Raw genomic sequence first — 55,912 nt, 5'->3', positions numbered from 1 at the left:
ACCAGCCAATTATCTGCTTAATAATTTAGTCTAACTTTATGGGTTCAGTACAGATGATTAATCATCCTTTTCCTTTTTTATTTTCAGTATCATGTTGTTTCAAACACTGACATTATTTTAGAGGTTCATTGGCGCTTAGCTTAGCATATAAAAAGGTTGCTGGGAAAAATTATTTATCATCCTACAATAATTAATTCAATTCATGAGTTTATCGTTAGTTGAGGCCGTGCCCGCGGCAAATAAGACACTGCGAAAGTCATTTTGAGCAGATGTCGCGCTTGTGCCTGTGGTGAAAGCGAACCCAATTTCAAACTATAACAATGCCCTTGTTTGCCTCATCCTCTTTTTTGCATCCTTAATCATCTAAAAGAAGATCATTGTCTCCTGTAGCATGTGCAAGTCTACTTGAAGCAGCAGCTGCAATTGCTCCAACGATATCATCTAAAAACGTATGACATTCTCCAGTTGATTTATCATTCAGTCTTTCAAGAATACCAGGTTTTTCTTTATCAATGTAGCCATAGTTTGTAAAGCCAATGGAGCCATAGACATTTACGATAGAAAAGGCGATTACCTCATCGATTCCGTATAAGCTTTCATCTGTATCAATGGTCTTTTGTAAAGGCTGTTCGAGCATTTTTTTCTCTGCAAGCTTATCAAGCTGAATGCCAGTTAAAATAGCATTCTGTACTTCTCGTTTTGTCAGTACACGATCAACATTGTACAAGCAATCTTCCATTTTTAAATCATCATGGTATTTGGATTGTAAAAAATAAACAAGCTCTGCAATATCATGAAGTGTAACACCACGTTCTGTTAACCATTCTCTTGCTTTAATCTCTAATTCACTTTGATTTGTATTCTTATCCATACTTTCACCTGCTTTTTATTATTAGTTGAGTCAAATTAGACGCCATGTATACATATAATCATAAGAGTAGTAATCAGGAGGGATCGTGATGAAATATGTGTTAGAAAATGATTACCATATTAACATTATAGAAAAGATTGAATTATATGGCTATGAAGGATGGCGTGATGAAGAATACTATTATTTTATCATTTCTTCCAATAACAGGGAAGCTATACATATGGAACAGGCCGCACTTGCTTACTTTCTCGTTGAAAACGGATTCTCGCAAACAACTTATCCAATTACGACAAATGAAGGAAAATGGTTTGTCATTCACGATGAAAAACCATACATGGTTGTTAGGTTAGAAAAAGTTCAGGATCGTCCAATCGATAGCATTGGCAAACGGCTTGCACAATTTCATCAACTAGGCTTTTCATATCAATATGAACCTAAGCTTATATCGAGCTATGGACTTTGGAAGGAGCTATGGATTCAAAAAGTAACAGTATTTGAGCAAAAGCTGGTAGAGGAGGCGAACACTACAAAGAATGCCTATCATCGCCTGGCAATGGATGTTCTACCCTATATTATTGGTGTGAGTGAAAATGCCATTCAATATTTGCAAGAAAGTGATTCCGAGATGAGGTTTCACGAAGGAGATCAAGGCACCATTTCTTTTAACCGCTTTCGAGCCAATTTGCAAGCACCGATGATTTGGATGAATGATCTTGTATATGATCATCCTACTCGTGATATAGCAGAATATCTGCGTTTTTCATTTTTTCAACATGAGCAAGCACCAGAAAATGCGGTTGCATTTTTGCGGGATTACCAAACAATACAACCGCTCTCGATGTTTTCCTGGCGGTTATTATATGCGAGATTAATTTTCCCTATTCACATCTATGACTTTCTTGAAGAGGGCTTTAGGAGAAAGAACTATGATGAGCGCTATCCACTTTTTGTTCACTTAGTTGATAAGCAGTCTAAATATGAAAAACGGCTTGCACAATTTTTTGAAGCACTTGGAATCGATGCTAAAGCAATGCGTATCCCTGTGTTAAACTGGTTATAAATGGACAGGGGGGTAAAGATGAATAAACCTACTATTTATATAACGAGAAAAATACCAGCTGCATTGCTAAAGCCTTATGAGCAGTCGTTTCATTTTCGAATGTGGTCAGAGGAAGAAGTACCGATCTCGACAGAGAGGTTACGACAGGAAATACAACAAGTCGATGGGGTGGTTTGCTTACTTACCGAGCAGATTACAGAGGAAGTGCTTACGCAAGCTAACCGCTTAAAAATAATCGCCAATATGGCAGTAGGATACGATAATATTGATGTGGAAAAAGCAAAAGAAAGGAATATTATCGTTACCAATACACCAGATGTGCTAACAGAAACAACAGCTGATCTGGCTTTCGGGCTCTTAATTTCGACTGCAAGGCAAATCGTAATGGCAACGAAAGCTATTCAGGAGAATCAATGGGGCAAATGGTCACCCTTCCAGTTTGCAGGAGTGGATGTTCATGGAAAAACACTTGGAATTGTTGGCATGGGAAGGATTGGGGCAGCCGTTGCAAGGCGAGCCGCAGGGTTTAATATGAATGTATTGTACTATAATCGTTCGCGTGCATATGAGTTAGAGGAAGAAGTGAATGCTTCTTATGTAACATTTGATGGATTGTTAGCGAAAGCAGATTATGTTTTATCCGCAGTACCACTAACAGAAGAAACGAAGGATTTGTTTGATAAAGCTGCTTTCGCAAAGATGAAAAACAGCGCCATCTTTATTAATATATCTCGTGGAGGGGTAGTGGATGAAGCTGCTTTATATGAAGCATTACAAAATGGTACGATTCAAGCAGCTGGGTTGGATGTATATCAGAATGAGCCGATACATGCTTCCCACCCTTTAGTAGCACTCGATAACACCGTTTGTCTTCCCCATATTGGTTCAGCAACAGTAGAAACACGTGAGGCGATGATCAAGCTTTGCTTAGATAATATTGCTGCTTACTTTACAACTGGCTATCCGATTAGTTCCGTATGAAAAATATACCCAGTAAATGAAGAAAAGCCTCCCAAAAGCTAGCTTTGGGGGGCTTCCATACGATTTATTTCGAGCATTGACATATGAAATTCACATGTGAATACACATTAAAATACTTGTTCGATTTCTGTTACACCTGGTACTTCTGCCATTAACGCACGTTCAATACCAGCCTTCAAGGTTATAGTTGAACTTGGGCAGTTACCACATGCACCCATAAGACGAAGAAGTACAATGCCATTTTCATCTACATCAACCAATTCTACATCGCCACCGTCTCTTAGTAGAAATGGACGTAATTTATTTAAAACATCCTGTACTTGTTCACGCATTATCCATCTTCTCCTTTCCTAATGTCATTATAAAATGGATTATGAAAAAAATCTATCGGAAATGATTAAACATCGTTTATTAATCAATTATATTTTATCTTTTAATCGGGATTTTGTAAAATGAAAGTAACTCGCTTAGCGATTTGACATTTAGTAGAAATGTAAAGGGTAGAGGGGGAAAAACGATGATAAGCGAAAAAGTACGCATATCTGTATATGGAGCAGATCAAATTTGTGCAAGCTGTGTTGGAGCACCCGGTTCAAAGGATACGTTTGAATGGTTACAAGCAGCAATTGGAAGGAAGTATATGACTGAAGGAATAACCTATGAATATATCGACATTGATGAAACTCCGGCAACAGACATTCAAAAGCAGTTTATTGATCAAATTGAAGCAGATGAACTGTTTTATCCGTTAGTTTTAATAAATGATGAAATTGTGGCAGAAGGAATTCCACGTCTAAAGGATATTTATCGTGTTCTTGATACGTATAGAATAAAACAACAGAATGTATAAATTTGAGGTGTTAGCATGGAAATCCCTTTTGTAAAAATGCATGGGCTTGGTAATAATTATATTTATCTTGACTTCTTTCAGTTCCAGTTGGAAGAAAAATGGCTTTCTAAGCTAGCCCAGGATGTATCGAATGTTCATACTGGAATTGGCTCAGATGGATTGATTTTAATCCATCCAAGTGATGCCGCAGATCTTGGTATGCGTATCTTTAATAAGGATGGCTCAGAAGGGCAAAGCTGTGGAAATGGACTTCGTTGTACAGCTAAATATGCGTATGAGACAGGAATCGTAGCTGCTTCTTCTTTTACCATTGAGACGAAAGCAGGAATTGTGCATGCAACGGTTCAGGTGGAGGATGGGCGTGTTACATTGATAACAATAGATATGGGGAAGCCTGTTCTGAATCGAGCGAGCATACCAATGCTTGGCAAGGATATTCCGACAGTAATCGCTGAACCCTTTCAAATAGCAGGTCGTGAGCTTTTTGTAACGCCATTATTTATGGGGAATCCGAATGCGGTATTTTTTGTTGAGCGTATTGAAGAGGCGCCACTTCATGAGCTGGGCCCATTGATTGAAAAAGATTCCCGCTTTCCTGAAGGCGTAAATGTGGAATTTATCGAAATTGTTTCTGAAACAGAAATGAATTTTCGTGTGTGGGAAAGAGGTTCTGGAGCAACGCAGGCATGTGGAACGGGGGCATGTGCTGCAGTAGTTGCCGCTATATTGAACAAACGTGCGAATCGAAACACTACAATCCATGTTCATCTTGAGGGTGGCGATTTGAATATAAAATGGGACGAGCATGGCCATGTTTGGATGACAGGCGGAGCAGAGATTGTCGCAACAGGGAAATATCACTTTTCTGTAAAATAATATAAAACACTTCGGTTGAAGGCATCGGGTATGCTTTGTATACTTAGAGTAGGACATAAATGAATAAAAGGAGGCTTGAAGATGGTTATAACAATTACAGATAATGCAAGCCGTCAAATAAAGGAAATGATGAAAGAAGAAGAGGAGAACGTTCGTCTTCGCTTTGGAATCAAGGGCGGAGGCTGTAGTGGATTATCCTATTCACTTGGATTTGAATATGAAGTAAATGAAGCACTTGACATGGTTGATGAAATCAACGATATTCCTGTGGTGATTTTTAAACAGGATATTCCAATAATAGAAGGAACAACAATTGATTATAAGCAAAACATGATGGGTGGCGGCTTTAGCATTGATAATCCAAATGCCATTGTTTCTTGTGGGTGTGGATCATCATTCCGTGCAGCAGATCGCGAAGGAACACCAGAGAATTGCTAAAATAGAAAGATGCGTAAACATATCATTTGTTTACGCATCTTTTTTTAAAACATCTATCCTATTAAAACATGCTTGTTGAATGCTTTGGTTGTACACGTGCTTTTGGATCAATATATTGCTTTGCATTATTTATAGCGGTTGGTCCTTCACCAAATCCAGTAGCAATCAGCTTCACTTTGCCTGGATACGTACAAATGTCTCCAGCAGCATAGATGCCTGGAATATTTGTTTCCATTTTTGAATTAACGACAATACTGTTCTTCTCGATTTCTAAGCCCCAATCTTTTATCGGGCCAAGCGTAGAAACGAAGCCATAGTTACAAATGACCGCATCTACATCCATCTCTATTTTTTTATCTCCCTTTACTTCCTCTAATATTAGCTTGTCTATTTTATCAGAAGCAACGATATCGGTTGCAACATATGGGGTTAACATTTCAACTGAGCTGTTTTGCAACTGTTCTACGGTAGACTCATGGGCGCGGAAGCTATCTCGTCGATGAATGAGCGTTACCTTTTCTGCAATGGGTTCTAGCATTAATGCCCAGTCTACAGCGGAATCTCCTCCACCTAGTAATGCAACTCGCTTTCCAGCAAAATGCTTCATGTCCTTTACATAATAATGTAGGTTAACATCTTCAAATTGATCACAGGAAGGGATATTTAACCTTCGTGGTTGAAATGCACCGTTTCCGGCTGTAATGATAATTGTTTTTGTATAATGAATTTCACCTGTATGCGAGGTGAGCTTAAATGACTGATCCTCTAGTCTTTCTATCTTTTCAATCGATTGCCCAAGTATGATCGTTGGATCAAACATACTTACTTGTTTTTCCAAATTATCGACGAGCTCTTGCGCACGAATTTTTGGAAAGCCTGCAATATCATAAATATATTTTTCTGGATAAAGCGCCGTAAGCTGCCCTCCAGTGTGTGGTAAGCTTTCAATAATCTTTACACTTGCTTGGCGCATCCCACCATAAAAGGCAGTAAATAATCCTGCTGGTCCAGCACCAATAATTGTTACGTCATATAGCTTTTCGGACAATGTATTTTCCTCCATTTCCTAATACACATTACATGCCATTTACATCGTAACATAAATACGAAAAGAGTGTGAAATTGAAAGAATGATACATTTAAATGCGAGGTAAAAATTTAAAAATTTAAAAAAATAGTTTAGTAGTTGAAAAAGTGATGCAAAAGGTCTAATATAAAGAAGGATTATATGACAATTTTATTACAGTTATCATTTTGTTTTATCTTTTTGGAGTAAAAACTCAAAAGATCGGGTTTTGTTACACTCTTACGTGAAAAATATCACAAGGTAAAAAATGTCATATTGATAAAATACTACAGAGATGGAAGGGATCAGGAAATGAATAATCCACATATTGTAATACTGGGTGCAGGTTATGGGGGAATCATGACTACAGTTAACTTACAAAAGTCACTCGGTGTGAATGAAGCAAGAGTTACGCTTGTTAACAAACATGATTATCATTACCAGGCAACCTGGCTCCATGAGACAGCAGCTGGAACCATTCACCATGATCAAACTCGCATTCCGATCAAAGATGTTGTCAATATGAGCAAAATTAATTTTGTTCAGGATACCGTCGTAGCGATAAAACCAGATGAGAAAAAAGTACAACTCGAAAATGGGGAACTTGAATATGATATTCTTGTTATTGGTTTAGGCTTTGAAGCAGCTACCTTTGGTATTCCAGGTCTTGAAGAAAATGCATTTATGATTGGAAGCATCAATAGTGCAAGAATGCTTCGTGAGCATTTGGATTACAACTTTGCAATGTATCATAACGAAACGGAAAAGAATCCAGCGAGATTGAATATTGTTGTTGGTGGTGGAGGCTTCACTGGTATTGAGTTTATTGGTGAATTGGCTAACCGCGTTCCACAGCTTTGTGAAGAATATGATATTGACAGAGATCAGGTGCGTATTATAAACATTGAAGCAGCGCCATCTGTGCTTCCGGGGTTCGATCCAGATCTTGTTGAATATGCGATGAATTCTTTGGAATCACGTGGTATTGAATTTGTTACAGGTGCAATGTTAAAAGAATGTAAGCCAGATGGAATTGTGTATGAAAAAGACGGAAAGCAAGTCGAGATTCCAACCTTAACAACCGTTTGGGCAGCAGGAGTACGTGCTAATTCCATTGTGGAAGCTTCTGGTTTTACTACAAATCGTGGAAAAATAGAAGTACGCGGAGATATGCGTGCACCAGAATATGATGATGTATTCGTAATTGGTGATTGTGCATTGATTATGAATCCAGAAACAGGTCGTCCATATCCACCAACTGCACAAATTGCAATTCAAGAATCAAAAGTGGTGGCACACAATGTGAAAGCTATGGCACAAGGAAATACAGAGCTAGAAGATTTCACACCAAATATTTTAGGGACAGTAGCATCACTTGGCCACAATGATGCAATTGGTGTTGTGATGAATAATCGCAAAATATTCGGTTGGAAAGCTACGGTTATGAAAAAAATTATCGATAATCGCTATCTATTGAAGCTAGGTGGACTTCGATTATTGTTTAAAAAAGGTAAATTTAAAATCTTTTATTAAGATATATTAAAAAAAGCGAGGACAGTTAGATGTCTTTGCTTTTTTATTTATTTGTAATACAATGGACTGTGGTTGAATTAGAAACGAAGGGGAATGGAGACGTGGCACAGTTAATACAAATATTTGTTTCGACTATACTATTCTTTGTTATTTTTTTTGGAATCGCTTTTATTTTGAATATGCTGCTTCGAAGAACGTGGCTTATGACATTTTTATATCCAATTATTGTACTTATCATTGTGGATGATATGTCGACAACAGCCTATTTTAAAGCGCCTGGAGAAGCTTTTTCGACTGCTTTTTCAGCGTTAATGCGTATTACGCCAGTTGACATTATAATTTTATCAGCAGGATTAATTGGTACAATAGTTTCAGGCATTGTTATTAAAATACTTCGGAAAAACGGCTATCAAATGTTTTAATTGCAGTTTACATAAAAAAGATACATGCTTCTCAATCTAATTTTAAAAAGAAATGCATAAAATGATGCATTTTTGGCAATGATGACATCCAGAGAGGTGTTATTATTGAAAATGATAAAATTATTAAGAAGAGGAAGCATGTTTCTTTTGTTTGTGGCAGCTTGTTTGACTACCTTAATAAGTATTTCAAACATATCGTTTGCCGACATGCATGAATTGTTAGAAGAAAGTACCAGTGGTTCAAAGCTAGCTTCGTATGAATTACACACAGATAGAAATATAGCTTTACAAGAGAAGTCTTTAAACATTGCAAAAGAGCGCAAACGATATATTTCAAGTGAGCAAATTGAAGGACCAAAAACATTAGAAGAAGCAGTTAATACACAACAATATCCCAGCGCCAAAGTAGTTGCAACGGGATATACTGCTGGAGTAGAATCCACTGGAAAGACTCCAGATCATCCTCAATATGGGGTGACCTATTCTGGAGTTAAAGTGAAAAGAGATTTATATTCTACAATAGCAGCTGATTTATCGGTTTATCCGATTGGAACAGTTATGTTTATCCCAGACTATGGATATGGTGTTGTTGCCGATAAAGGTGGCGCTATTAAAGGAAATAAAATTGACTTGTTTTTTAACACTGTCGAGGATGTATATGCACAGTGGGGAAAAAAAGAAGTAGAAGTATTTATTATCGAGATGGGAAATGGAAAGCTCACGGAAGAACAATTGATACAATGGAACGAAAATGAAGCCTTGCAGGTGTTCCGGGAGAAATTAAACAAAAGCTAAACGGACAGTTCTACTGTCCGTTTAGTTTTTTAATATAGTGGAAAAAGGAAAAGGGCAATACAAATTCCGGCTAATCCTCCAAAAAATACTTCAATTGGTTGGTGTCCGAGTAGTTCTTTTAATTCTCGGCGTTTTTCGTATTCTTCTTTTTTATTCCAATCCTTTGCACCTTCGACAAAGTATTGAAAGTCTTTTACAAGTTGGTTTAATAAAATTGCATGTTCTCCAGCCTGTCTCCGTACTCCAGATGCGTCAAACATAGTGATAACACTAAAGACGAAGGCTATCGCAAACATACTTGAATTAATTCCTTCTGTCAGTCCAATTCCTGTTGTTAAAGCTGCAACGGCGGCTGAATGACTACTTGGCATCCCGCCAGTACTAAATGCAAGGCTGGGTTTAAATTCCCTAGTTACAATAAAACGAATTGGGATTTTAATGACTTGCGCAATCAGAATTGATGCCAGTGCTACCGTAAGCGGAAAATTCGTAAATATACTCATTTATAAAGGAGCATCCTTTCACAGATTAATTTCTACGCTTCCATATTTCTGTTATTGTACCATAGTATGTTTTAATCTGCATCGTTGATTGGTTACTCCTCTATTATTCCAAGATTTACATGTGTTACCCATTCATTGTTGTCCATGAGAATTTTATCCGTTTTGCTAAATTGACCATGAATATGGCAGCAAGGCATGCGAGCGCACCATCTTTAATCATAAATGGGATCATGCTAGTCCAAGTGGTGAGATAGGATATTTCTAAACCTAGCCACGTGTTCATAGCCAAATACATATAAGAAACACCAATAATGTAATTGACGATTAGTCCGATTAATGCGGCAACTGTGTATACTGGAACAGAAGGCTTTTTAGTATATTCAGCAATCCATCCAACAAAAAATGCTACAAAAATAAATGAAATTATAAATCCACCAGTAGGAGAAATTAATGCCATTGGCCCAGCAGACATGCTAGCAAAGACAGGGACACCTGCTATTCCTACGAGAACATAAGCAATAATGGAAAATCCACCAAGCCTTTTACCTAGCATTAAACCTGCAAGAATGGCAAAAAATGTTTGCAGCGATAATGGAACTGATGCGCCCCCGATAGGAATGGAAAGCATTGGAAACCAAACTGTTATATTGGCACCGATGGCCATTAAGCAGACGAAGACTGCTCCATAGGTCAAATCAATTGGTCGTATATGTTTCATTAAAAATTCTCTCCTCTCTTTTAAAATAATAAATGGGGAGAATATATAATGTCAACTATTTTTTAAATCGGTTAACAATTAAAATGTAGGTATTCTCTTTTAAATTAAAAAAGCACGCGCATAATATTACGCACGTGCTCATTCCTCTTATTTAATTGCTGCTTCTAATGCGATTTCCATCATTTCATTAAAGGTCGTTTGTCTTTCTTCAGCAGTGGTTTCTTCACCAGTTAAGATATGATCGGAAACAGTTAGCACGGATAGTGCTTGGCGACCATACTTAGCTGCGAGTGTATAAAGTGCAGTCGTTTCCATTTCCACAGCAAGCACTTTATATTTCGCTAATAGTTCATTTACTTCATTTGCATTATCACGATAGAATGTATCACTTGTAAATACATTCCCAACCTGTACTTGAAGTCCCTTCGCAATACCAGCTTCATAAGCATTTTTCAAAAGAGTAAAGTCTGCTAATGGTGCATAATCAATCCCTTGAAAAATAAGCTTGTTCATTTGTGAATCTGTTGTAGATCCTTGTGCCAAAATGACGTCACGTACTTTAACATCTTTCTGAATGGCACCACATGTCCCTACACGGATTAGTTTTTTCACGTCATAGCTTTGGATAAGCTCATTGACGTATATGGAGATGGATGGAACACCCATGCCTGTCCCTTGAACAGAGACACGTTCTCCTTTATATGTACCAGTGAATCCAAGCATTCCACGTACTTCATTATATTGTTGGACATCCTCTAAAAAAGTTTCAGCAATAAATTTTGCGCGTAGAGGATCACCAGGTAATAAAATTTTATCAGCGATTTCACCAGATTTTGCTCCTATATGAACACTCATATCTAATTCCTCCTAAAAAGAGATTCAATTCAAATAAAACGTTATCATATCCGTCTTTTAAAAACAAATATAAGCTCATACGAGCGGAGAATTATCGGGAACTTGTCACATTTAAAAATGGAATCCTAATCGTTTTCTTTTCCTAAAATCTCATTTCATTAAAAAAAGAATGAAAATTTACTGTTAGATAGTAATAATATTTTATTAAAATAACGATTTAGTATATAATATAAATTGGTTCAATGAATTAAAAATGCAATTTTTTGTTGCACCATTTACAACAAAGTACATAGTAAAAAATAACATATTGAAGGGATGATAACAATGAAGGAACAATCATTCAAAATCACTGCAGAAACAGGTGTCCATGCTCGCCCAGCAACATTGCTAGTAAACAAAGCAGGACAATATGAATCAGAAGTAGAAATTGCATACAATGGTAAAAAGGTAAATCTAAAGTCTATTATGGGTGTTATGTCACTTGGAATTCCAACAGGTGCAGAAATTTCCGTAATTGCAGACGGTAGTGATGAGGAAGAAGCAATTAAAGGAATTGAGGAAGTTATTAAAGAGCATCTTGGAGAATAAATAGATAAGGCTGGAGCAATTGTCTCTGGCCTTTTCTTTTTCAATAAAACTAGAAAGATTTTTTAAATGAGGTGAGAAGATGAAGATTTCTGTATCACAGCTTCCTGGAATAGGACAAAAAATATCAATGAAAACGTCAGAAGACAATATGCTTGTTATTATTGTCCATCATACCGGAAAAAGAGAGCTATACTTTTTCGATGATGCGGACAGTGATGAAGCAGATTTTGCAATGGATTTAACTCCTGATGAAACGAGAGAATTAGCTGCACAGCTGCTAGGAGCAACCTACCAGCCAGCAGATATTGAAAAAATTAGGATGTTCAAAAAGCAGATTATTGTTGATTACATTGAATTAAAAGCAAAGTCATTCTTAGTCGACAAAACGATCGAAGAATCCGATATTCGAAACAAGACTGGAGCGACGATTATTGGAATTGTGCAAGGAGAAGATGTTATTGCTATTCCAGAGCCGGATACCGTTTTAAAGCCTGGCAACATTCTAATGTCTGTTGGTAAGGATGAGCAGATCGCAGCACTCACGAAAATCTGCAATGGTGAGGATTGATGCAGCATGTTTTCTGAATTTCCGATTTTACTTGATACAGGCCTTATCTTACTAGGCATTTTTGTATTAGGATATTTTTCGTTGAAGACAAAATTCCCGAATGTTATTTTATATATTCTTTTCGGAATCGTTCTATCTCGATTTTTAATGGACAATTCGATTTTGCACTTGTCTAGTGAAGTAGCTATTGTTTTATTATTCTTTTTACTTGGATTGGAATTCAATGTAAAGCGCTTAGGTGGAATTGCAAGAAAAATATGGACGTCTGGTTTACTCGATATTTTTCTTAGTATGGTCGTGTCAATCCTTATTGCCGTTGGATTCGGATTAGATTGGCTGACCGCATTTTTAATTGGTGGCATTACGTATGCGACGAGCTCTTCTATTACTGCCAAGCTACTTAATGATAAAGGACGAATGGCAAATACAGAAACAGAGTTTATTTTAGGTGTCCTTATCTTTGAGGATTTAATAGCGCCGATCATTGTTGCGGTTCTTATTGCAACTCATAGTGGGGAAGCTTTTACAAGTATGGACCTTATCATATTAATGGGGAAAATATTAGGGCTAGCATTTACAGCGGTTCTGTTAGGAAAAACTGTCTTCAAGAAATTTGAAGATTTTCTTATAAAAATTGATGATGAAGATATTAAAATCGGACTATTAGTAGGAATTTCTACGGTGTTCGGTGGGGTGGCATTGTACCTTGGCTTATCTGAAGTGCTTGGAGCGTTTCTCGCTGGTGTTATGCTTGCAGAAATCGGAAAGGTAGAGCGAATACAAACAGCAGTTACGCCAATTCAGGATTTACTGCTACCTACATTTTTTATTTACTTCGGCTCAACAGTCAATATACAAGAAGGAATTCCAATGATAACACTTCTTGTTGTGTTAATTAGTTGGTCGATTGTTGCGAAGGTGCTGGTCGGTGTAATTGGTGGTCGGTGGTATGGGCTGTCAAATCGAGTCGCATTACGAGCAGGGCTTTCGATTGTGGCACGTGGAGAATTTTCCGTTGTCATTGCAAGTATTGCCGCAGCATCTATAAAAGTATTTGCGGGTGTTTATGTAGTAATCGCTGCGTTTATCGGTATGCTTTTATTCAATTATGCTCCAAAGCTGACGAACTTAGTATATGGCAAACCCGTAAAGAAAAAAAGAAACCTTACACCACCAACAGCTTAATGTTTAAATGAAAGGACAGTTCCCGTATTTGGAGAACTGCCCATTTTGTTTAGTTGAAATAAGCTTGGTATTCCTTTTCCTCTAAGCTCGTTAATTTTTGTAATGCGAGCTGATTAAATGCCATGTCTTTAGCTTTTAATTTATCTTTTGCAACAGATACTGCCTGTTTCAAGGAATCTCCATAATTAGGCACTTCTCCTTCGAACCGATGGACAGCAGGCTTTTTAACATTCATTTTTTCTTTAAAGGCAAGTGCTTTCCGCTCATGAAAGAATACACCCTTTGTTTCGTTTGGATGATGAATATCACCTTGAAGCGGATGCTTGTGCACAGCGAGTACTTCAATGAGAAAGCGATCTCCACGATCTTCGACTATCTTTCCTATGTATGTTCCAGATCTATAGTGGGCGCGCACAAGATCTCCAGGTAGAAATGTTTTCATATCATTCAGCCTCCTTTATTCTATTTTGCCAAATATTAGCTAGAATAGCGACAATTAAGATTCAAGTCGTTTTCATTTACCCGTTCCTTTGATATACTTGGGACAAGAAAGGACGTGTATTATTATGATGGAATTTCTTTATTTTCCAGATGATAAATCTGAATACATCCCAGCAGTTATCACGCTCATTATTTTTATGATTGGAGCAGCTGTCATGATGTATATTTTATACAAAAAATCAAAGAAGGAAGAAAAGCTTATCAACCAACAATATAAGCAAATCATTGAAAAAGACGATTCACCTTCACTAAATAAAAAGTAAGACTTTCCGTAAAAGGAGAGTCTTACTTTTTATTTTATACATATTCGAAGATTTTTTATTGAAAGATGGTTTAGTTTCTCCTTAAATACAAATACTAGCATGTGAATAAATAAGAGAAGGAGAAAGCGAAATGCGTTTTTTACTCGTTGTAGTTGTCTTATTACTCGCTGCCTGTCAGGATGATTCTCCAAATACAAAATCGATTAATATGTATAACGGTTCTGGTGATATGGTTGGAACGGCAACATTAACAGAGCAGCCTGATGGAGTGAAAATAAAACTGAAGTTAGAGGGACTTACCCCTGGATTTCACGGAATTCATGTTCATGAATACCCGAAATGTGAAGGTCCAGATTTTAAAACAGCTGGAAACCACTTGAATCCTGAGGGAAAGGAGCATGGTTTGATGCATCCGAAGGGACCTCACCTAGGTGATTTACCAAATATTGAGGTGGAGAGTGATGGAACGGTTGATGCAGAATTAATGCTGCAAGGAGCGACGCTTCACGATGGGAAAAAATCGATTCTAAAGGAAGATGGCACATCCTTAATTGTCGACGCTGGACAGGATGATGGAGTAAGTCAGCCAAGCGGAAATTCAGGGGAGCGACTCATTTGTGGAGAAATCCGAGTCGATAAAAAAGGGAGTAATACAGAAACACCTACAGATCCTACTGAATTAAACGAGAAGCAGAAACAGGAATAATATGTTTTATAAAAAAGAACCACATAGACGATTTTAACGGAATCTTTTCCTTGAAGGTGAAAGTTTCACTTCATGTCATGTGGTCTTTTTCTATAACATATGTTAGAAGTTTTAAATGAAGAATAATAGGATGCCGATAAAAATGTTACCATTACCGATGGTATGAATGATAAAAGAAGACACAATTAAAGAAAGCATTGTCTCTAATCATGTCTCAAAAAAGATGCAAACTTAGCTCTTGCGTTTCTTTACTGCTTCAATTATTCGATTTACTCCTTCTTCAATGGTAGCCCTTGGGCAGGCGATATTCATGCGCATAAATTGTGCGGCTTCTTCTCCATATGCCACACCTGCATTCAATCCTATCTTTGCCTCATTGATCATAAATGCTTTTAGTTCTTCACTAGTAAGTCCGAGGCGACTACAATCAATCCAAAGCAGATATGTGCCTTCAGCAGATATAACCTTTAATTCCTCGGTTTCTTCTTCTAGCCTTTTGGTTACATAATTTTTATGACTCTCGATCACACGAAGTAATTCATTTAGCCATTCCTCACCATGACGATAGGCAGCTTCGATCGCTGTGTTTCCCATCGTATTTAACCCAGAAATGCCTTGCTTTTGAAAGTATGCTTCTAGTTTAGTTTGTTTTTCTTTGTTTTCCGTTACGATGTAAGATGCTTGTAGTCCAGCTAGGTTAAACGTTTTTGATGGTGCCATACATGTGATCGTTGCAGCGGAAATCTCCTTTGACAGTGAAGCAATAGGGATATGCTGAAAGTTAGAAAAAACAAGATCGGAATGTATTTCATCAGAAATAATCGTTACCTTATGTTTTAAACAAAGCGCTGCCATTTTTTCTAGCTCTTCCTTTGTCCAAACTCTTCCAACAGGATTATGAGGAGAGCAGAGAATAAACGCACGCACATGTTGCAGCTTTTCTTCCATTGCAGCAAAGTCGATGGTATACGTATTATCTTTTTGAATTAAAGGACATTTCACTATTTCTCTACCATGGCTTTCAATCACTTTATAAAAAGGCGTATAAACAGGGGTTTGGATTAAAACGCGGTCACCAGGGTCTGTAAACGCTTGGATCGCCATATGTAAGCTTGTAACTACACCCGGACTAAAGGATAGCCAATCTGATTCGATCTTCCAGTTATGTCGTTTCTGTAACCATTGTACGATTGCAGATTTAATATCATCATCAATGATGGTGTAACCATAAATCCCGTGTTTGGCTCGATTAATGAGCGCTTCATTAACGGCTTCTGGAGCTTTAAAATCCATATCCGCAACCCACATTGGCAATACATCCTTAGCCTGAAAAACTTCATTTAGCGCATCCCACTTAACGGAACGTGTATTTCGACGATTATGAACTTCTAAAAATGAATACATCCTATATACCTCCAAAAAATTTTAACTATTGGTATTATTATAACGTATATTCATTTCTTTTAAATAGAAAGCAACAAAAAAAGCAAAGCGCTTTACGCCTTGCTAACAGGGGGAATACGAGAAAGTCTTACATAGCACATTATTCCCTTCTTTCTATTATTTAAACATTGAAAATAAATTAATTGCTGATGGAACATTTTAATGGAAAGGTTTCGTTACATATACAGGAAATGTACAGGAAGGTTGGAAGGGGGATAAAAGTGGATGAAATCGAATTAATAGCTCGAATAAAAGCTAATGATGAACAAGCGTTTACTAAACTTGTCCATATATACAAGCCAATAATTGAACGATTCGCGTTTCAATTTGGAATTAAAGACGATCAAATTTCTGACATTGTTCAAGAAACATTTTTACGTATTTATAGAAAGATCGACTTATTCCATGAAGGTAAGCTTTCTACATGGATTTATCAAATCACCTTAAATATTACGAGAGATTATTACCGAAAACAAAAACGGCAACGCCGAATTTTGGACAAGGTACAAAGGAAGCATAAAGAGGAACGAACAAACGGGTATTATTTTGAAAAGCATGAACACATGCTCATTCACGAGAGTCTTTCACAATTAGAACTAAACTATCGAATACCTATTATTTTATTTTACTTTCATGATAAGACATATGAAGATATCGCTATTATATTAAATATTCATCTTACAACAGTAAAATCTCGTATTCATCGTGGAAAGAAAAAATTGAAAAACGCTTTTGAGCATTTGAATAGAGATGAGGTGTTGGTCAATGGATAAGAACTTTGATACGCTACTTCGTGAAATGAAAGATAGTTATAAAAATATACCTAGCACAATAGAAACAGAACAAGTTATTGAAACTGTATTTCAACCAAGGAGAAGAAAGAGGAATTGGATCCGTTCGAGCATGCTGGCATTCGGAACCATTTGCTTATTTGTGCTTATCACATGGGCGGTTACCAATCAGCAAATGCATTCAGGTGATACCGAAAAACTACAATTAGAGCAATTTTTTATTGAGAAAAAAAGAGAGTTTCGGGACTCAATTGGCATTGAAAATGTGGATCAGCTTCCGAATGTAGTAGAAGCAAAAAAATGGCTGGAACGATACGATGACACGATATCGTTCGATTCGGAAATCATTAGAGAAAAAGTGAATCAGCTTCTTCAAACTCCACTTATGCAAGTAAATAGACTGAATGAAAAGGATAGCAGTGAAGGATTAATCGATTTGGTGACAGTTATGGAAAATTTGAAAGTTCCGTTACAGACATATTTGTCACAGCTTATTCGCAAGCATGACATAGACGCGAATGAATTGCATAAGATTTTTAAATTACAATATGTGCCTCAAAAGTATGATGGTCCAGCAGACATAAAGGATTTTCTGATTATACTTCGTCACCAAGGCTACCGATTGAACAAAGTAGGATCAGATATATTATCACTTCAAGTCGATTTCGTGTGGATAAAGGATAATGTGAAAATAACGGATAAAAACGAAAAAATAATAGCCTATTATGAATTACTAGGAACAATTATTGATCGTAATCAACCTGGTGTCAATAATGCCTATAATATTCCTTGGAATGAGTTTGATACGATATTATTGGAAATAGAAACGTATTTGGACAAATATGACCAAGAAGATGTTCCTTCAGTTGTCTGGACGTATCTAAATGATTATTTAGTAGGAGGTAGAGAAGTCGGAGAGGAATTGGATCAACAGGTAAGAAACGAGCTTGAAGGTTTTATCCGTATCCACAGCGATTCAATGTTTGCCGGATTTGCAAAAAATGCGCTTCACTATTATGAAACGAATGGGTGGATAAGCAAGGGAGAAATGGTCAGCTTAGCTGAATTAGATGCAATTTCCTACGTAAATCATATGCTTCCGAACGGTACGTTTGATTATGTGCAGGAGAAGATTTCCAAGGAGCAAGAAGAAAAGCTTCAAACATTTTATGAACAATATAAATTAAAGCGAGACAGCGCATTACTTCGTGGTTTAGAGCCGGAAGATGTGCTACACTTATTCCTGTTTGCCCATAAAGCAGAAGATGAAAAGAGCGTATTATCTCTTTATGCAAAAGACAATACGAAACAGGTAGCAAATGAAATCCAAAACCAACAAGTCTATAGTCGCATGGTACACAGTAGTCCATTTTATTTTGTTAATAAAGAAGAAAATCGAACTGTTTTTACTTTTAAAGTGGAGATGAATACACTAGGGCAGATTATCATGGATAAGGATAATCAAGGGATCTGGAAAATTAAGGCAAGTACTATTCTTTCTCAATAATAATAGTGTATCTTATAAACAAACGACACCCTAGCTCAAAAACTAGGGTGTCGTTTATAGTTTCGCTTCCAACAGATATAATATTTTTACAATCTTTATTTGAGTCTTTGTTCTAGCGCTTCTCTTTCTTCTTCAAATCCAGGCTTTCCTAACAGCGCAAACATATTTCGTTTATATGCCTCTACACCAGGCTGGTCAAATGGATTAACCCCAAGTAAATAGCCGCTAATGGCACACGCTTTTTCAAAAAAGTAGACGAGATAGCCGAATGTATACGCATTAAGTTCGGGAATTTCGATGACTAAGTTTGGAACATTGCCATCTGTATGAGCGAGTAAGGTTCCTTGGAATGCTTTTTCATTAATATCATGAATGTTTTTTCCAGCTAAATAATTTAATCCGTCTGCATCGGCTGCTTCTGCTTCTAATAATAGCTCGGTATTAGAGCGTTGCACGTGAAGTACGGTTTCGAATAAATCTCTTCTGCCCTCCTGAATATATTGACCAAGCGAATGAAGATCTGTTGAGAAATTAGCAGATGTGGGAAAAATTCCTTTTTGGTCTTTTCCTTCACTTTCTCCAAATAGCTGCTTCCACCACTCTGCAAAGTATTGTAGCTTTGGTTCATAATTAACAAGCATTTCAATGGTCTTTCCCTTTTTATAAAACATGTTACGAATGGCAGCATATTGATAGGCTGGATTTGTTTTGATTGAAGGATCAGATAGTTCTTCCATTGCTTGCTTTGCACCGGCCATTATATCATCGATGGAAATGCCGCTAGTAGCGATTGGAAGTAATCCAACTGCTGTTAACACAGAGAAGCGACCGCCTACATCATCTGGAATGACGAAGGTCTCATAGCCTGCTTGATCAGCTGCCGTTTTTAATGCGCCTTTCGCTTTATCTGTTGTTGCATAGATGCGTTCTTTTGCTTTCTCAACGCCATATTTGTCTTCTAAGTACTTTTTAAAAATACGAAAAGCGATAGCTGGCTCTGTTGTTGTGCCACTTTTCGAAATAACATTAATAGAGACGTCCTTGTTCTCTAGTAAATCAAATAAATCATTCATATAATCTGTGCTCATGTGGTGCCCAACAAAAATAATTTGTGGTGCTTTCCTTTTTTCTGAAGGAAGGGCATTGTGAAACGAATGATTAAGCATCTCTAAAGCTGCTCGCGCTCCTAGATAAGAACCCCCAATTCCAATGACAAGTAATATATCTGAGTCTTTTTGAATTTTTTCAGCACACTTCTGTATTCGAATAAATTCTGCTCGGTCATATGATTCAGGAAGCTGAAGCCAACCTAAGAAATCATTACCAGCACCGGTTTTCTGGTGCAGTGATTGATGTGCAGCTTGGATAAAAGGTTGTAAATAGTCCAGTTCCTGATCATTTAAAAAAGGAGCTGCATTGCTGTAGGAAAATTGAATATGTGTCATTATGATCCTCCTTGGAAAAATACTCTCTGTAATTAAATAATTCACATTAACTTTATCGAAGGAGTGTTTGAAAAGCAAGTAGGAGCTAAAGGCATCATCTGTTGCCATAAAAAAAGAGCTTTCTCTGAATCTGCTATTTTTAGCAAGAAAGGAGAAAGCTTTTTTCTTAGTTTTTATATGTTTTTTCGCGGCTTTCGGATTGATCAATCCATTCCTGTAATTTATCCTTTAATGTGTTAAAACCTTCTGTATTATCACTAGTTTGTTGTATTACTGGATTTTTACGTTCGGATTTTGCACGTGTTTTTGGTGCCTCAACAGTAGCTCGAATGGAAAGGGAAATTTTGTTGCTTGCTTCATCTATACTTAAAACTTTTACATTAACAGTATCTCCAATTGATAAGTGTTCATTGATATCCTTAACAAAACCATGTGTTACTTCAGATATATGAACTAAGCCTTGCACCTCATCATCTAGTGCTACAAATGCACCATATGGTTGGATTCCTGCTACTTTTCCTTCAATGATTTGACCGACCTCAAACTTGTTTGTCATGCTGAACAACTCCTATATTCATTTCAATTATTTATGCACATTTAATTATTTTAACATAGTTTTTTCTGGGCGGCAAAAAAGAATTTGAGAAAGATGCTTTTATTTATTTCTTTTCCACGGTTCTAATAGGATGAGGTTGTCCGTTTGCTTTAACAGTAAATCGGCAGGGGGATTTAATTTCATTTCTTTCTCTCTCCTAATCCCAACTACTATTTTATTATCCTTCATTAAAAGTTGTTGAGCATCCAACACCGATTTGTGTACAAGCTGTTTGGGAAGACGAACAATACAAATGTTTTGCGTCAATAAAAGTTGTAGTAGTGTATCAAAAGGTTTTCCAGCGTGGTCGCGAAATAAGGCATGAAATAACAGTGTCCCTAGAAAATCATTAGGGCGAATTATTGTAGTTGTTCCTGCACGTACAGCATTAGAAAATTGTTTCTTTGTTAATATCTCCGCGATTATTGGAATGTGGGCGTTATTTCCCCGAATGGCTACGGTTGTTAAAATGGTATAATTGTCTGCCTGACGTTCACCGGCTGCTACATTAGCAGTAATGATTACTTTACTTGCTTCAGCTACATTCGCTTTCATTAATGTATGGTCTTCAGCGGCATCGCCATGAATAAAATGAACTGGATAAGCTTGGTAGGCGAGATGGTTTAATGTACGGTCGATTAGAACGATGCGGAAATGCGGATCGACATGGAGTGCCATATCGATCATTTGTTTGGTACGCTCGTTCCACCCTATAAAAATAAGGTGATTTTTCCCCTTAAAGGCAAGCTTTCCTTTGGAGCGGTTTTGTTCATATTTTACTGTGGAACTTGCAAATTGAGATATATAATAGGTTAACAGGCCGGCGCCAGTTAGCATTAATAAAATACCAATCATGCGACCAGCTGTGCTTAAAGGAACGTAATCACCATAGCCGACTGTTGCTGCTGTGACAAAGGCCCACCAAATTCCATCAAAAAAGCTTGGAAATTCATTTGGTTCAACGAGATGAATGGTAATTCCAAATAAGAGCATTACTATTATCGTTGTTAATAAGAGGCGAATAAGAATTGGTAATTGGTAATAAGCTTGTTTAATCCTTTCAGCGTGCATTTTTCCACCTAATTTCTTTTACACATCAATAAATAGTATGAGCAATTCGTTTGTTATTTTATGCATAAAAAAACTGTCCAACTTTTAAACTGGACAGTCAGCTTAGATTTATAAACAATTATCGAGTCGATCAATGATACTCTGATGAACTGCATCCCAAAAATCTGTGTTTTCCTGATAGGATTTGTTCATGAACATATACATTTCCTTCGCTTTTTGTTCATAATCAGCTGTATCCTTTGGTGGGAGAGAGGAAAGTGATTCATCAACAAAATTTTGTATGCTTTCTGCACGTGGTCCCCATCTAGCAACTTCTCTTCCGGCTTCATCAATGAAAATAAAGATAGGGATAGAACGAGCTGTTCCGTTCGTTAAATAGTTATCCATCAGTTCTAGGTTTTCATCACGAAAAAGAAAGCGCACATCCATCGCTGTTTGTTCTGCAATTCGGAGTAAGATGGGGATATTTAACATTGCATCACCACACCAATCTTCTGTTAAAACGATGACGCGTAGTTTTCGCTTTTTTAGTTGGTCGTAATTTCTATCGTGTGCTTGAAAGTGATCGTAAATATATAATAGGCTTTCTTTATTTTTTTCCATTGCTTCGATATAGTCATCTGGAAAAAGCCCCTTTTCAAACCATGCTTCTAATTCCACTTTACCCACTCCTTGTATTTAAATTTACGAATTAGTTTAATTATATATTCTTTTTTCATAAATGAAAGTAAATCAATTATGTTAGGGAATAGAGTAGAGTAGATTTGCGCTTTCTATTTTTTTCTTTTTTTTGCTATGATAAGACTATTGAAGAAAATAGAAAAGCGTTTTACATACTTAAAGGAGGGCTTAAATAAATGAAGCAATTGAACAAAGATTTTTTATTGGAATTGTTAAAGACACCATCTCCATCAAGCTGTGAGATGGAAATTCAGAAAAAATGGATGCATTATGTAGATGCGTTTGCCGATGAAATTATTACTGATAATGCAGGAAATGCGATAGGGGTATTAAATCCGCAAGCTTCTTTTAAGGTCCTTTTGGCTGGTCATTGCGATGAAATCGGACTTGTCGTAAATCGAATTGATGAAAACGGATTTTTGCATTTTGATAAAATCGGTGGTATCAATCCGAAGGCAGCGGTTGGAATGAAGGTTACCGTATTAGGATATAATGCGCACGTAACCGGAGTTATTGGCGTGAATGCACAGCATCATGGTGGCTTAAAGAATGATTTTGACTTAGAAGATTTATTTATCGATTGCGGTTATTCTTCCAAAGAAGAAGCGGAAGAATATGTGCAAATTGGTGATCTAGCAGTTTATAAAACGGACCCTGAAATATTACAAGATCGTTATGTCGCAGGACGAGGACTGGATAATCGAACAGGGGCTTTTATTGTGGCAGAAGTATTACGTCGATTAAAAGAGAAGGGCTGCCGTGTTGGAGTTTATGCTGCTAGTACGGTGAATGAGGAAACGAATATGGGCGGTGCGTATTTTGCGGCAGCTGGAATTGAACCAACCATGGCAATTGCCTGTGATGTTACTTTTGCAACAGACTACCCAGGTGTCAATAAAAACAAGCATGGAGATGTGAAGTTAGAAAAAGGACCAGTGTTAGCGAAGGGTGCGCCGATTAATGTTAAAATTAATCGTTTACTTGAAAAAGCGGCACAAAAATTACAATTAAATGTGCAATACGAGCTTACACCTCGAATGACTGGGACAGATGCTGATAAAATGCGATTAACCGGAAGGGGCGTTCCTGTCTCACTTGTTTCATTACCGTTACGATATATGCATTCTCCAGTCGAAACAGCTAGCTTTAAGGATATAGAAGAAGAAATAGAATTACTTGTTACAATGATTGCTGACCTTACTGGGAAAGAAAGCTTAAACCCGTTAGAAGACTAACTTTAATTTGAGAGAAAAAGCGTTAAAACCTATTTGGTTTAGCGCTTTTTCTTTATTTTAATGGAATCTTCTTTTTGATTTTGTTTTTTTTGTAAAAATATCTCTCTAGTAAATGAAACCATGGTAGGAGAAAAGTACCGTGTTGTTACAAGCGGTTTTCATGAAAACTAGATTATCATACCTAATTATCCTTGTAGAACCATCCCATGATGAATTGTTCAGATGGCTAAATACGTGTTATTTCATGGTTGAGTGGGAAAATGGATTCATTTTTCTTTCTTTTACAAGAAAGTTTCCTGCTAGTTTCATAACCATAGTTATACTAGAATCTTTTCATAGAAGGGTTGAAACCATATTCATGTGAATGCAAAAACAGGGATTACTAGACTATATTCCTAAGTAAACAAACGATTAAAATGGTACTTTTAAATCAATTAAGAATATTCTGATTTTTATTGACATGTTTCGACACCTTTTTTAAATTTTATCGATTATAGTTGCATTAACAGCAAGAGCCAACAAAATGCCGCATCTACACCTAGACCTTGCATAAACAAGATGAGGGAAAGGAGGATAGGGGGCATTTTTTCATGGTTTTAAAAAATGAGGGGAGGAATTTGCGTGCGATTAAAGAAGAAACGTCAGAGAAGAGCCTTTAGTATTGCAGCATCGGTTTTAATGACATTTTCATTATTAACACCGACAGTCAGTGCACAATCCGTCGATAAAGGTGCTGCAACAAATGGAAAAATCCATCAGTCTTTGTTTTCTAAAAATAAGGCGGAAGAAAAAGTAAGTAAACGGTTGATGGATGTTTTTAAAGAAAAAAATGAAGCTACTTTTCTAGTAAAATTTAAGGAAAAGGCGGATGTTGAAAAGGTTGCAAAGGCAGCGCGAAATAGTTCTGCTAAAGCAAATTTATCCGCAGAAAAAACAAAGCATATCCAACGCTCAGCTGTTGTATCTGAGTTAAAAGCTACTTCGCTTGAATCACAGCAAAATGTAAAAGCTTTTTTAGAAGAAGCGAAGAAGAAAGGAACAGTGAAGGATTATCATTCCTATCATATTGTAAATGGAATGGCGGTTACAGCATCTAAAGAAATAGCTGAGAAAATCGCTTCCTTTGCAGAGGTAGAAAAAATATTACCGAACGAAAAGCGTCAGTTACATGAAACAATTGTAAAAGACGAAAAAGCACCAGCATCCGAGCTTGCTAATGTAGAGTGGAATGTTGAAAGAGTTGGTGCTCCACAGGCTTGGGAAATGGGTATTGATGGAAGTGGAACCGTTGTAGCAAGTCTCGATACTGGTGTTCAATGGGACCATCCAGCTTTAAAAGAAAAGTATCGTGGCTATGATGCTGCAACAGGAAATGTAGAGCATCCATTTAGCTTTTACAATGCGACAAATCCAAGCTCTGAAGTGCCACTTGATGACCACGGGCATGGTACACATGTTACTGGAACAATGGTAGGAAGTGAACCGGATGGTTCAAACCAAATTGGCGTTGCTCCAGGTGCGAAATGGATAGCAGTAAAAGTGTTTGATAGCGCTGGAAGCACCTCTGATGCGATTTTACTAGATGGAGCAGAGTGGATTCTAGCACCAGGTGGACGTGTAGATTTAGCTCCAGATGTTGTGAACAATTCATGGGGTGGAGGTCCAGGTCTTGATGAATGGTATCGTGATGCAGTACGTGCATGGCGTGCAGCTGAGATTTTCCCAGAGTTTTCAGCAGGGAACACGACAATATTTAATCCAGGTGGTCCTGGCTCGGTTGCCGTACCAGCGAATTATCCGGAATCATTTGCAACGGGTGCTACCGATATTAATGATATGATTGCTGGATTTTCTTTACGTGGTCCATCTCCATACGATGAGGTCAAGCCAGACATTTCAGCACCAGGTGTGAATATCCGTTCTTCTGTTCCTGGCGGTGGCTATGAAGGTGGCTGGAATGGCACATCGATGTCCGGTCCAGCAGTAACAGCTGCAGCAGCTTTATTAAGACAAGTGAATGCATCAATTTCGGTTGATGAGATGGAACAAATTTTGATGAATACTGCTACACCAAGGACAGATGAGGAATATACAGAGTCACCAAACAATGGGTATGGCTACGGGATTTTAGATGCTTATAATGCTGTATCCTCCATCATGGACGGACTTGGAACAATTGAAGGAACAGTTACAAAAGAAGGAGTAGATAACGAAGCTCCAACATATTCACACACTGCTCCTGCAGAATCATTTTCTGGCATGGATCTTCCTTTAACAGTTCAAGTTTCTGACAATATTAGTGTTGCTTCAGTTGAGCTATCGTATCAAGCACAGGACGGAAGCTGGAAGACGATTGCAGCAACAAGAAAGAGTGGCGATTATAAGTCTGGTGATTATAGTGCAACGATTCCTGGAAATGAAATTGCTGAAGGTTCATTATCCTATAAATGGGTCATTAATGATTTCGGTAATAACGAAGTGACAAGTGAAACGTATGTCGTTTCTGTTCTAGCAGGGATTTCTACAGGCTATTTTACGGACTTTGAAGCAGAACCGATTGGTTGGTCATCATTTGGTGAAAACAATAGCTGGGAATGGGGGATTCCAACCTCTGGACCTGGTAATGCAGCATCAGGAGAAAAAGTATTTGCTACAAATCTTGCTGGTAACTATGACAGCAATATGAATGCAACGCTTGTTATGCCACCAATTGATTTGCCGGCTGGCAATGCATATCTACAATTCAAGCATTGGCACAATCTAGAAATGTATTCGTCTGGAAGTGCATACGATTTTGGACACGTATTTATTTCTACGGATCAAGTAGAATGGACGCAATTACTGCGTGTTCAAGGAGAAACTACGAGCTGGCTAAATGAAGAAGTAGATTTATCCGCTTATGCTGGTCAACGGGTATATATTGGCTTTAACGCTACTTCAGATACTAGTGTAACAAGAGATGGCTGGTATATTGATGATGTTGGTCTTTCAGATACTTCTATCAATCAAAAGGCTACATTACCAGGTAATAAAATGCTCGGATTTTCGAATGCAAGTAATGTAAAGACGATTGATAAAGCAGTAGATAAGCCAGCTGTTAATGCTGATAAGATTCAGCCAAAGCAAGAAAAAGAAGCTCCTGCTTTAGTAAAGGATCCAATTAGTCCATCATTGCTTCCAATTGGGGCAACGGTGAATGTGCTTGAAAGCGGTCGCTCTGTCAAAACAAATCCAGCAGATGGATCCTATTCACTGATTCATTCAGCCGGTAGCTATACGGTACAGGCAGAAGCATATGGTTTCTTTTCCGATCAGCAGACTGTGAATGTTGAACGTGACGGTACGGCTACAGCTAACTTCACGTTAGAAGAAAAGCCGCAGGCAACAGCTAGCGGAAAAATTACAGACGCAGCTACAGGTGAACCAATTGAAGGTGCAACCATATTATTAAAAGAGGATGCAAACGTAGCCCCTGTAGAAACAGACGCTGATGGTAACTATTCGATTACTGCATATGAGGGTACGTATACGCTAAAAGTGTTGGCTCGAGGATATCATGGCCAAGAGGTAGAAGTTGTTTTAGATCAAAATGTTGATTTGGATCTTTCCTTAGAGCCTTTCTATACCGTTCCAGGTGGAGAAATAGGGTATGATGATGGAACAGCGGAAAATGCTCGTGCCTATTATGATGCAGGGAATGCATGGGGAGTGAAAATGTCGCTTCCTGAAGGAAAAGATACTGCTGTCGTAACAGACGGTGTATTTCGTTTCTGGGATACAGAATGGCCAGTTCCAGGTGGAACAGAGTTTGCAGTTGAGGTCTGGGATGCTACTGGAGCAGATGGAACACCTGGAAACAAATTAGCTGGTCCAATCGATGCGGAAGCATTGCGAAATGGTGAATGGACAGTAGTTGATCTGACTGAACATAATATCATCGTAGATGGAGATTTCTATATGGTATATGTTCAGACGAAAGCAAATCCGAATGTTCCTGGATTAGCAACAGATGAGAATGGACCGAATGCTGGCAGAAGCTATCAAAGAGTTGGTGGTGCATGGTCTGCTTCCCCTGCTGATGAAGGAAATTATATGGTTCGAGCGCGTGTTAGCTATGAAGTCGAAACACCAGTTATCACGTCTCCAGCAGCAGACTTGGTAACAAATGAACCGGCACTTACTGTCGAAGGTACGGCATCACATGGCACAACAATTCAATTGTTGAACAATGGTGCTGAAGCAGGAACAGTGGAAGTGAGCAATGATGGAACATTCAGTATTCCTACTGAACTTTCGGAAGGGAATAATGAATTAAAAGCTGTTTCATTATTAGATGGAACTCCTACTGGTGAATCACAGCCAGTGTCTGTAACGTTGGATACGCAGAAGCCTGACCTAACCATTGATAATCCAAAAGATGGAGAAAAATCAAATCGTGAAACGGTAACGGTTGAAGGAACTGTTTCTGATGCAAATCTCGATTGGGTAAAAGTAAATGGACAAAAGGCGACCGTAACTGATGGAAAGTATTCGAAGCGTATCTTGCTTGATAACGGTCAAAATGAAATTAAAGTAGTGGCACAGGATCTTGCTGGTAATAAGAAGGTAAAAAAGGTGACAATGGATGTTAAATTCAATGCACCAGTCATCGAAAACCTAACACCAGTGGAGGACGTTCATCTAAATACGGGGGAGAGTGTAAAGATCGAATTTGACAGTGAGCCTGGACTAAGAGCGACATATGTAATCCATATGCCACTTACAAACCTAGGGGCAAAGCTTTCAAATGCGACAGAGCTTCCGATGATGGAAACGTCTCCTGGGCATTACGTCGGCTACTATACGGTTACTGCAGATGCATATGCAGACGGAGCACGAATTGAAGTAAAGGTACGGGATAGCTATAAAAATGAAACCCGTAAGGTTGCAGACGGAAAACTATTTATTAATCTAGACTAAATCGTATATTAGTGACGATGGTGCAGCATTCCAATGGGATGCTGCACCATTTTAAGTATGAAAAAGTGAGAAATAATTTTTAAGCAAAAAGGTTTTCAAGGAATAGATATATATGTATAATGAAGGTGACAATAAAATATCGATTCCATCTTCGGGGCAGGGTGCAATTCCCGACCGACGGTAAGAAGCACTTGATGTTTCAAGTCCGTGACCCGCAGGAGTATGCTCCACGCGGTTGATCTGGTGTAAGTCCAGAACCGACAGTTACAGTCTGGATGGGAGAAGATGTCGAGCTGAAAAATGGTGTGTTTTTTGCGCCATGTTTTTCCTGTGGAATGATTACCCTAAAGCCCCGATTAGGCTTTAGGGTTTTTTGTATGCATCAAATGACAAGCAGGAAGATAGGCTCATCCTTCATCACCAGATGTGAATCGATAAAGAGATGAAGGAGGAGAACGATGATGCAAACTACGATGCAATCATCTAAATTGGTAAGACTTATTATTTTGGCATTGCTGGGAGCGATATCGCTTCTATTGTTTTTTCTCAATTTCCCATTGCCGTTTTTGCCACCTTATTTAAAGATTGATTTTAGTGAGGTACCGGCATTATTGGCAGCACTTATTTTTTCGCCGTTAGCAGGGATAGCGGTTGAAGCAATAAAAAACGTGTTATATTTGACAATTGGTGGTGGAGAGCCTGTAGGAGTGGCCGCGAACTTCTTAGCGGGGATCATGTTTATTCTGCCTGTGTCACTTGTATATCATAAATACAAAGGTGTTAAAAGCATTGTATCTGGGTTGATTACAGGAACCATTGTTATGGCAGTCGGAATGAGTGTGTTGAACTATTTGGTTGTCCTTCCTGTATATGCGTGGTTTATGGGGATGGAAGAAATGAAGATTGAAAGTGTAAAACGACTTGCTGTTTTATATGGAATTCTACCATTTAATTTAATTAAAGGAATTATTGTTGGTATGCTATTTGTTCCACTGTTTATTAAAATGCGCAGATGGATTGAGGAAAAGCAAGCCATCTTTAGTAAAATATAATAAAAAAACCTCGGTGCATTCTGTCAATGTAGACGGACGATAAATGCCGAGGTTTTTATTTTAAGATAATTATTGGCGTTTTTTGGGAACTATGCCAATCGTACAACGGGAAATACAAATAAGCTGATTATATTCATCTGTAATTTTAACATCCCACACCATCGTTGTTTTCCCTACATGTAAAGGAATTGCTTTGGCGGTTACAATCCCGTCCCTTTTACTTTTGATATGGTTCGCATTGATTTCAATCCCAAAAACATTCGTTGTCTGTAGGTCCACATGCAATATCGCACCTAAGCTAGCAGCGGTTTCTGCCAGAGCGGCACTTGCGCCTCCATGCAAATAGCCTAGTGGTTGATGGGTTCTGTGGTCGACTGGCATCGACATGACCACAAGATTTTTATCCATGGAAACAACTTCAATTCCTAATGCTTCAAGCATTGTATTATGAATGTCCATTCCCTATCCCCCTTTATTCATAGAAACAAGACTTAGTTAGCTAATAAAGTGACTAATTAAGATCGATATACCTAAAAGTAAGCCATATAATGTATTCGTTTTTCCAGTAGCAACCATGGCTGGCATCATTTCTAATGGTGCTGTTTTTCCACGAAATCCCTTTAACACGTCACTTGCTTTTTTTATCGTTAGTAATGTAATAAGTGACCAAATTGGAAGAATATCCGTCACAATATACATAATTGTAAGTCCGTATGCGATGAGAAAAAGAACCCCTAGAAAACGAACAGCATTTTTTCTGCCGAGTAAAATAGCAAGTGTTTTACGACCGTTTTCTTTATCGTTATCTAAATCTCGAATATTGTTTGCAAGAAGTAGAGATCCAATAAAAATTGCAGTTGGAATCGATATCCAAATAATATCTTGTGTTATTGTTCCTGTTTGAATAAAATAGCTAATTCCAATGATGACTGTACCCATTAAAAAACCAGAAAATAGTTCGCCAAATGGTGTGTATGCAATTGGGAGTGGTCCTCCGGTGTATAAATAGCCTATGAGCATTCCGGCTAACCCAATAACGGCAATCCACCAGCTTGATTGCATGCAAATATAAACACCTAATAAAATCGCTATTGCAAAAAAACCAAGCCCTAAGTTACGAACAGTTTTTGGTGCAATTCCATCGCGGACAATTGTTCCACCGATTCCTACTGATTGTTCATTGTCAAGGCCACGAACATAATCATAATACTCATTAAACATATTTGTAGCCGATTGGATGAGCATAGATGCTACAAGCATTGCTAAAAAAGCACCTAAATGGATAGGCCCATCTAATAAGGCTACCATAGTTCCTACGAAAACAGGAATAAAGGATGCTGTTAATGTATGAGGTCTTAACAATCGCCACCATACTTGAAATCCTTCCTTTTCATTTAATGCTTTTTTTATATCTGTATCATTACTCGAATTCATTGATGTATCCCCCTGATTTTATCCTTATAACATTCTAAATATCATACTAAGTTTATGGAAATTCGGACAACGTGTCAATTACACATCATTTCGGGAATGCTAAAATAATTCCCTTTTGAACGAGAAATATATGAAAAACGTCCCATTCCTTGAGAAACAAAGCAAAAGGGAATAAAATAGATATGGTACTTTTTAAAAGTTGCAGGAGCATACAAACTAGCTCGTTTAAGAAATTGCATTGACATGCGTTTTCGATGCAATATGATCCTCACTTCTAGCCCATGTGGCGACGACAAGGAGGATAAGTTGGCGGATGAAATAGCCCCGCTGATTGAAGTTTCATTTTATGGAGGAAAATGTAGATGATCGAAATAAAAGCAAATCATATGGAAGCTTTGCTTCAGGAGGCAATCCAATCGTTGGAGTCGGATGAAGACGCACGTTTGGTTAGCATCACAAAAAAAATAGAACGGACAAATCCAACCCAGTTTTTTGAAGCTGCAACGTTAATGGAAAAAGATCGTGCTTTCTGGGCGAGTACTGCAGAAGATTTTTATCTTGTTGGAATAGGGAATGCAGCAGAAATTGTCGCGGAATCCGCGCGTTTTAAACAAACAGAGCAAATGTGGCAGCAGCTATTGAATGAAGCGATAATTCACAATCCATATATGAACGTACCTGGAACAGGTGCAGTTGCATTAGGCGGAATGGCTTTTGATCCAGACAAACCCAAAACAGATTTATGGAACAGCTTTCAGGCGAGTCAATTCCGGATTCCAGCAATTCTGTTAACGAAGGATAAGCAGGCTGATTATTTAACTTTTAATATATGTGTGCATAAAAACGATCATCCGGTACAGCTTGCCAAAGAACTCGAACGACAAGAGAGGAAATTATTTACAAATAACGAAGCTAACAAGGAAGCACCGCTTATCGCTTCTAAAGAAGAGATAGAGCCAGAACAATGGAAAAACTTAGTCCTTGATGCGACAAAGGAAATTAAAGCAGGAAAGGCCAAAAAAATCGTTTTAGCACGGGAACTAAAATTGACCTTTACTGCCGACGTTTCCATTCATATTATTTTAGAACGACTGCTTCGCACGCAAAATAATAGTTACGTTTTTGCTTTTGAGCATGGCGAAGATTGTTTTGTAGGGGCTACTCCTGAAAGGCTTGTAAGGTTGGAAAAAGAAAAACTTCTTTCCACCTGTTTAGCAGGAACTGCACCTCGAGGTTCAACAAGTACGGAGGATGAGAAAATTGCATATGAACTTTTACATGATTCTAAAAATAGGGAAGAGCATGATTTCGTCGTGCAAATGATCCGAGGTGCAATGGAGGCTTACTGCACGGATATTGATATTCCTACTGCGCCTGTTGTCTACCCGTTAAAAAATTTACAGCACTTATACACACCTGTTACAGCGCGGTTGAAAGAACAATTTAGTATTTTTAATGTGTTAGAACATTTACATCCAACACCAGCACTTGGCGGTTCTCCGAATAAAGAATCAATGGAATTTATTCGCGAGAACGAGTTGTTAGATCGTGGTTGGTATGGTGCGCCAGTGGGGTGGTTAGATAGTAACCAGCATGGTGAATTTGCTGTTGCGATTCGTTCTGGATTAATCCGTAGAGATAAAGCTTCTTTATTTGCAGGATGTGGTGTCGTAAAAGATTCTGACCCACAAGCAGAGTATGAGGAAACAAACGTGAAATTCCTGCCAATGCTGTCTGTGCTAGGGGGCCAATTATGAACCATACAGAAACACTTACACGATATACAGCAAGCTTTGTAGATGAGCTATCGAAAAGTGGTGTACAGCATGCGGTTATTTCACCGGGATCCAGATCAACGCCATTAGCAATGACGTTAGCAGAACATCCAAAAATAACAGAGTGGGTTATCATTGATGAGCGTTCTGCTGCCTTTTTTGCCTTAGGCCTAGCAAAACAAACGAAACTTCCTGTTGTAATTGTTTGTACATCAGGCACTGCAGCAGCCAATTACTTCCCGGCAATCGTAGAAGCATTTTATAGTAGGGTTCCTTTAGTTGTGCTTACTGCAGATCGTCCACACGAGCTTCGTGACGTTGGTGCTCCACAAGCCATCGAGCAAATTAAGCTTTATGGTGATTATGTGAAGTGGTTCCATGAAATGGCTTTACCTGAGGGAACACCAGAAATGTTGCGATACGCTAGAAGTAAGGCTTCACGCGCGGTTTATGTTGCCAGCGATGAAAATAGTGGGCCAGTACATTTGAATTTTCCATTTCGAGAGCCACTTGTACCAGATTTTACGTTGGATAACTTATGGGGAGCAGAAAGAGAAGCATGTTTTTCTTCTCACTCGACTGGACCTAAAATGCTTACAAATGTTCAGATTGGAGAATTAAAGGAACAGCTTCAGTACAAGAAGCGTGGCGTCATTGTTTGTGGACCATATGATGATCCGGCACTGGCGGATGTATTGGCAGAGCTTTCGTTAACATGGAATATCCCTGTGCTTGTTGATCCTTTATCGCAAATGCGGACAGGAAGCCACGACAAGAACAATTTTATTGAAGGTTATGATGCTTTTCTACGTAATGAGAAAATCAGAGCAATGGTCCAAGCAGATTTTATTATCCGGATTGGGGCAATGCCCATTTCAAAAGCATTTTTATTTTATATGAAGGAACATGTACAGGCTCCTCAGTATATTATTGAACGGCATTCTGGCTATCGTGAGCCTGTAGGAAATCCAGCACATTATATATATGCAGATCCAATTGCAGTTTGCAAGGCGATGCTTCAAATGTCAATCGAAATGGAAGCGGATTGGCTGCCAACGTGGAAAAAAATGAACGCCATCGCCAATAAGCATATATCTGTTTCTACAGAGGAAAAACTCACAGAAGGCGATGCAGTTCGCGTTACGATTGATGCACTCGATGAAAATGATACGCTTTATGTTGGAAACAGTATGGCAATCCGCGATGTGGATACATTCTTACGAGCAACCGATAAAAAGTTAACTGTTTTAGCAAACCGAGGCGCGAACGGGATTGATGGCATGGTGTCCAGTGCAGTAGGAGCTGCTGCAACTGGCACGCAGGTAACGTTATTGTTAGGTGATTTGTCATTTTATCATGATCTAAACGGGCTACTTGCTGCAAAGCAATATGACTTGAACTTAACAATCGTCTTGATTAATAATAATGGTGGAGGGATATTTTCCTTTTTGCCACAAGCAAAGGATAAAAAGCACTTTGATTTATTATTTGGAACACCTTTAGGAATTGATTTTACCCATGCTGTTCATTTGTATGGTGGAACACATCAGACGGTCGAAAAAGAAGATGAATTGTCTTCTGCGCTTTACCGAGCACAAAAGACAGAAGGATTTTCTGTTGTCGAGGTGAAAACCGAACGAGCACAAAATATGAAGTGGCATCGTCAAATGTGGTCAAAAATTGAGGAAGAAATTCTTGCCGTTTTAGGGTGATAAGATGCAATTTGCCGTGAACGATACAATTTATTGGTATGATGTAAAAGGGAAAGGGGTTCCCATTGTTTTACTGCATGGTTTTACGGGAAGTAATGGAACATGGGAATCTTTTAAAGCGACGTATGCAGCCCAATATATGGTGATAACGATTGATCTCCCAGGCCATGGGAAAACAATTTCGAATACACCTAAAACAATGGAGGCATGCTGTCATGATCTCAATGAACTATTTTGTCATCTAAAGCTTTCCAAGATTCACCTTGTAGGCTATTCAATGGGAGGCCGAGCTGCATTATCCTTTGCAATGCTATATTCGGAGATGATCCAAACGCTTACTTTAGAAAGTGCTTCACCTGGTCTGCATACAGAAGAAGAAAGAAGCAAGCGAAAAGCACATGATGATCATCTTGCAGCACGAATACTCGAGGAAGGCTTAGAGAAATTTCTTCGATATTGGGAGCAGATCCCTTTATTTCATAGTCAAAGAAGACTGCCAGAACCGATTCAAGAGAAGCTGCATCAGGAACGTTTTGCTCAAGAAGAACGTGGTTTAGCAAACTCCTTGCGCTTTATGGGGACTGGCTGTCAGCCAAGCTGGTGGGAGGAATTAAAAGGCTTTACAAACGATGTCCTCCTGCTTGTAGGTGAACTTGATGAAAAGTTCATTGGTATTAATCAGGAAATGCATAAGTTGTTTCCAAATAGTAAGTTAACCATTGTTCCTGATGCTGGTCATGCGATTCATCTTGAACAACCTGATATTTTTGGTAAACTAGTAACAGACTTTATTTTGAAAAGTACATTACATAGGAATAATGAGGAGGAAAATGATGACTGTACAATGGGAGAAAGCTAGAGAATATGAAGAAATTATTTATGAAAAATATAATGGCGTTGCAAAAGTAACAATTAACCGTCCAGAAAAGCGCAATGCATTTACACCGTTAACCGTAAATGAAATGATTGATGCGTTTGCTGATGCGCGTGATGATTCATCTATTGGTGTTATTATATTAGCAGGTGCAGGAGATAAGGCATTTTGTTCTGGTGGCGACCAATCTGTTCGCGGTCATGGTGGCTATGTCGGTTCAGATCATATCCCACGATTAAACGTGCTTGATTTACAACGTCTCATTCGTACTATTCCAAAGCCAGTAATTGCAATGGTTTCAGGCTATGCTATTGGTGGTGGTCATGTGCTACATGTTGTATGTGATTTAACGATTGCTGCAGATAATGCGATTTTCGGGCAAACAGGACCTAAGGTAGGTAGCTTTGATGCAGGGTATGGTGCAGGCTTATTGGCTGAAATGGTCGGTCAAAAAAGAGCACGTGAAATTTGGTTTTTATGCCGTCAATATAATGCAGAAGAAGCATATGAAATGGGGATGGTTAATAAAGTAGTCCCATTGGACAAGCTTGAGGAAGAAACATTGCAATGGTGTTCTGAAATTCTAGAAAAATCACCAACAGCTTTACGATTCTTAAAGGCTTCCTTTAATGCTGCTACAGATGGTTTAGCAGGCTTACAGCAAATGGGTGGCGATGCAACCTTGCTTTATTATACAACCGATGAAGCGAAGGAAGGCCGTGATTCATTTAAGGAAAAAAGAAAGCCTGACTTTGGTCAATTCCCACGGTTCCCGTGATCCATTTTCTGTGTGGAACGGACTAAGTCTATGTAAAATGACATAGTTAATAAGTGGGCTAAGGATTGCTTTAGCTTGTATGAAATAGTCTGCGTTGATTTTTCGTAATCCAAGAATAGATATATCAAAGGCTGATCTCCTTTATGAAATACCCTCGATCGATAAATTGTCGACTTCGGGAGGTGTGCCATGAAATGGTAAGATCAGCCTTTGTCTTATTTTAACCATAAGATTTCTAATTCCGGAGATTGTGAAGGAAGGGAGTGATCTCGGTGGGTGAAAAAATGCCGCATTGGCTAACAAAACAAGCAGATCTTTCGCCAGACGAAGTTGCGATTGAGACGAAGGATGGGGATTCCTTAACTTTTTCTGAGTTAAAGATCAACAGTCAACGTTTTGCGCAACAGCTAGCTTCAATTGGTGTAGACAAAGGTACGCATGTTGGAATATTATCCTCTAATCACCAAACGATGATGATCGCGTTACATGCAATAAGTTATTTAGGAGCAGTTGCTGTACTGTTGAATACACGATTAACTAGGAGCGAATTACAGTATCAAGTAGACGACGGAGATGTGGCCATTGTGATTGCAGCCGATTCCTATTATGAGAAAGCATTGGAGCTTCAAGTGAAACGTGTGATTTCATATAGTGACATCGGACGTTTGTCGAAAAAGGTTGTTCATCTTCAAGAAGAGCTAGATTTAGATGATGTTTATACAATCATGTATACGTCGGGTACAACTGGTTTTCCGAAGGGAGTCATACATACATATGGAAACCATTGGTGGAGTGCAATTGGCTCCGCATTAAACCTAGGAGTCGATAAACACGACAAGTGGCTTACCGTTCTTCCAATGTTTCATGTTGGCGGACTATCTATTTTAATTCGCAGTGTGATTTACGGTATTCCGGTATATTTACTAGATAAATTTGATGTGCAAGAAGTACTAGAAGCGATTATACATAAAAAGGTTAGCATTGTTTCTGTAGTTACAGTTATGCTGCAGCAAATAGTAGCTAATATTGGAGAATATCGTTTCCCCGATACTTTTCGCTGTATGCTCCTTGGTGGCGGACCTGCGCCAACGGCATTATTGGAAAAAGCAAAAGCGCATCATATTCCAGTTTTTCAATCTTATGGTATGACTGAAACCTCTTCCCAAATTGTGACACTTGCCCCAAAAGACGCATTAGCGAAAATTGGCTCAGCAGGAAAATCGCTATTTCCGGCACAGCTTAAGGTAGTAACAGAGAAACCTGGACAAATTGGCGATATCTTTGTAAAAGGGCCAATGGTGACGAGCGGTTATTATAAAAAACCTACTGCAACAGAGAAGGCGATCAAAAACGGCTGGTTAGCAACAGGAGATTTAGGATACTTAGATAAAGATGGTTATCTTTACATTGCTGATCGACGGAAGGATTTAATTATTTCAGGTGGTGAAAACATTTATCCATCTGAGATTGAAAATATACTTTCTGAGCTAGCTGATATTCAGGAGGTTGGCGTTATTGGACAAGAGAACGAGCAATGGGGAGAAGTTCCTGTTGCATTTATTGTGCGGGAGAAAAAAGAAGTTACAAAGGAAAATATATATGCATTTGCTAATACACGACTTGCCCGCTATAAAGTCCCGAAAGAAATATTTTTCGTAGACGAATTACCTCGCAATGCATCGAATAAGTTGTTACGTTGGAAACTAAAGGAATTGCTAGAAGATCCAACAATTCATAATCACACAAAATAACCAGTGGTTTATTGAACCACTGGTTTTTTCGTATGAAAAATACTTTTTTAGATAATCCTTTTTAAATAGGATACATGCATCCTTGAAATTAAGCCACCTTAATAATAGGAGGTGCTGTATGGAGAAAAAGAAGTACTTTGTAAATGTTGGGAGCTATGAAATTTCACAAACGAAGTATCATAATAATCATGTGTTTGTTATATATGCGACAGATGAAGAAATTAAAGCGCTTCGAGGAAAAATGGATTCGATGGGAGAAGCGAACATGGGCACTTATTTTCGTGCCCATGTACCGATTATGGCTTACCATAACGACAAAGCGAACGATGTTTTTGATGAGGAGATAACGGAGGTTTACCGGATGCTTTATGCACTTGGAGATAAAACAACGAAAGAGCATGTAGAAAGTATGGGAATATTAGGGGATAAGCATATGTAAATCATTGATGGAATAAGATAGTGAATATCTTGTTCCTTTTTTCTTCTTATACAGGAGTCGATTACATTTTTTGAGTTTAAGGCGATTGCTATTAAGGGAATAGTAGAATTAACGAAGGGTAAAAGGGGTGAAAGGTGAAAATGAACAATAAAAAAGGGAAAATGCTTTTCATTGGATTAGGTGGTATGTTATTATTTTTACTTGTTATACAGCAACACGATGCAAATGCGACAGTTCACTCAGAAGCCGATAATACATTGGCTCTTGAACAAGAACAGCAATCAAAATCGAATGGACAAGCCGTTAAAAAATTAAGTGAAGAAGAGCTGTTTCAATTATCGGACCAGTTTATGAATACGCTTGTGCAGGAAAGCGATGACTATTACCGGGTGCTTGATGCACAAACGAAAGAAGACGTTATCCACAAATTCGCAGGCATTGCAACAGCGGAGGTAGCTTCTATCTATGTCGATTATTATTATCGAGAAGAGAATGGAGAACTTTATATCGTGCCGACAGAATTACCTCCATGGTTTCAAAAAGCTAATAACTATCGTATGGTACAATTAAATAATCATTCCGTTAAAGTCATACAAGAAAATCAGTCCGATTTAGACGGAAATTATCATATTGAAATGGAATTTACGTATGATGAAAAAACTTGGAAAATAAGTAATGTTACGTACAAGTGACGCTAGAATAGACGGATAAATAAACGAAATAGAGGAAGTTGAAACATGCATATTTTTAAGGACTATTATCAGAATGAAGTAAAGCTCTCTTTTGACGATGAGCCTTTTTCAAAGGATCCAAGACACGTATGGAGTATTTGCCAATATCGCAATCAATGGTTGCTAACGAAGCATCAAGAACGGGGGCTTGAGTTTCCTGGTGGAAAGGTAGAGAAGGATGAAACTGCTATTGAAGCTGCGATACGTGAAATAAAAGAAGAGACGGGCGGTGTTGTTAAGGAAATTGCTTATATTGGGCAGTATTTTGTTGCTGGTAAAGCTGGAGATGTTATCAAAAATGTATATTTTGCCCAAATAAGCAATTTAGTAGCACAACCGACGTATTTTGAAACGGCGGGACCAGTATTGCTTGATTCGCTTCCAAATAACATAAAATCTAATAAAGCATATAGCTTTATTATGAAGGATGATGTGCTTTCCAATTGCCTGGATTACATAATGAATAGAGAAGGATGAAGTAGAAAAGGGCTGGGTCAAAAAATTTATTATCCAAAATATCCGAACGAAATACATTAATTTAAAATCAATTAAATGAATTTATTGGTAGTTGAAAAGGGGGAGATTCCTTGAAAAAGAAATGTGCTTTTTTTGCGTGCGATATGTCATTGCCGAGGCATTCCTTGTCCAGTGGGAGCAGCAACAGGGGAACGCAGACAAACCGCTACGTCCTGTACGTTGAAGAACCCACACGGAAAAGCAGGCTTTCTTTTCCGTGTTAGTTGAGGCCGTGCCGCGGCAAAGAAAACACTGCGAAAGTCATTTTGAGCAGATGTCGCGCTTGTGGCTGTGGTGAAAGCGAACCTATTTTCAAACTAAAATTGTTTTGTTCAGATTTTGATACAAATGTCCTTTTTTTGTCTCATTCTCTTTATTGTCCGTCAATGGTATGTTTCATAAGCCAGCCTTCTAGTTTTTCTACGACTTTATACATGATGGCAGCAAAAATCGCAATAAGAATTAAACTAGCCATCACTAAGGTGAAATCAAAAACCTGGAAGCCGTATACGATTAGATAGCCAAGTCCTTTTTGAGAAACGAGAAATTCCCCAACAATCACTCCTACCCAAGAAAGGCCAACATTTACCTTTAACGTAGATATCATCACTGGCATTGTTGCAGGAAAAATAGCCTCCTTAAAGCATTGCCAACGAGTTGCCCCAAAGCTTTTTAATACCTTTTCATAGTTCGGATCCACTTCTTTAAAAGCAGAATATACAACAAGCGTTGTTATAATTACAGAAATTATTGCTCCCATGGCAATTATGGAAATATAACCTGGTCCAAGTGCAACGATTAAAATCGGGCCGAGCGCGACCTTTGGCATTGCATTTAAGATGACAATGTAGGGGTCCATTATTTTTGAGAAGCGAGTAGATGCCCAGAGCACACTTGCAAAGATAATACCAAGTACAGTTCCGATTATAAAGCCAAGAATAGTTTCCAGTAAAGTTGCTTGCATGTGCGTCAATATCGTACCTTCCGAAAACCGGCTAATAAGTAATGTCGTGATACTGGATGGCGAACTGAATAGTAATGGATCAATCCAATAAAATCGACTTGCAACCTCCCATATGCCGAAGAAGCTGATTAAGAGGATTAATTGCCAGATAAGAACGAATCGCTTTTCACGCTTTAGTTTTTCGAGATATGCTTTATATAATTGTTGGTCCAATTTCGTCTGCATTTTTATTCAACCTCCTTTAGCCATGTATCCACTTTGTATTAGGGATAATATAAAACTAACTTTTAGACATCGCTCCTTCATGTTTATTTAATTCCTGCCATACTTTGTCAAAAATAAGCTGATATTTAGGATGTCGTCTAACCATAAATGGCATTTCATTTCGAAGCTCAACAGGAACATCAAACACTTTTGCAATAACTCCAGGATTCGCATCCATGACAAGAATTCGATCACTCATTGCGATTGCTTCTCCAATATCGTGGGTAACGAGTAGTGCTGTTTTATGGTAGGTTTGTAAAAGCTGGAAAACTAAATCCTCTAGCTTGAGTTTTGTTTGGTAGTCGAGGGCAGAGAATGGCTCATCTAAAAGAAGTATTTTAGGATTTGTAATTAACGTTCGAACTAAGGCAACTCGTTGGCGCATACCACCTGACAAGGAAGCGGGGTAAGCATCAGCAATATTAGACAATCCCACTTCATGTAATAAGGAAGTCGCTTTTTCTTTTGTCTCCTTCGTTGCAGTTGCTTGAATATTTGGTCCAATAAGTACATTTTCTATGATGGTTTTCCATGGGAATAAATAATCCTGCTGCAGCATGTATCCGATTTGTGTTTTCGACCTATCCATTGGCTTGTTATGGAGTAGTACTTCTCCTTCTGTTTGCTTCATGATTCCTGCAATTATAGATAAAATGGTTGATTTGCCGCACCCGCTTGGTCCAAGTATAGAAATGAATTCGCCCTCTGCAATGGAGAAAGATATGTTGCTAAGTGCTTTTGTAAATCCCGTCTTCGTAAAATAATGGTGAGAAACATTACTTAAGGTAAGAAAAGACACTATATTGTCCTCCTTATTGTTCGTTAATAATTTTTTTGGCAATATCGGTATCCACCAATTTATCGTATGGTGTATTGGTAGGTAGTTCGTCAGCTTCCTGCATAATATCCTCTAGGTTTTTCCATTCTTCTTTTCCAAGAATTGGATCTGTTGCAAAGGATTGTTGATTTTTGTAGCGATCAATGGATGTGACAAGAATATCCTGCGCTGTATCTTCAAAATAAGGTTGAATGACCTGGGCAATTTCTTCAGCGGAGTGTTCATTGACCCATTGTTGCGCTTTATATACGGCTCTAGTGAATTTTTCAATCGTTTCTGGATCTTTTTTTAAGAAACTTTGTTTTGTCATATAAACCGTATAGGGAACCTTTCCGGATTCTTCTCCAAACGATGCAATTACATGTCCTTTGCCTTCTTTTTCAAATACACTTGCAGTTGGTTCAAATAATTGTACATACTCTGCGTCGCCTGATACAAAAGCGCCTGGGATATTTGCAAACTCGATATTTTGTAACAATTCTAAGTCAACTTGTGGATCAATTTGATGCTTTTTTAGCACGTATTCACCAACCATTTGTGGCATCCCACCCTTTCGTTGACCGAGAAAGATACTATCCTTTACGTTTTCCCATTGGAAATTTGGCTTTGGCGATTTAGCTACAAGAAATGTTCCATCTGTTTGTGTTAGCTGGGCAAAGTTTACTGCGTAGTCTTTTGGATTTTGTGCGTAGACATACATCGAGGTTTCAGAGCCAACTAATGCAATGTCTGCACCATCTGAGAGGAGGGCTGTCATTGTTTTATCTCCACCCCATGTCGTTTTCAGGTCAACGGTTAATCCTTCATCAGCAAAATAATCCTTCTCTAATGCTACATATTGAGGAGCATAAAATAAGGAGCGTGTAACTTCAGCTAATTTTATCGTGGTAGTTTCATTATTTTCGTTTCCGCATGCTGCAAGAATAAGTAAAAAGGTGCAGGACACTAACGCAATAAAGCTTGATAGTTTCATGCCTATCCGTCCTTTCGATTCATTTAATATGTGTTTCAAAACAGTTTATGCTATTGGGAAAAATGTGTGAATGCCTAGAAAGTGGCGGACTGCTTTATGAGTGAAGACAAAGAAAAAACCGATCTCATTCTGAAGATCGGTTAGGACTGGATTACCAGTCTGTTAGATAATGTCGTTAAACATTTTAGGCTTCATGCCTCATAGTATATAAAACCCTCTTGGGATGAGGTAACTTTTTTAAGCTGCATTCATGTCAGCTATTTGTACCACACAGCTGGCTCCCATTACGTATGTTACTGTGGCTTGAAAATCGGTCCAGCATTTCTAATTTGATCACTCGCATGGGTGAATTTTTCAAAGTTCTCATGGAACTTGAGCGCTAATTCCTGTGCTGCTTTATCGTAAGCATTTTTATCACTCCAGGTTAGCCTTGGAATGAGCACTTCATCTGGAACACCTGGTACATGCATCGGAATTTCTAAACCAAAAATACCATCTTGAACTGTTTCAACCGTATTTAGTTCTCCTTCTAATGCAGCGTGTACCATAGCGCGTGTGTATGATAGCTTCATTCGACTACCAACTCCATACGACCCTCCGGTCCACCCTGTATTTACTAAAAATACATTTGAGTTGTGCTGATCAATTTTTTCACCGAGCATTTCAGCATAGGTGGATGGTGCAAGTGGTAGGAATGGTGATCCAAAGCAAGCAGAGAATGTTGCTTCTGGATCAGTTACACCACGTTCTGTTCCAGCAAGCTTACTCGTATATCCACTTAAAAAGTGATACATTGCTTGTTCTTTCGTAAGCTTACTAATCGGAGGTAATGTTCCAGATGCATCAGCTGTCAGAAAGATAATTGTATTTGGATGCCCAGCTATACTTGGTGTTATGATATTACTGATGTTTTCTAATGGATATGCTGCACGCGTATTTTCCGTTAAAGAAGTATTATCATAGTCAGCAAAACGTGTTTCCTCGTCAATGAAAACATTCTCCAAAACGGACCCAAAACGGATTGCTTCGAAAATCTGTGGTTCCTTTTCAGCGGAAAGGTTGATACATTTCGCATAGCAACCACCTTCAATATTAAATACTCCATTCGGACTCCATGCATGCTCATCATCGCCAATTAAACGACGATAAGGATCAGCAGATAAAGTTGTTTTTCCAGTTCCTGATAATCCAAAAAATAAGGCAACATCACCTTCTTGACCGACATTTGCCGAGCAGTGCATGGATAAAATATCCCGCTGTGGTAATAAATAATTCATAACAGAAAAAATTGATTTTTTAATTTCACCAGCATATTCTGTTCCACCAATTAAAATAATTCGTTCCTTAAAGGAAACAAGGACAAATGCCTCAGAATTTGTGCCATCTATATTAGGATCTGCTTTAAAGGTTGGTGCAGAAATTACAGTGAATTGTGGATTATGAGTACGCAGTTCCTCTTCTGTTGGACGTATAAATAGTTGCTTTGCAAAAAGGTTATGCCAGGCATATTCATTAATTACTTGAATTGGTAAACGATAGTTTATATCAGCACCTGCAAACCCGTTAAAACGAAATATTTCTTCTTTTTGTGAAAGGTAAGCAACTACTTTATCTAAAAGCTTATCAAAGACTTTTTGATCGATTCCTTTATTAACAAGTCCCCAATCAACTTGTTTCTCACTCACATCGTCGCGTACGATAAATTTATCTTTTGGTGATCTTCCAGTATATTTTCCAGTTGTTGCTCGAACTGCACCAGTTTCTGTTAAAATGCCTTCTTTACGACCTAGAATTTTTTCCACAAGCGTTGATACGGATAAGTTATCCTGTAGATTATCGTGTGCAAGCAATTTGTTCACAAAAGAATGTTCCACTATGTTCATAATTTTATTTACCTGCCTTTATCGATTTTGTGTAATATTATTTATCTTTTCTAATCTGCTATTAGTATAACACATTTAATCTATTAGTCCATACTAATAAAAAATAAAAATATTAGAAATAATAAATGCATATCGATTGAGACGTTCATTTAGGCTGAATAAGTTGACATGCTTAGCTAATTCCGTTAAGCTAAATTTCGAGCGGATACTCTCTTATTCAGAGTCGGTGGAGGGACAGACCCTATGAAGCCCGGCAACCAACACGTATGTGTAAAGGTGCTAACCTGATGCAAGGATTTTTCCTTGAACAATAAGAGCGAAAGGCCACACCCCTTTCCTCAATTAAGAAGGAAAGGCTTTTTTTGTTTTTCAGGATAGATATCAAACAAAATTGGAGTACCGTACCATATATTAAAGGGAGGATTTAGCCATATGGCTAAAAATCGTCGTTTATTTACTTCAGAATCGGTAACAGAAGGGCATCCAGACAAGATTTGTGATCAAATTTCCGATGCGATTTTAGATGAAATTGTAAGAAAGGATCCACATGCCCGTGTTGCTTGTGAAACAACTGTAACTACTGGTCTAGTGCTAGTTGCGGGAGAGATAACTACAAATACATATGTAGATATTCCAGCAATCGTTAGACGAACTATTAAAGAGATTGGCTATACGCGTGCTAAATTTGGTTTTGATGCAGAGACCTGTGCTGTATTGACAGCAATTGATGAACAATCTCCAGATATTGCCGGCGGAGTAAATATCGCGTTGGAAGCACGTCAAGGAAAAATGACGGAAGAAGACATTGACGCGATAGGTGCCGGTGATCAAGGGCTCATGTTTGGATTTGCATGTGATGAAACAGAGGAATTAATGCCTTTACCAATTGCGCTTGCACATAAACTGGCGAAACGTTTAGCGGATGTAAGGAAAGAAGAAATTGTCGATTATCTGCGACCTGATGGAAAAACACAGGTTACGATTGAGTATGATGAACATGATCAACCTGTTCGTGTAGATACCATTGTTATCTCCACACAGCATCACCAGGATGTATCATTAGAGAAAATTGAACATGATATAATTGAACAGGTTATTCGTCCAGTAGTGCCTGAAGAATTGTTAGATGCAGATACGAAATATTTTATTAATCCAACTGGTCGTTTCGTTATTGGAGGACCACAAGGTGATGCAGGTTTAACAGGTAGAAAGATTATCGTTGATACGTATGGTGGCTATGCACGTCATGGTGGTGGTGCATTTAGTGGAAAAGATGCAACAAAGGTCGATCGTTCTGCAGCATATGCTGCTCGTTATGTAGCAAAAAACATTGTTGCAGCAGGATTAGCTAAGTCCTGTGAGGTTCAGCTTGCTTATGCAATCGGTGTTGCAGAACCAGTATCGATTGCAATTAATACGTTTGATGCTGGGCTTGTAGACGAAGAAAAGCTGGTTAATGCGGTTCGTAATGTGTTCGACTTACGTCCAGCTGGCATTATCCGGATGCTTGATTTACAAAAGCCTATTTTTCAACAAACAGCAGCTTATGGGCATTTTGGTAGGACGGATGTTTTGTTCCCATGGGAGAAAACAGATAAAGTTGAAGCATTAAAAGCATTGGTTTAATCTCAATGGCTAGAGCAATCCTATTATATAGGAAAAGTCAGATTGTTCATCTTTCGATGGACTGTCTGACTTTTTTAATGAGATAAGATCATGCTGTTTTGGCTTGCTCTTTTGTTGACTTGCATTACTGGTGACTACTTTTATCACGTGCATAAGAATGATAACTGTTCTAGCTTCTCTTTGTGTGCTTTCATACAGACTTCCGTAGAAGTTTCTAATCTTCAACTTGCTGTGCTAAATCAGTGTGATATAGATAGTAATTGCCTTTTTCAACGTAAGATTGCTTGACTCGCTCCATCTCTTTATAATCATCTTCTGTTAACGGACGAATAACCTTCGCAGGTCTTCCAAAGGCCATCGTATGCGGTGGGATTTTTTTACCTGGTGGGACAAGACTTCCAGCTCCGATAAAGGCATTTTCTCCAATCTCTGCTCCATCTAATATAATTGAACCCATCCCAATTAACGCGTTTTTACGAATAATTGCGGAATGAAGTGTTACTTGATGTCCAATTGTAACATCATCTTCAACGATAACAGGGAGGTTTGGACTTTGGTGTACCATGGATAGATCTTGAATGCTTACTCTTTTTCCAATCTGAGTAGGGGATACATCGCCTCGAATTACCGTATTAAACCATATACTTGTTTCCTCGTCTATGGTTACATCACCAATTATTGTTGCATTATGAGCAACGAACACGGATTGATGAATCCTTGGTTGTTTATTTTTGTATGGATGAATCATCATCTATTCCTCCTTCTTATCTAAAAGCTGATTAGGATTTTTTGATTTGGTAACGGTAATAATAACTATGGTATTATGTAGTATAGCAAAAATGATGGGTGAATGAACGGAGGAAGCTACATTGGTAGTAAAAACACCGACAAAGGCTTTAAAAATGATGAATCAAGTTTATAGAACGCTTTTCCCAGTCGTAAATCATGAACTAGCAATTTGGCGTAAGCGCGCACAACAAATCCCAAATAAAGAACTTCGTTTGCAAGCATTAGCAAGCTTGAATACGAAACGATTTCATTGTCAGGGGGGAGCAGTGTACGCATTATTAGCAGGTGAAAATTGGCGGCAATCAATCCAGTTTATTGTAGCATACCAAACAATAAGTGATTACCTTGATAATTTATGTGATCGAAGTACTTCATTAGATCCACGCGATTTTCGTTTGTTACATGAAGCGTCAAAAGACGCATTAATGCCGGAGAATTCAGTGCGAAATTATTATGCATATAGAAAAGATCAAGATGATGGCGGATATCTAGCCTCCCTTGTACAAACTTGTCAACAAGTATTAGAAAATAAAGCACATTATTTATTCTGTCGAGATGAGCTTATCCAGCTGCAAGCATTATATGCTGATCTTCAAGTTTATAAGCATGTAAATATAGAAGAGCGGATACCGCTTCTCGTTATGTGGTATAAAAAACAACAAAATAAAATTAATGACTCATTAAGCTGGTATGAGTTTGCAGCTGCAACTGGTTCTACGCTGGGTATATTTTGTCTTGTAGCTTATTCATTAGGAATGCAACTAACACCGACATTAGCTAATCAAATTTATAGGAGCTATTTTCCTTTTGTGCAAGGCTTGCATATCTTGCTTGATTATTACATTGATCAACATGAGGATGAAGAAGAGGCTGATTTGAATTTTTGTAGCTTTTATGATGATATAGATCATTTGCATGAGAGACTAGTCTATTTTGTTGGACAGGCTAAAAAACATATCCAACAGCTACCAGATAACACCTTTCACTCGATGATAATCGATGGTTTAGTTGGTCTTTATTTAAGTGACCCCAAGGTGGAAGCTATTGAAGGGTCACCTAAAATGCGCAAATTATTAATTAAGAAAGCAGGACGAAGGGCGAGATTTTTCCATTGGAATACAAAAGCATACTATAAATGGATTGGATAAATATTCGACTAAGTCAGATGTTTGTAATAAACCTAATTGTAACTTTGAAAAGATGGTGGAATGCCTACTCGCAAATAAAGAGGTGTTTAATGGTTTCAATTAGGATATAAAGTAATAAAAATAAAAAGTTATTTTGAAGTTTTGTACAAGCTTCTAGTATGGTATGATAATATAGAGTTTTTAGCAGTATAAAACTTATGATACTTTATTTATGAGAGAAGGTAGACAACGATGTGTGGTTTCATTGGTATGATATTTAATAACCCAATCGAAAGAACAGAATCAGAAATGGAACTATTTAAAAAGCAAAATAATTTAATCACTCATAGAGGACCAGATGATGAGGGATATTACTTTGATCCATATATTTCGTTCGGATTTCGTCGGTTGAGTATTATTGATATAGAAAGTGGTTCACAACCTTTAAGCTATAATGATGGACAGATTCAGCTCGTTTTTAATGGTGAAATTTATAATTATCTAGAACTTAGAGAAGAATTGATGGAAGAAGGCTATGCATTTCAAACTGATTCAGATACAGAAGTTATTGCAGCGCTTTTTGCTAAACATAAAGAAGAGGCTTTTCAATATTTAAGAGGTATGTTCTCAATACTTATTTGGGACAAAGAGACAGAGCAATTATATGGAGCACGTGATTCATTTGGTATTAAACCATTGTTCTATTATGAAAATTCTTTTGGAACAGCTTTTGCATCTGAGAAGAAAAGCATTACCTTAATGATGGAGAATGAAGAAGTAGATAAAGATGCATTACATCATTATTTAAGCTTTCAATATGTACCAGAACCAATGACCATGACTACTGGTATCAAAAAAGTAGAACCAGGGCATTATTTTATAAAAAAACCTGGACAACCTATTCAACTCACACGTTATTGGCACGCTACTTTCCAACCGGTGATACGTGAAAAACAAGATTGGATTAAAAGAATACAAGATGTGATGTATGATTCAGTTAATGTGCATATGCGCAGTGATGTTCCAGTAGGTTCCTTTTTATCTGGAGGTATTGATTCTACATTAATCGTTTCGATTGCTAAACAATTTAATCCGTCTATTAAAACTTTTTCGGTTGGCTTTGAGCAGGATGGATTTTCTGAAATAGATGTGGCCAAACAGACAGCGGAGAAACTCGGGGTAGAAAATATTTCCTACTTAATTTCGCCTGAAGAATATATTGAAAATTTACCAAAAATTATGTGGCATATGGATGATCCATTAGCAGATCCATCTTGTGTACCGCTTTATTTTGTTTCTCGAGAAGCAAGAAAGCATGTGACTGTAGTGTTATCTGGAGAAGGCTCTGATGAATTATTTGGGGGCTATAATATTTATCGTGAGTCAGAATCCTTAAAGGTGTTCGAAAAAGTCCCTTCATCAGTGAAAGGCATGTTAGCTAAAGTAGCGGCAGTTATACCTGAAGGAGTAAAAGGGAAAAGCTTTTTAGAACGTGGTACAACACCGTTAAGCGAGCGCTATATTGGTAATGCAAAGATGTTTGAAGAGGCGGAAAAGCAGAAGCTACTCAAATCCTATAATCACCAATTATCGTATCAGCAAATTACACGCCCATTATTTGAACATGTGCAAGACTATCCGTATGTTAATCAAATGCAATATGTTGATATTCATACGTGGATGCGTGGCGATATCTTACTAAAGGCGGACCGAGTTACAATGGCAAATTCGTTGGAATTAAGAGTGCCTTTCTTGGATAAAGAAGTATTTCGAGTCGCAAGCGAAATTCCAGTTGATATGAAAATTGCCAACGGTACAACAAAGCATATTTTACGTGAAGCATCCCATGGTATAATACCAGACCATGTACTCGATCGTAAAAAGCTCGGTTTCCCTGTGCCAATTCGTCATTGGCTTAAAAATGAATTGAATGGTTGGGCAAAACAATTAATTCATGAAAGTGAAACCGATTATGTATTGGATAAGAGCTATGTATTAAACCTGTTAGAATCCCACTGTCAAGGAAAGGGAGATTACAGCAGAAAAATCTGGACCGTTCTCATGTTTATGCTATGGCACCAGAATTTTGTCGAAAAGAAGTTTGATGTGTCAAAGGTAACTGAAAAGGAATCAGATTTAATATATAGTTAAGCAGTTGAATTATATAGTAAGCACAAAAAAAACAGGCGACCACAGTTAATCGGTAATTGTGATCGCCTGTTTTCCCATTTGAACCCAAGCTGCTTTAAATTCTTCTATTGGAGCTTTGTCAACATAATTTAATGGATCATTAAAATAAATGTATTTTTCATCATAGCCAGTAATTAGAACGGAATGTTGCTTCATTGTAATATTAATTTTTCCATCCTTCGTATTCCAAGTAGTAAACTGGCTTTTAGGAAGTTTATTGTAGGTTGCATTAATAATTACCCATACAGGTCGTTGGTAATTTAATTGATCAATTACTTCGTTAAAATCCTTCCCGGTAAAGTCTAGTACACGGTTTCCTACATATTGTTTAGCTAAATCGGCAATCGGTTTATGATAAACACCCATCCCTGGTTTGCTAAATGAATACATATCTCCTACAAACCCATTATAAGGATTACCGAAATAGATTTCTCCATTCTTGGTCGTATATGGTGTCGGATCTTTCGTTACTTTTTCAGCTAATTCGAGTTTGTCTACCTGAATGTTATGATGCTTTAATAGCATAGATAAGCTTGTAACTTCGCAACCTCTAGGTAATTCAGGAAGCTGTTGATCCTTTGGAGCGTCTATTTTTATCCCATTTTGAATCGTATGTTTTGATATTTTCATTTCTTCTGGAGTATATTGATTATTTTTAGTAACGGCAATCGATTCTTCAATAATCTGTTTGATGGCATCTTTATGTTCAACGAGAAAAAGGGACGGAATAGCAAGTGCAGTCAATAAAAATATCGATCCGTATATTACAAAAGAATTTCTAACCCATGCTACTTTTGGTTTGGAACTGATATAAAAGAATAGAATGGCGAGTATAATACAAATACTAAGTAAAATAAAATTCATTATTTCCCTTCTCCTTAATTACTGTGATGCTAACCAATTGTTATTATCAACCCTAGCAACACATACACATAGTAAATCAGTGGCTAAGATTGCAATCGTGTTATAAGTTTTGAGGTGTCTATATTATATATCGGCTATTTCTCATAAAAATTCAATCCTTTATTAGGATATGTTACATTTTTTTGTTTTGTACTTCTTTTCTATATTTATTACATCGTATGTATTTCATCCTATAATTAAGGTCTTTTTTCAATTGCAATAATAAAAGGTGGATTATTGCTTTGATTAATATATCCATATTGCAAAACATGGAACGACTTTTGACTTAATTGTGTTACATATTTTAATAATGCATCCTTTTCTTCTTTTCCGCCTTCGTGCCCATGGTAGACGACTAAAACAATTAAACCATTTATTTTCAGATGCTGTAAGATGGCATTAACAGCGGAAATGGTTGAGGTAGCGTTCGTTATAATCGTTTTATCACTTTTAGGTAAATATCCGAGGTTAAAGATAGCACCGCCTATTACGTCATGTGAAGATAGATGTAAACCAATATTCTCATGGCTATCATGAATAAGCATTACATTGTTTTTTCTGTTTTCTTCTATTAATTTTCTAGTTGCTTGTATTGCTTGTTCCTGAAGATCAAACGCTAACACCTTTCCATTTTCTCCTACGATATTACTTAAAAAGAGTGTATCATTACCATTGCCACAAGTAGCATCGACTACGAGCTCTTCTTTTTTTACGCTTTCTTTGATTAATTGATGCGAAAAATCTAATATTGTCTTTAGCATTTGTAGGCTCCTTACATATTAATGAGATAAGTGTAGCATAATTTAATGTATTACACGCTTTCTTTCCCTTCTTCCACTGATTCAACCTTGACAAAACAGTATGCTTTCATTACAATTCAATATAATAATTAAAAACGAAGCGAAGGAATAGTAGTAAATGGATATAGGTTAAGAGAGGCAGTGGCTGGTGAAAACTGTCCCATATCGTTTATGAACTCGCCTTCAAGTTGCTATAGTGAACTAGAGTAGCTTTAGCCGTTTGTCCGCGTTAAGGATATACAAGCGAACGCTTTTGCGTTAATTTGGGTGGTACCGCGGGAATTACAGCTCTCGTCCCTTCTATGGGATGAGGGCTTTTTATATTTTAACTAATAGGAGGATGCAGTAATGAGCTTTGATCATAAGCAAATTGAAAAAAAGTGGCAACAATACTGGGATGAAAATAAAACGTTTAAAACAGATACGTATTCAACGAAGGATAAGTTTTATGCGCTTGATATGTTTCCGTACCCTTCTGGTGCAGGATTACACGTGGGACATCCGGTAAGCTATACAGCTACGGATATTCTTTCTCGTATGAAGCGAATGCAAGGCTATGAAGTGCTACACCCGATGGGATGGGATTCCTTTGGTTTACCAGCAGAGCAATATGCGATTGATACCGGTAATAGCCCTGCAGAATTTACGCTCAGTAACATCGCAACCTTTAAACGACAATTAAAGGAAATTGGATTTTCGTATGACTGGGATCGCGAATTAAGTACAATGGATCCACAGTATTATAAGTGGACACAATGGATCTTCACGAAGCTTTATGAAAAAGGGCTTGCCTATATTGACGAAGTTCCTGTTAATTGGTGCCCAGCACTTGGTACAGTACTTGCAAACGAAGAAGTAATTGATGGAAAAAGTGAACGGGGCGGTCACCCTGTAATTCGTAAGCCGATGAAGCAGTGGATTCTTAAAATTACAGAATATGCAGATCGGTTATTAGAGGATCTTGATGAGCTTGACTGGCCAGAAAATTTAAAGGATATGCAAAGGAATTGGATTGGTCGTTCAGAAGGAGCAGATGTAACATTTCAGGTTGATGGAATAAATGAAGCATTTACTGTTTTCACAACAAGACCTGACACATTATTCGGAGCAACCTATGCAGTTTTAGCTCCTGAGCATCCGTTAGTGAAAAAAATCGTGTCAAACGAACAACAAGAAGCGGTTGAGCAGTATATACAAGACATTCAATCGAAATCTGATTTAGAACGAACAGAGCTTTCCAAGGAAAAAACCGGGGTGTTCACTGGTGCGTATGCAATTAATCCGGCTAGCTTAGAAAAGATGCCGATTTGGGTTGCGGATTATGTCCTTATGTCATACGGATCAGGGGCAATTATGGCTGTGCCAGCACATGATGAACGAGATTACGAGTTTGCAGTGAAATTTGAGCTGCCAATTGTTGAAGTTGTAGCTGGTGGTGATGTTCTGAAGGAAGCGTATACTGGTGATGGTGAACATGTTAATTCAGACTTTTTAAATGGTCTACCTCAGACAGAAGCTATTACTAAAATGATTGATTGGCTTGAAGATAAAGGCATAGGAACGAAAAAGGTTAGCTACCGTCTACGTGATTGGTTGTTTTCTAGACAGCGCTATTGGGGTGAGCCGATTCCAGTTATTCATTGGGAGGATGGCTCCATGACCACGGTTCCAGAAGAACAGTTACCATTAGAACTGCCTGTGATGACAGAAATCAAGCCATCTGGTACGGGAGAATCGCCACTTGCAAATAGCGATTGGGTAAATGTTGTCGATCCTAAGACTGGAATGAAGGGTCGAAGAGAAACAAACACGATGCCACAATGGGCAGGAAGCTGCTGGTACTTTTTGCGTTTTATTGATCCAGATAACAAGGAACAATTAGCTGATCCAGAAGCTTTAAAAGAATGGTTGCCAATTGATATATATATTGGCGGAGCAGAGCATGCAGTTCTTCACCTTCTATATGCACGCTTTTGGCATAAGTTTTTATATGATATCGGTGTTGTTCCTACGAAGGAACCATTCATGAAATTGTTTAATCAAGGGATGATTTTAGGAGAAGGCAACGAAAAAATGAGTAAATCAAAGGGCAACGTTGTTAATCCAGATGATATCATTGAATCACATGGCGCAGATACACTACGCTTATATGAAATGTTTATGGGACCACTTGACGCATCAGTTGCTTGGTCAACAAACGGCTTAGATGGAGCAAGACGATTTTTAGATCGTATTTGGCGTCTTTTCGTTAATGAAGATGGATCTCTTTCTGAAAAAATAGTTGATGCGCAAGATAGCACGATGGAAAAGGTTTATCACGAAACAGTAAAAAAGGTAACGGAAGATTATCAAAATCTACACTTCAATACAGGTATATCGCAGTTAATGGTCTTCATTAATGAAGGTTATAAGTCGAGTAAGCTACCAAAGCATTTTGTTGAAGGATTTGTAAAGCTATTGTCGCCAATAGCACCACATATTGCGGAGGAGCTATGGAGCCGTTTAGGTCATACTAGTTCGATAACCTATGAACAATGGCCAACATATGATTCTTCAAAGTTAGTTGAGGATGAAGTAGAAGTAGTCATTCAGGTTATGGGAAAGGTACGCTCGAAGATGCACGTTGCGAAAGATATTTCAAAGGAAGCATTAGAGAAGAAAGCGCTCGAAGATGAAACAATTCAAGAGTGGTTAGATGGCAAGACAATTCGTAAAGTGATTGTTGTGCCTGGAAAACTTGTTAATATTGTAGCGAATTAATTGAGAACGAGCCTCTAGTTTGGGGGCTCGTTTTTATATTGTATCGTAATAGTGATGTAAACTATTTGGAGGGAAGCCACTCTGTTTTGAGGTTTATCCATTTATTATTGTCATAGTACCAAATTGTTTCGATGGTACCTAATTGATCTGCATGGTAAGCACCACTTACTTGTTGATAGCTTTTTAGTCCATATCCTTTTTCTTTATTAATGAAAATCGGCTCGTAAAAGGCAATTGGATCAAACATTAAATTTTGTTTTTTTAATAGCTTTCCTTTCTTATTATATAGGCCAAGGCGAATGTATTCATCCGCACGATTTTTAGCGTTAATTAAGAATGGCTCTTTTTGAGGAAATAAAGATAACTTCAATGAAAAATTATCTTGAAATTCGCCTGATACATATGCGAGCTTTGGTAAAGGGATTTCGGTTAAAGTATTTGCGGCCAATGTATGCAGCTTTGATTGGTATATACCACCACTTCCACCGGTGGCACTTTGAAAAAAAATATCCGCAATTCGATCATGATTAAGATCTATAAACGTTAAGGTTGGGTCATAGCCACCATCGTAAGTAATTGTCCAATGATTATTGTCTTTAGTCTGAATAGTTGTGTTTATAGTTTGATAATATTTACTTTCAGGAGAAAATAAACTTCCTTTTAATTGAATTCTTTCTTTTAATCCGTTTCCTGTCACATCTTCCTGATACGTTTGTAAAATCTGCATGTTGTTCTTTTCTCTTTTTTGTGCGTTAGAAATTGCTGCAGAATGAATAAAAACCCATGAAAGTATAAGGGTAGAACAGAAAATGACGATTGTTAATCTTCTATGCATAAACTACCTCCCCCTTCTTATAAAATGTATTCTGTACTAATTTTGAAATACTATTCGGTGAAAGAAGGAACAAAGGGAGTTTTGATGGAATAAATTGCTAAGTATACGTTGTTGACTTTTATCTAATAGGGGAGTAATATAAATTTTGTTGCAAAAATGCAGCCGATAAAAAAACTACTTTAAACCATCTTTTGGAAATGTGTCTTATATTGACAAAGACGTTATGAAAATGCTATAATTTTCTTTATTAAGACAATAATCTTTGTAAATATTTTTTAAAAAGATGTTGACTTACTCAAGATGAAGTAGTAACATATAAGAGTTGCTAAAAAACAACTTTTTGCTCTTTGAAAACTGAACAAAACGACCAGTATGTCAAGAAAAACGGACCT

General features: G+C 37.8%; 52 protein-coding genes, 2 riboswitches and 1 other annotated feature. Of the genes, 30 read left to right on the top strand and 22 right to left on the bottom strand.

Translation table 11 applies throughout. The features are described 5' to 3' along the window. Window positions 1–355: 355 nt before the first annotated feature. Window positions 356–871 carry a phosphatidylglycerophosphatase A family protein gene (locus tag SPK86_RS14820; protein WP_330949725.1) on the bottom strand — a complete coding sequence of 172 codons (516 nt, stop codon included), beginning with the start codon at window positions 869–871 and terminating at the stop codon, window positions 356–358. An 88-nt stretch (window positions 872–959) separates the two neighbouring features. Between SPK86_RS14820 and SPK86_RS14815 the strand changes: the two genes are divergently transcribed. Further along, window positions 960–1,931: a hypothetical protein gene (locus SPK86_RS14815; protein ID WP_284141444.1), complete on the top strand. Its 972-nt coding sequence runs from the start codon at window positions 960–962 to the stop codon at window positions 1,929–1,931. Window positions 1,932–1,949: 18 nt separating this feature from the next. After that, a complete protein-coding gene (locus SPK86_RS14810; protein ID WP_284141445.1) occupies window positions 1,950–2,912 on the top strand; it encodes a 2-hydroxyacid dehydrogenase in 963 nt (320 codons plus the stop codon). A 107-nt stretch (window positions 2,913–3,019) separates the two neighbouring features. Here the strand turns inward: SPK86_RS14810 and SPK86_RS14805 are convergent, their stop codons facing one another. Beyond that, window positions 3,020–3,244, bottom strand: a complete 225-nt coding sequence (locus SPK86_RS14805) for a NifU family protein (protein ID WP_284141446.1) — start codon at window positions 3,242–3,244, stop codon at window positions 3,020–3,022. A gap of 185 nt (window positions 3,245–3,429) precedes the next feature. Here SPK86_RS14805 and SPK86_RS14800 point away from each other — a divergent pair, with 185 nt between their 5' ends. The 3 genes from SPK86_RS14800 (at window position 3,430) to SPK86_RS14790 (ending at window position 5,076) form a co-directional block, all read left to right on the top strand. Further along, window positions 3,430–3,762: a YuzD family protein gene (locus SPK86_RS14800; RefSeq protein WP_284141447.1), complete on the top strand. Its 333-nt coding sequence runs from the start codon at window positions 3,430–3,432 to the stop codon at window positions 3,760–3,762. 15 nt (window positions 3,763–3,777) lie between these two features. Next, window positions 3,778–4,638: a diaminopimelate epimerase gene (gene dapF, locus SPK86_RS14795; RefSeq protein ID WP_284141448.1), complete on the top strand. Its 861-nt coding sequence runs from the start codon at window positions 3,778–3,780 to the stop codon at window positions 4,636–4,638. An 81-nt stretch (window positions 4,639–4,719) separates the two neighbouring features. Beyond that, window positions 4,720–5,076, top strand: a complete 357-nt coding sequence (locus SPK86_RS14790; protein WP_284141449.1) for a HesB/IscA family protein — start codon at window positions 4,720–4,722, stop codon at window positions 5,074–5,076. Between the two features lie 61 nt (window positions 5,077–5,137). Here the strand turns inward: SPK86_RS14790 and SPK86_RS14785 are convergent, their stop codons facing one another. Continuing rightward, window positions 5,138–6,139, bottom strand: coding sequence for an NAD(P)/FAD-dependent oxidoreductase (locus SPK86_RS14785; RefSeq protein WP_443089797.1), 1,002 nt, complete (start codon window positions 6,137–6,139; stop codon window positions 5,138–5,140). Between the two features lie 315 nt (window positions 6,140–6,454). Here SPK86_RS14785 and SPK86_RS14780 point away from each other — a divergent pair, with 315 nt between their 5' ends. From SPK86_RS14780 to SPK86_RS14770, 3 genes are all read left to right on the top strand, one after another. Beyond that, window positions 6,455–7,675, top strand: a complete 1,221-nt coding sequence (locus SPK86_RS14780; protein WP_284141451.1) for an NAD(P)/FAD-dependent oxidoreductase — start codon at window positions 6,455–6,457, stop codon at window positions 7,673–7,675. A 101-nt stretch (window positions 7,676–7,776) separates the two neighbouring features. Then, window positions 7,777–8,097, top strand: a complete 321-nt coding sequence (locus tag SPK86_RS14775; RefSeq protein ID WP_284141491.1) for a YuiB family protein — start codon at window positions 7,777–7,779, stop codon at window positions 8,095–8,097. A 111-nt stretch (window positions 8,098–8,208) separates the two neighbouring features. Beyond that, complete coding sequence (locus tag SPK86_RS14770; protein ID WP_284141492.1) at window positions 8,209–8,892, top strand: 3D domain-containing protein; 684 nt, start codon at window positions 8,209–8,211, stop codon at window positions 8,890–8,892. Between the two features lie 29 nt (window positions 8,893–8,921). Here the strand turns inward: SPK86_RS14770 and SPK86_RS14765 are convergent, their stop codons facing one another. The 3 genes from SPK86_RS14765 to deoD form a co-directional block, all read right to left on the bottom strand. Then, window positions 8,922–9,395, bottom strand: a complete 474-nt coding sequence (locus SPK86_RS14765) for a divergent PAP2 family protein (protein WP_284141452.1) — start codon at window positions 9,393–9,395, stop codon at window positions 8,922–8,924. A 124-nt stretch (window positions 9,396–9,519) separates the two neighbouring features. Continuing rightward, on the bottom strand, window positions 9,520–10,113 hold the full coding sequence (locus SPK86_RS14760) for a biotin transporter BioY (RefSeq protein ID WP_284141453.1): 594 nt from the start codon (window positions 10,111–10,113) through the stop codon (window positions 9,520–9,522). Between the two features lie 147 nt (window positions 10,114–10,260). Continuing rightward, window positions 10,261–10,968: a purine-nucleoside phosphorylase gene (deoD, locus tag SPK86_RS14755; protein ID WP_284141454.1), complete on the bottom strand. Its 708-nt coding sequence runs from the start codon at window positions 10,966–10,968 to the stop codon at window positions 10,261–10,263. A 324-nt stretch (window positions 10,969–11,292) separates the two neighbouring features. On the opposite strand from deoD, the gene SPK86_RS14750 reads away from it, so the two are divergent. The 3 genes from SPK86_RS14750 (at window position 11,293) to SPK86_RS14740 (ending at window position 13,309) form a co-directional block, all read left to right on the top strand. After that, window positions 11,293–11,556, top strand: coding sequence for a phosphocarrier protein HPr (locus tag SPK86_RS14750; protein ID WP_284141455.1), 264 nt, complete (start codon window positions 11,293–11,295; stop codon window positions 11,554–11,556). Between the two features lie 79 nt (window positions 11,557–11,635). Next, a complete protein-coding gene (locus SPK86_RS14745) occupies window positions 11,636–12,124 on the top strand; it encodes a cation:proton antiporter regulatory subunit (protein WP_284141456.1) in 489 nt (162 codons plus the stop codon). Between the two features lie 6 nt (window positions 12,125–12,130). Continuing rightward, window positions 12,131–13,309, top strand: a complete 1,179-nt coding sequence (locus SPK86_RS14740; RefSeq protein ID WP_330949724.1) for a cation:proton antiporter — start codon at window positions 12,131–12,133, stop codon at window positions 13,307–13,309. Between the two features lie 49 nt (window positions 13,310–13,358). On the opposite strand, the gene SPK86_RS14735 is transcribed toward SPK86_RS14740, so the two are convergent. After that, window positions 13,359–13,751, bottom strand: a complete 393-nt coding sequence (locus tag SPK86_RS14735; protein ID WP_330949723.1) for a kinase-associated lipoprotein B — start codon at window positions 13,749–13,751, stop codon at window positions 13,359–13,361. A gap of 124 nt (window positions 13,752–13,875) precedes the next feature. On the opposite strand from SPK86_RS14735, the gene SPK86_RS14730 reads away from it, so the two are divergent. Together SPK86_RS14730 and SPK86_RS14725 are read left to right on the top strand one after the other, a co-directional pair. Continuing rightward, window positions 13,876–14,073, top strand: a complete 198-nt coding sequence (locus SPK86_RS14730) for a hypothetical protein (protein WP_284141459.1) — start codon at window positions 13,876–13,878, stop codon at window positions 14,071–14,073. Window positions 14,074–14,203: 130 nt separating this feature from the next. Further along, complete coding sequence (locus SPK86_RS14725) at window positions 14,204–14,779, top strand: superoxide dismutase family protein (protein WP_284141460.1); 576 nt, start codon at window positions 14,204–14,206, stop codon at window positions 14,777–14,779. A gap of 231 nt (window positions 14,780–15,010) precedes the next feature. Here SPK86_RS14725 and SPK86_RS14720 read toward each other — a convergent pair whose 3' ends face one another. Continuing rightward, window positions 15,011–16,183, bottom strand: a complete 1,173-nt coding sequence (locus SPK86_RS14720; RefSeq protein ID WP_330949722.1) for a MalY/PatB family protein — start codon at window positions 16,181–16,183, stop codon at window positions 15,011–15,013. Window positions 16,184–16,443: 260 nt separating this feature from the next. Here SPK86_RS14720 and SPK86_RS14715 point away from each other — a divergent pair, with 260 nt between their 5' ends. Continuing rightward, entirely contained in the window at window positions 16,444–16,995 is a 552-nt protein-coding gene (locus SPK86_RS14715; RefSeq protein WP_284141462.1) for an RNA polymerase sigma factor, read from the top strand. Next, entirely contained in the window at window positions 16,988–18,520 is a 1,533-nt protein-coding gene (locus tag SPK86_RS14710) for a hypothetical protein (protein WP_330949721.1), read from the top strand. Before SPK86_RS14715 ends, SPK86_RS14710 begins: the two co-directional genes overlap by 8 nt. 95 nt (window positions 18,521–18,615) lie before the next feature. Here the strand turns inward: SPK86_RS14710 and SPK86_RS14705 are convergent, their stop codons facing one another. The 4 genes from SPK86_RS14705 to SPK86_RS14690 all read right to left on the bottom strand — a co-directional run bounded on the left by SPK86_RS14705 (window position 18,616) and on the right by SPK86_RS14690 (window position 22,291). Beyond that, a complete protein-coding gene (locus tag SPK86_RS14705; RefSeq protein ID WP_284141464.1) occupies window positions 18,616–19,965 on the bottom strand; it encodes a glucose-6-phosphate isomerase in 1,350 nt (449 codons plus the stop codon). 166 nt (window positions 19,966–20,131) lie between these two features. Then, the gene (gene yugI, locus SPK86_RS14700) at window positions 20,132–20,521 is read right to left on the bottom strand and encodes a S1 domain-containing post-transcriptional regulator GSP13 (RefSeq protein WP_284141465.1); all 390 of its coding nucleotides are present in this window, start codon (window positions 20,519–20,521) and stop codon (window positions 20,132–20,134) included. 99 nt (window positions 20,522–20,620) lie between these two features. Continuing rightward, a complete protein-coding gene (locus SPK86_RS14695; protein ID WP_330949720.1) occupies window positions 20,621–21,631 on the bottom strand; it encodes a potassium channel family protein in 1,011 nt (336 codons plus the stop codon). Window positions 21,632–21,739: 108 nt separating this feature from the next. Further along, a complete protein-coding gene (locus SPK86_RS14690) occupies window positions 21,740–22,291 on the bottom strand; it encodes a thioredoxin family protein (RefSeq protein ID WP_284141467.1) in 552 nt (183 codons plus the stop codon). 197 nt (window positions 22,292–22,488) lie between these two features. Between SPK86_RS14690 and SPK86_RS14685 the strand changes: the two genes are divergently transcribed. The 3 genes from SPK86_RS14685 (at window position 22,489) to SPK86_RS14675 (ending at window position 29,558) form a co-directional block, all read left to right on the top strand. Further along, window positions 22,489–23,547: a M20/M25/M40 family metallo-hydrolase gene (locus tag SPK86_RS14685; RefSeq protein WP_330949719.1), complete on the top strand. Its 1,059-nt coding sequence runs from the start codon at window positions 22,489–22,491 to the stop codon at window positions 23,545–23,547. Window positions 23,548–24,150: 603 nt separating this feature from the next. Then, a complete protein-coding gene (locus tag SPK86_RS14680) occupies window positions 24,151–28,506 on the top strand; it encodes a S8 family serine peptidase (RefSeq protein ID WP_443089796.1) in 4,356 nt (1,451 codons plus the stop codon). Window positions 28,507–28,649: 143 nt separating this feature from the next. Then, window positions 28,650–28,797: riboswitch (FMN riboswitch) on the top strand. Window positions 28,798–28,964: 167 nt separating this feature from the next. Then, window positions 28,965–29,558, top strand: coding sequence for an ECF transporter S component (locus SPK86_RS14675; protein ID WP_443089795.1), 594 nt, complete (start codon window positions 28,965–28,967; stop codon window positions 29,556–29,558). Between the two features lie 69 nt (window positions 29,559–29,627). On the opposite strand, the gene SPK86_RS14670 is transcribed toward SPK86_RS14675, so the two are convergent. Both SPK86_RS14670 and SPK86_RS14665 read right to left on the bottom strand, forming a co-directional pair. Beyond that, on the bottom strand, window positions 29,628–30,017 hold the full coding sequence (locus SPK86_RS14670; protein ID WP_284141470.1) for a hotdog fold thioesterase: 390 nt from the start codon (window positions 30,015–30,017) through the stop codon (window positions 29,628–29,630). Between the two features lie 36 nt (window positions 30,018–30,053). Beyond that, window positions 30,054–30,992, bottom strand: a complete 939-nt coding sequence (locus SPK86_RS14665; RefSeq protein ID WP_330949717.1) for a 1,4-dihydroxy-2-naphthoate polyprenyltransferase — start codon at window positions 30,990–30,992, stop codon at window positions 30,054–30,056. Window positions 30,993–31,354: 362 nt separating this feature from the next. On the opposite strand from SPK86_RS14665, the gene SPK86_RS14660 reads away from it, so the two are divergent. From SPK86_RS14660 to ytkD, 8 genes are all read left to right on the top strand, one after another. Next, window positions 31,355–32,749 (top strand): isochorismate synthase, encoded by a 1,395-nt coding sequence (locus SPK86_RS14660; protein WP_330949716.1) that lies wholly within the window; start codon window positions 31,355–31,357, stop codon window positions 32,747–32,749. Continuing rightward, on the top strand, window positions 32,746–34,479 hold the full coding sequence (gene menD, locus SPK86_RS14655; protein ID WP_330949715.1) for a 2-succinyl-5-enolpyruvyl-6-hydroxy-3-cyclohexene-1-carboxylic-acid synthase: 1,734 nt from the start codon (window positions 32,746–32,748) through the stop codon (window positions 34,477–34,479). Before SPK86_RS14660 ends, menD begins: the two co-directional genes overlap by 4 nt. A 4-nt stretch (window positions 34,480–34,483) precedes the next feature. Further along, window positions 34,484–35,338, top strand: coding sequence for a 2-succinyl-6-hydroxy-2,4-cyclohexadiene-1-carboxylate synthase (menH, locus tag SPK86_RS14650; protein WP_330949714.1), 855 nt, complete (start codon window positions 34,484–34,486; stop codon window positions 35,336–35,338). Then, a complete protein-coding gene (gene menB / locus SPK86_RS14645; protein ID WP_284141475.1) occupies window positions 35,313–36,131 on the top strand; it encodes a 1,4-dihydroxy-2-naphthoyl-CoA synthase in 819 nt (272 codons plus the stop codon). The genes menH and menB overlap by 26 nt, the downstream gene beginning before the upstream one ends. A 272-nt stretch (window positions 36,132–36,403) precedes the next feature. Then, the gene (locus SPK86_RS14640; protein WP_330949713.1) at window positions 36,404–37,882 is read left to right on the top strand and encodes an o-succinylbenzoate--CoA ligase; all 1,479 of its coding nucleotides are present in this window, start codon (window positions 36,404–36,406) and stop codon (window positions 37,880–37,882) included. A gap of 118 nt (window positions 37,883–38,000) precedes the next feature. Further along, complete coding sequence (locus SPK86_RS14635; protein WP_284141477.1) at window positions 38,001–38,321, top strand: hydrolase; 321 nt, start codon at window positions 38,001–38,003, stop codon at window positions 38,319–38,321. A 140-nt stretch (window positions 38,322–38,461) separates the two neighbouring features. Next, a complete protein-coding gene (locus SPK86_RS14630; RefSeq protein WP_330949712.1) occupies window positions 38,462–39,013 on the top strand; it encodes a hypothetical protein in 552 nt (183 codons plus the stop codon). A gap of 45 nt (window positions 39,014–39,058) precedes the next feature. Beyond that, window positions 39,059–39,529, top strand: a complete 471-nt coding sequence (gene ytkD / locus SPK86_RS14625; RefSeq protein WP_284141479.1) for an RNA deprotection pyrophosphohydrolase — start codon at window positions 39,059–39,061, stop codon at window positions 39,527–39,529. A gap of 412 nt (window positions 39,530–39,941) precedes the next feature. Here the strand turns inward: ytkD and SPK86_RS14620 are convergent, their stop codons facing one another. The 4 genes from SPK86_RS14620 to pckA form a co-directional block, all read right to left on the bottom strand. Continuing rightward, window positions 39,942–40,757, bottom strand: coding sequence for an ABC transporter permease (locus tag SPK86_RS14620; RefSeq protein WP_284141480.1), 816 nt, complete (start codon window positions 40,755–40,757; stop codon window positions 39,942–39,944). Between the two features lie 55 nt (window positions 40,758–40,812). Further along, on the bottom strand, window positions 40,813–41,595 hold the full coding sequence (locus SPK86_RS14615) for an ABC transporter ATP-binding protein (protein WP_330949711.1): 783 nt from the start codon (window positions 41,593–41,595) through the stop codon (window positions 40,813–40,815). Window positions 41,596–41,608: 13 nt separating this feature from the next. Then, window positions 41,609–42,607 (bottom strand): ABC transporter substrate-binding protein, encoded by a 999-nt coding sequence (locus SPK86_RS14610; RefSeq protein WP_330949710.1) that lies wholly within the window; start codon window positions 42,605–42,607, stop codon window positions 41,609–41,611. Window positions 42,608–42,900: 293 nt separating this feature from the next. After that, on the bottom strand, window positions 42,901–44,490 hold the full coding sequence (gene pckA, locus SPK86_RS14605) for a phosphoenolpyruvate carboxykinase (ATP) (protein ID WP_284141483.1): 1,590 nt from the start codon (window positions 44,488–44,490) through the stop codon (window positions 42,901–42,903). A 210-nt stretch (window positions 44,491–44,700) separates the two neighbouring features. After that, window positions 44,701–44,807: riboswitch (SAM riboswitch) on the top strand. A gap of 115 nt (window positions 44,808–44,922) precedes the next feature. On the opposite strand from pckA, the gene metK reads away from it, so the two are divergent. Next, the gene (gene metK, locus SPK86_RS14600) at window positions 44,923–46,116 is read left to right on the top strand and encodes a methionine adenosyltransferase (protein WP_284141484.1); all 1,194 of its coding nucleotides are present in this window, start codon (window positions 44,923–44,925) and stop codon (window positions 46,114–46,116) included. A gap of 214 nt (window positions 46,117–46,330) precedes the next feature. Here the strand turns inward: metK and SPK86_RS14595 are convergent, their stop codons facing one another. Continuing rightward, window positions 46,331–46,867 carry a gamma carbonic anhydrase gene (locus tag SPK86_RS14595; RefSeq protein WP_284141485.1) on the bottom strand — a complete coding sequence of 179 codons (537 nt, stop codon included), beginning with the start codon at window positions 46,865–46,867 and terminating at the stop codon, window positions 46,331–46,333. Window positions 46,868–46,985: 118 nt separating this feature from the next. On the opposite strand from SPK86_RS14595, the gene SPK86_RS14590 reads away from it, so the two are divergent. Beyond that, window positions 46,986–48,053: a tetraprenyl-beta-curcumene synthase family protein gene (locus SPK86_RS14590; protein WP_443089794.1), complete on the top strand. Its 1,068-nt coding sequence runs from the start codon at window positions 46,986–46,988 to the stop codon at window positions 48,051–48,053. 231 nt (window positions 48,054–48,284) lie between these two features. Beyond that, entirely contained in the window at window positions 48,285–50,183 is a 1,899-nt protein-coding gene (gene asnB / locus SPK86_RS14585) for an asparagine synthase (glutamine-hydrolyzing) (protein WP_330949709.1), read from the top strand. A 45-nt stretch (window positions 50,184–50,228) separates the two neighbouring features. On the opposite strand, the gene SPK86_RS14580 is transcribed toward asnB, so the two are convergent. Together SPK86_RS14580 and SPK86_RS14575 are read right to left on the bottom strand one after the other, a co-directional pair. After that, a complete protein-coding gene (locus tag SPK86_RS14580; RefSeq protein WP_330949708.1) occupies window positions 50,229–51,086 on the bottom strand; it encodes a C39 family peptidase in 858 nt (285 codons plus the stop codon). A 236-nt stretch (window positions 51,087–51,322) separates the two neighbouring features. Then, window positions 51,323–51,886, bottom strand: a complete 564-nt coding sequence (locus tag SPK86_RS14575) for a class I SAM-dependent methyltransferase (protein ID WP_330949707.1) — start codon at window positions 51,884–51,886, stop codon at window positions 51,323–51,325. A 128-nt stretch (window positions 51,887–52,014) separates the two neighbouring features. Beyond that, window positions 52,015–52,227 (top strand) — a binding site (T-box leader). A 46-nt stretch (window positions 52,228–52,273) separates the two neighbouring features. Between SPK86_RS14575 and leuS the strand changes: the two genes are divergently transcribed. Further along, window positions 52,274–54,685 (top strand): leucine--tRNA ligase, encoded by a 2,412-nt coding sequence (gene leuS, locus SPK86_RS14570; protein WP_330949706.1) that lies wholly within the window; start codon window positions 52,274–52,276, stop codon window positions 54,683–54,685. A 61-nt stretch (window positions 54,686–54,746) separates the two neighbouring features. Here the strand turns inward: leuS and SPK86_RS14565 are convergent, their stop codons facing one another. After that, a complete protein-coding gene (locus SPK86_RS14565) occupies window positions 54,747–55,520 on the bottom strand; it encodes a hypothetical protein (RefSeq protein WP_330949705.1) in 774 nt (257 codons plus the stop codon). Between the last annotated feature and the right edge of the window lie 392 nt (window positions 55,521–55,912).

Origin of the sequence: Virgibacillus sp. MG-45, from assembly GCF_036409425.1 — a bacterium.
Lineage (GTDB): Bacteria > Bacillota > Bacilli > Bacillales > Amphibacillaceae > LDC-1.
This window is presented reverse-complemented; position numbering and strand designations above follow the sequence as displayed.

Coding starts and splice junctions, on each gene's coding strand:
- SPK86_RS14790 (WP_284141449.1), top strand. CDS start 4,720: ATGGTTATAACAATTACAGATAATGCAAGCCGTCAAATAAAGGAAATG.
- SPK86_RS14660 (WP_330949716.1), top strand. CDS start 31,355: ATGATCGAAATAAAAGCAAATCATATGGAAGCTTTGCTTCAGGAGGCA.
- SPK86_RS14750 (WP_284141455.1), top strand. CDS start 11,293: ATGAAGGAACAATCATTCAAAATCACTGCAGAAACAGGTGTCCATGCT.
- SPK86_RS14810 (WP_284141445.1), top strand. CDS start 1,950: ATGAATAAACCTACTATTTATATAACGAGAAAAATACCAGCTGCATTG.
- menH (WP_330949714.1), top strand. CDS start 34,484: ATGCAATTTGCCGTGAACGATACAATTTATTGGTATGATGTAAAAGGG.
- SPK86_RS14720 (WP_330949722.1), bottom strand. CDS start 16,183: ATGTATTCATTTTTAGAAGTTCATAATCGTCGAAATACACGTTCCGTT.
- SPK86_RS14745 (WP_284141456.1), top strand. CDS start 11,636: ATGAAGATTTCTGTATCACAGCTTCCTGGAATAGGACAAAAAATATCA.
- SPK86_RS14680 (WP_443089796.1), top strand. CDS start 24,151: ATGAGGGGAGGAATTTGCGTGCGATTAAAGAAGAAACGTCAGAGAAGA.
- SPK86_RS14675 (WP_443089795.1), top strand. CDS start 28,965: ATGATGCAAACTACGATGCAATCATCTAAATTGGTAAGACTTATTATT.
- SPK86_RS14595 (WP_284141485.1), bottom strand. CDS start 46,867: ATGATGATTCATCCATACAAAAATAAACAACCAAGGATTCATCAATCC.
- asnB (WP_330949709.1), top strand. CDS start 48,285: ATGTGTGGTTTCATTGGTATGATATTTAATAACCCAATCGAAAGAACA.
- metK (WP_284141484.1), top strand. CDS start 44,923: ATGGCTAAAAATCGTCGTTTATTTACTTCAGAATCGGTAACAGAAGGG.
- SPK86_RS14665 (WP_330949717.1), bottom strand. CDS start 30,992: ATGAATTCGAGTAATGATACAGATATAAAAAAAGCATTAAATGAAAAG.
- ytkD (WP_284141479.1), top strand. CDS start 39,059: ATGCATATTTTTAAGGACTATTATCAGAATGAAGTAAAGCTCTCTTTT.
- deoD (WP_284141454.1), bottom strand. CDS start 10,968: ATGAGTGTTCATATAGGAGCAAAATCTGGTGAAATCGCTGATAAAATT.
- SPK86_RS14820 (WP_330949725.1), bottom strand. CDS start 871: ATGGATAAGAATACAAATCAAAGTGAATTAGAGATTAAAGCAAGAGAA.
- SPK86_RS14735 (WP_330949723.1), bottom strand. CDS start 13,751: ATGAAAACATTTCTACCTGGAGATCTTGTGCGCGCCCACTATAGATCT.
- SPK86_RS14685 (WP_330949719.1), top strand. CDS start 22,489: ATGAAGCAATTGAACAAAGATTTTTTATTGGAATTGTTAAAGACACCA.
- dapF (WP_284141448.1), top strand. CDS start 3,778: ATGGAAATCCCTTTTGTAAAAATGCATGGGCTTGGTAATAATTATATT.
- SPK86_RS14800 (WP_284141447.1), top strand. CDS start 3,430: ATGATAAGCGAAAAAGTACGCATATCTGTATATGGAGCAGATCAAATT.
- SPK86_RS14565 (WP_330949705.1), bottom strand. CDS start 55,520: ATGCATAGAAGATTAACAATCGTCATTTTCTGTTCTACCCTTATACTT.
- SPK86_RS14710 (WP_330949721.1), top strand. CDS start 16,988: ATGGATAAGAACTTTGATACGCTACTTCGTGAAATGAAAGATAGTTAT.
- leuS (WP_330949706.1), top strand. CDS start 52,274: ATGAGCTTTGATCATAAGCAAATTGAAAAAAAGTGGCAACAATACTGG.
- SPK86_RS14580 (WP_330949708.1), bottom strand. CDS start 51,086: ATGAATTTTATTTTACTTAGTATTTGTATTATACTCGCCATTCTATTC.
- SPK86_RS14805 (WP_284141446.1), bottom strand. CDS start 3,244: ATGCGTGAACAAGTACAGGATGTTTTAAATAAATTACGTCCATTTCTA.
- SPK86_RS14705 (WP_284141464.1), bottom strand. CDS start 19,965: ATGACACATATTCAATTTTCCTACAGCAATGCAGCTCCTTTTTTAAAT.
- SPK86_RS14770 (WP_284141492.1), top strand. CDS start 8,209: ATGATAAAATTATTAAGAAGAGGAAGCATGTTTCTTTTGTTTGTGGCA.
- yugI (WP_284141465.1), bottom strand. CDS start 20,521: ATGACAAACAAGTTTGAGGTCGGTCAAATCATTGAAGGAAAAGTAGCA.
- SPK86_RS14610 (WP_330949710.1), bottom strand. CDS start 42,607: ATGAAACTATCAAGCTTTATTGCGTTAGTGTCCTGCACCTTTTTACTT.
- menD (WP_330949715.1), top strand. CDS start 32,746: ATGAACCATACAGAAACACTTACACGATATACAGCAAGCTTTGTAGAT.
- SPK86_RS14630 (WP_330949712.1), top strand. CDS start 38,462: ATGAACAATAAAAAAGGGAAAATGCTTTTCATTGGATTAGGTGGTATG.
- menB (WP_284141475.1), top strand. CDS start 35,313: ATGACTGTACAATGGGAGAAAGCTAGAGAATATGAAGAAATTATTTAT.
- pckA (WP_284141483.1), bottom strand. CDS start 44,490: ATGAACATAGTGGAACATTCTTTTGTGAACAAATTGCTTGCACACGAT.
- SPK86_RS14815 (WP_284141444.1), top strand. CDS start 960: ATGAAATATGTGTTAGAAAATGATTACCATATTAACATTATAGAAAAG.
- SPK86_RS14780 (WP_284141451.1), top strand. CDS start 6,455: ATGAATAATCCACATATTGTAATACTGGGTGCAGGTTATGGGGGAATC.
- SPK86_RS14670 (WP_284141470.1), bottom strand. CDS start 30,017: ATGGACATTCATAATACAATGCTTGAAGCATTAGGAATTGAAGTTGTT.
- SPK86_RS14730 (WP_284141459.1), top strand. CDS start 13,876: ATGATGGAATTTCTTTATTTTCCAGATGATAAATCTGAATACATCCCA.
- SPK86_RS14695 (WP_330949720.1), bottom strand. CDS start 21,631: ATGCACGCTGAAAGGATTAAACAAGCTTATTACCAATTACCAATTCTT.
- SPK86_RS14760 (WP_284141453.1), bottom strand. CDS start 10,113: ATGAAACATATACGACCAATTGATTTGACCTATGGAGCAGTCTTCGTC.
- SPK86_RS14765 (WP_284141452.1), bottom strand. CDS start 9,395: ATGAGTATATTTACGAATTTTCCGCTTACGGTAGCACTGGCATCAATT.
- SPK86_RS14575 (WP_330949707.1), bottom strand. CDS start 51,886: ATGCTAAAGACAATATTAGATTTTTCGCATCAATTAATCAAAGAAAGC.
- SPK86_RS14725 (WP_284141460.1), top strand. CDS start 14,204: ATGCGTTTTTTACTCGTTGTAGTTGTCTTATTACTCGCTGCCTGTCAG.
- SPK86_RS14620 (WP_284141480.1), bottom strand. CDS start 40,757: ATGCAGACGAAATTGGACCAACAATTATATAAAGCATATCTCGAAAAA.
- SPK86_RS14785 (WP_443089797.1), bottom strand. CDS start 6,139: ATGGAGGAAAATACATTGTCCGAAAAGCTATATGACGTAACAATTATT.
- SPK86_RS14740 (WP_330949724.1), top strand. CDS start 12,131: ATGTTTTCTGAATTTCCGATTTTACTTGATACAGGCCTTATCTTACTA.
- SPK86_RS14635 (WP_284141477.1), top strand. CDS start 38,001: ATGGAGAAAAAGAAGTACTTTGTAAATGTTGGGAGCTATGAAATTTCA.